We start from the raw sequence: 57,499 nt of genomic DNA on the forward strand, positions 1-57,499 counted from the left end.
GCCGCTTTCCGCTATTCGGTCGATCAGGCCCGGACGTCGTCCGCGACGACCTTGCGACGACGCGCCACCAGGAACAGCACCGCACCGAGGACCACGACCGCGCCGCCGACACCGGCGATCAGGGCGGTGTTGTCACCGGTCACCGGCAGGCCGCCACCGTTGCCGCCGTTGTTGCCACCGGCCGGCGGGGTGCCGATCTTGATGATGACCTTGGCGGTGTCGTTCTTCGGGTTCGAGTCCTTGCCCCGCGACGTCATGACCTTGGCCAGACCGTCGGTGCCGATGGGCTCGGCGTCGATGCGCACCAGGAGCTCGCGGGTCATCGAGCGACCCGCCTGCAGCTCCGACTCGAAGCCGCAGCCGAGCTCGGTGGCACCGGTGTACTGCCACGGCTCCTCCTGCCCGTCGGCGCGGCAGGTGCCGACCTCCGGAGCCTGCTCGGGCGCGACGAAGGAGGTGCCGGCCGGGGCCTTGATCTGGAAGCTCGGCCCGGTGCTCACCTTGCCGACGTTGCTGACCTTGACGTTGATCTTGACCACGTCGCCGACCTTGCCGTACGCCGGGGTCACGCTGATCGCCTGGTCGACCGCGATCGGGGCGGCCGCGTGCACCGCGAACGACGCGTCGTCGTCAGCCGGGTCCACGTCGCCGGCCTCGTCGGCGTTCGGCACGGCGCCCTGCAGCTGGTCCTCGACGCGCTGCTCGAACTGGGCCTCGGTCAGGCCCTCGGCGACCTCGAAGCCGTCAGCCGGCTTCAGGTCACCGGTGGTCGGCTCCTCGACGGACGTCTTGAGTGCCTTGGCGCTGACCAGACCGCCGCGCAGCGCCGCCGGGCCGCCCACGAAGTTCTCGTGCACGTAGAGCGACAGCAGGGACTCGGGCTCGTAGGCGCCACCGGGCGGGATCACCGCGTCGGGGTCCGAGCAGTGCAGGACGGTCATCGACTCGTCCATCTCGCAGATGCTGTACGCGTTGTCGAAGCCGACGAACGGCGGCACCGTGATGGTGAAGTCGACGCCGTGCACGTACCGGTCGCCGTTGTTCCAGATGCCCCAGGCCAGTGGTGCGACGCTGCCGGGCTTCACCGGGATGATCTTGCCCGCGTCGGTGTAGCCGGCGACCAGGTCGAACGCGTAGGACATGAGGTCCGCACCGTTGTCGACGACCTGCACGGGCACGGTGACCTTGTTGTTGGCCGAGTCGACGTCCCCGCTCGCGGTGAACGACACCGAGAACGAGCCCGCGGCGCCCGCCTTCTTGCCCACGTTCTCCAGGAAGACCGCATCGGTGTAGGACTCGCCGGGCGCGAAGCCGACCATGGCGCACTTGGCGACCTGGCCGGTGATGTCGCAGCCGATCTCCTCCAGGAAGACCAAGTCGGCGGCGACGAGGGAGCTGTTCAGCCCGCTGAAGTCGTACGTGACCAGGGTGTTGCCCGAAGCGACCGTGCCCGCGTTGGACAGGTCCACCCGGAACGCCTTGAACTCGGCGTCGGCCGCGATCTTCGAACCGGGTACGTTCACGGCGAGGTCGACCCCGGCGGCCGCGTGGGCCGGCGTGCCCAGCACGGCGGAGAGCCCGCCGGCGAGCAGCATCGAGGCACCCGCCGCCAGGGCGGTGCGGATCTTCATTTGTTTTCCCCCGTGGGAAGTTGAGGAGTTGATCAGGCGGGGACGTTACCCAGGTTTCTCCGAGGTTCCACCAGCCGAACGGTTGGACCGCGACTGGTCGATCCGGCCAACCGCTCGCCTGACCTGCCGTTCCGCGTCCTCCCGGGGCAGGCCGGCGGCCCGCAGCAGGTCCGTCGCGGTCGAGCGCACCTGCGCGAACACCACCTCGCCGGAGAAGTCCAGGCCGGCCTGGTGCGCCTGGCTGGCCTGCCGCACCGCCCGCGCGGCGGCCTCCGCCGCCTGCTCCGGCTCGACCGCGTCGGCCAGCTCCCGGCGCAGCGACGACACCGACTGCGCGAGCGCGTGCACGGCCTCGACCAGGGAGGCGGGCACCGTTTCGCGGTCACGGATCATCGACACGATGCGGCGTACCAGCACCCGGCTGTTACGCAGCGCGCGCGCCAGATGGTCGGCGGCCTCGATGTAGGCCTGCAGCAGGCCGTGCTTGCCCCAGTGCAGCGGGGCGATCGTCGCCAGCTCCTTGCTCGCCTTCAGCGACTCGCCGAACGCCCGCAGGTGCGACTCCGCCTCCCGCATACGGTCCAGCGCGTCCTGGGCCGCCGCCGCGTCACCGTGCGCCAGCGCGTCGGCCGCGTGGTTCAGCCCGTCGGCGAGTGAGTCCATCAGCGGCCCGACCGCCCGCTTCACCTCGGTCAGCGGGTTCAGCGGCAGCAGCAGCGCCATCACCAGCAGCGCGATGCCGCCGCCGACAACCGCGTCGACGAAGCGGCTCAGGTAGTAGTCGCTGGTGATCGGCAGCAGCGTGGCGACCAGGATGCCGGACGAGGCCGCCTGGGTCACCAGCGAGGCCGAGCCGCCGATGAAGATGGCCAGGTTGATCGCGAGCAGCACCACCAGCGACACCTGCCAGGCGCCCCGGCCGATGACCAGGATGAGCAGCTCGCCGAGCAGGATGCCGACCGCGTTGCCGGCCACGATCTCCGCCGCGCGCCGCATCCGCTGGCCCACCGAGATCGCCAGCGTGACCACCGCCGCGATGGGCGCGAAGAACGGCTGCACGTGACCGAGCAGGACGTGCGCCACGTACCAGGCGAGCCCCGCCGCGACCGCGGCCTGCACGGACAGGATGAGGCTGCCGCGCACCCGCCGCACCCGGTCGCGCAGCGTGATCCGCGTGCGTCGGCCCAGCTCGGCGGCGTCCACCACCTAACTGTGGCGCACCCGGCACCGCGCGCCCGACGGATGCGCCAAGATTTGGCCATGACCAGTCTGCTCACCACCGACCGGTTCGCCGCCGCCGCGCGGGCCGCCGGGGCCACCGCCCCGGACAGCGTGCTGACCGAGGTCGGCACCGAGCTGATCAACCGCTGGTCCGAGCCACAGCGGTTCTACCACACGACGGAACACCTGGCGGCCTGCCTGGAACTGGTCGGCGACGAGCCGGCGGTCGCGCTGGCGGTCTGGGGCCACGACGCGATCTACGACCCGACGGCCGCCGACAACGAGGAACGCAGCGCCGTGCTCACCGCCGAACTGCTGACCGAATGCGCGGTGCCGGTCGCGGTCATCGAGGAGGTGACCCGCCTGATCCGCCTGACCGCCGGCCACGCCGTCGCCCCCGGCGACCGCAACGGCGCCCTGCTGGCCGACGCCGACCTGGCCGTCCTCGCCGCCCCCTGGCCTGACTACGTCCGCTACGTGGCCGCCGTCCGAGCCGAATACTCCCACGTCCCCGACGACCTCTGGCGTATCGGCCGCAGCACCGTCCTCCAGTCCCTCCTCGCCCTCCCCACCCTCTACCACCACACCCCCACCCTCGAATCCCCGGCCCGCACCAACCTCCACCGCGAACTCTCCTCCCTCACCCCCACCCCACCCCCACCAACAGGTTGATCATGAACTTATGGCACGGGTCGCCGGCATGTCATGGGCACAACCTCATGATCATCCAATCCGACCAGCGAGGCGGCGGCAGGCGCGAGGAACTCGCTTTGATCATGAAGTTGAGGCAAGGACACGCCGCCGAGCCGTGCCATAAGTTCATGATCAACCCGTTGGTGGGGCGGGGCGGTGGGGCGAGTCAGTGGGGGCGGGTGAGGTGTTTGGGGATGCGGAGGCCGGCGGCGCGGAGCAGGCGGGCTATGTCGCGGGAGGTGGCGTGGTGGGCGCCCAGCCAGCGGGCGACCGGGACGCGCTCGGCGGGGATGTCGTAGTGGTCGCGGTCGAAGCCGCGGCGGGGCGCGCCGAGCAGTTCGGCGAACGCGTGCAGCTCCGCGAGGGACACGTCGCTGACCAGATGCGCCCACAGCCGCCCGTGCGCGGGCCAGACCGGGCTGTCGACATGGATCACGCGTCCACGCTAGCGTGCGAACGTGACCTTCCTCGACGAGCTGACGGCTGCTCTGGGCCCCGACCGCGTGATCACCGATCACGACCTGCTGATCTCGTACCGGCGTGACGAGGCGGACCTCTGCGAGGCGGGTACGCCGCTGGCGGTCGTACGCCCGGAGGAGACCGCGCACGTCGCCGCCGCGGTGGCGATCGCCGCGCGGCACGGGGTGCCGGTGGTGCCGCAGGGCGCGCGGACCGGGCTCGCCGGCGGCGCGAACGCGATCGACGGCTGCCTGGTCGTGTCGATGCTGGCCATGAACCGCATCGTCGACCTCGACACCGCCAACCGGATCGCCACCGTCCAACCGGGAGTCGTCAACGCTGTGCTGGCCCGCGCCGCGCTCGCCGAAGGGCTGCGTTACCCGCCGGACCCGGGGTCGTGGGAGTCGAGCACCATCGGCGGCAACGTCGCCACCAACGCGGGCGGCATGTGCTGCGTCAAGTACGGCGTCACCACCGAGTACGTGCTCGGCCTGGAAGTCGTGCTCGCCGACGGCCGGGTGCTGCGCACCGGTCGCCGCACCCCGAAGGGGGTCGCCGGATACGACCTGACCAGGCTTTTCGTCGGCTCCGAGGGCACCCTCGGGATCATCACCGAGATCACCGTCGCGCTGCGGCCGGCCGCCGAGGAGTCGCTGACCATGGTCGCGGTCTTCCCGACCACGGCCGCCGCCGGCGACGCGGTGAACCGGATCTTCGCGGCGGGGCTCGCCCCGAGCCTGCTGGAGTTGCTGGACCGGGTGCACCTGGAGGCGCTGGAGGCGTACCGGCCGATGGGGCTGGACACCACCGCCGCCGCACTGCTGCTGGCCGCGGTGGACACCGGGTCGCGGGCCGCCGCTGACCTGGAGGCGATCGCCGAGCTGGCCCGGCAGGCCGGCGCGGGCGAGGTGTGGCAGGCCACCGACGCGATGGAGGCCGCCGAGCTGCTGCAGGCGCGGCGGCTCGCGCACCCGGCGATGGAACACCTGGCCCTTTCGCTGTACGAACACGGCGGGCTGATCATCGACGACATCGCGGTGCCGCGCACCCGGCTGGCGGAACTGCTCGACGACATCGTGGAGATCGCCGCCAAGCACGACGTGCCGGTCGGCGTCGTCGGCCACGCGGGCGACGGCAACCTGCACCCGAACATCGTCGTCGACCGCGCCGACCCGGCGAGTGTCGCGGCCGGCCAGCGGGTCTTCGACGAGATCATGGAACGCGGCCTGGCCCTGGGCGGCACCTGCACCGGCGAGCACGGCGTCGGCCTGCTCAAACGCGACTGGCTCGCCACCGAACTCGGCGAGGTCGGCGTCGACGTTCAGCGCGCGATCAAGTCTGCCCTGGACCCCGCCAACCTCCTGAACCCGGGCAAGGTCCTGCGCTGATCCACCGGCGGTGTGGACGCACCCGCGCGATGATCGCTGTTTCCGGTCATGATCTGCAGTCCCACTGCAGATCATGACCCAGAAACGCCGATCATGACCGGCGACCCCGGCCCTGACCGCCGGACCCGGCCACCCGCCCGGCGCACCGCAGCTCCCGGTCGTGCCGCGTTAAGAAGGTGCCCTTCCTCTACCCAGAGCGATGGGAAGGTGCCCTTCCTTCGCCCTCAGACGGCGGTGAGGCGGGTGGTGTTGGCGGCGGCGTCGTCGGGCATGCGCTGGGATTCGCGTTCGGCGTCGACGCGGGCGAGGTAGGCGGTGATCTCGGCTTCGGTGGTGGCGGGAGACCAGCCGAGGGCGGGGGCCATGAGTTCGGCGGTCCGGCGGGCGGTCTGGACGCCGCGGTGGGCGGTCTCGATGGAGATGCGGGTGCGCCGGGCGAGCACGTCCACGACGTGCCGGGCGCCCTCGTGGCGGGCCGCGTAGACGACCTCGGCCGACAGGTGCTCGGGTGCGCCGGGCAGCGGGTCGGCGAGCGAGCGGTCCGCGTCGATCAGGGCGAGCAGCTCGGTGGTGAGCGTGCCGTAGCGCTCCAGCAGGTGCTCCACCGCGCCGACGCTCAGCTCGTGGCGGCGGGCCAGGTCGGCGCGGTCGCGCCACATCGCCTCGTAGCCGTCCGCGCCGAGCAGCGGCAGGTCGGCGGTGCCGCTGTGCCGGACGTCGCCGAGCCGCCGCACCGCCTTGTCGATCACGTCCTGGGCCATCACCCGGTACGTGGTGAACTTGCCGCCCGCGACGAGCAGCAGCCCGAGCAGCGGCTCGACCACGGCGTGCTCGCGGGACAGCGCCGACGTCGAGTCGGACTCGCCGCGCAGCAGCGGCCGCAGTCCCGCGTACACGCCCTCGATGTCGCCGCGCGTCAGCGGCCGGTCGAGCACCTCGTTGACGTGCGACAGCAGGTAGTCGATGTCCTTTGCCGACGCGGCCGGGTGGGCGCGGTCCAGCTCCCAGTCGGTGTCGGTGGTGCCGATGATCCAGTGCCCGCCCCACGGGATGACGAACAGCACGCTGGACGCGGTACGCAGGATCAGGCCGACCTCGCCGGTGATCGCCGAGCGGGGCACCACGAGGTGCACGCCCTTGGAGGCCCGCACCCGGAAGCCGACCCGCGCGTCGGGCAGCCACGACGACACGTCGTCGCTCCACACGCCGGTCGCCGCGACGACGGTCTTCGCGCGTACGTCGAACTCCTCGCCGTCGGCGCTGACGCGCACACCCGTCACCTGGCGTGCCTGGCGCAGCAGGCCGACGGCCTTGGCGCCGGTGACCACGGCCGCGCCGAGGCTGGCCGCCGTGCGGGCCACCGTCACCACGAACCGGGCGTCGTCGACCTGCCCGTCGTAGTAGCGGATCGCCCCGGCCAGGCCTTCCTCGCGCAGCGACGGGAACAGCCGGCGCGCGCCGTGCTGGGTCAGGTGCCGGTGCAGCGGCATGCCCCGACCGCCCCCGACCAGGCCCGCGAAGGCGTCGTACAGCGCCACGCCGGCCCCGTAGTAGAGCCGGTGCCAGGCCCGCTTGGCCACCCCGGCGACGCCGGGCGTCTCGGCCGGCAGCGGCACCAGGAACGGCACCGGCCGCACCAGGTGCGGGGCCAGCCGGGTGGCGAGCAGGCCCCGTTCCCGCAGCGCCTCGTGCACCAGCGGGAACTCCAGCTGCTCCAGGTAGCGCAGGCCGCCGTGGATGAGCTTGGACGAGCGCGAGGACGTGCCCGCGGCGAGGTCGCTCGCCTCGATCAGGGCCACGCGCAGGCCGCGCGAGGCGGCGTCCAGCGCCGCGCCGACACCGGTCACCCCGCCCCCGACGACCAGGACATCGAACTCTTCGTCGCGAAGCCTGCGCAGGTCGGCTGCGCGGCGCTCCGGGGACAGAGCACCTGCGGCGAAGCGGGACACGCTGCGGTCACGCATCCCACCAAGGTACCGTGCGGCTGTGCTCCCACACGGTGACAGCCAGGGTGTTCCACCTCATGTTCCGACCGTGCCCCCATCCGCGCACGCGGATGCCGCACCGCGGTCGCCGATCGGCGCGATCGTCGCCGCCGTCGCGGTCGGAGTGTGGGCGGTCGTCGTCGCCGTGCTCTCCCAGTACGGTCTCGTGCTCGCCGCGCAGGTGCTGCTCCAGCTCGGCATGCAGCTGCCCGGCTTCCTCTGGCCGCTGGCGGGTCTCGTCGTCGCGCTGCTGGTCGGCCTGCCCGCGCTGCTGCTGGCCCTGCTGCCCAAACACGAGCCGGTACGGGCGACCGGCCGCGCCTTCTTCCTGGGCGCGCTGGCGCTCGGCGGGGGCAGCGCGCTGCGCCTGATCCCGGCCACCTCCAACGAGCTCTACCTGCTGGTGTACGCGCTGCTGGCCGGCGCGGCCGCCTTCCTGCTCTACCGCCGCGCCACCCTCCAAGCCGTACCCATCGAGGCACCCGGCTCCGCGCCCGGCGCCTCGGTCGGCGAGGAAAGCCTCAGCCAGCGAGCCTCTGGCGAGGACAGCCCCGGCAGGCAAGGCCCCGGTGCCGTGGCACCCGCGGCGGGCGACCCCGCCTCGCTCGGCTGGGCGGTGCTCGCCGGAGTGCTGGTGCTGGTGCCGTACCTGTGGGCGGGTGCGCTGGGCGGGTTCACCGAGTCCATCGCCGCCGCCCTGGCCGCGCTCGCCACGGGCGCGCTGGCCATGGCGATCCTGGGACCGGGCCTGTGGCGGCACTTCACCGACCGCGGGCGGCCGACCCTGGTGCTGTCCGGCGGCCTGGTGGCCGGGGTGGTGCTGGCGCTGCTCGCGGGCGGCGCCGGAGCAGCCGGGACGCAGGTGCTGCTCCTGCTGGTCCTGCCGCCGCTCGGCTTCGCGGTCGCCGCGCTCGTGCCCGGCTCGCCGCGCGGCTGGACCACGCTGATCGTGGTCGCGCTCGCCGCGTTCGGGCCGCTGGGCTACGTCGACCCCGACGAGATGAGCCTCGGCCTGATCGGCCGCGACGTGCCGTACTACGCCGTGCTGGCGGCTCTGATCGCCTGGCTGGTGGCGCTGGCGCTCGGCGTCGCGTACGGCATCGGCCTGCTGCGGACCGTGCGGGACCCGGCCGCCGCACCGGAGACGCTCGGCCCGCCGAGTCAGTGGCCCGGCGCACGGCCGGCCGGAACCACCTGGCCTGGTGCGCAGCAGCCGTGGCCGGGCACTGCCGCACCGGTCGTCCGCGAGCGCGCGCAGGTCGTGCCGCGTACCGGTGGGCGGGCGCTGGCGGCCGGGCTGGCCGCCGCGGTCGCCCTCGGCGCGGGGGCCTTCTACCTGACCGCGGGCCGGCCGGGCTTCTTCGGCGACCAGCTGTTCGTGGTGATGAAGGAGCAGGCCCCGTTGGCCGGGCTGCCCACCACGACCGGCCTCGGCACCGGCCGCGATCAGCGGGTGGACGCCGTCTACCGGCGGCTCGTCGAGCACGCCGACCGCACCCAGGGTGCGCTGCGCACCGAGCTGGACCGCTGGAACCTGCCCTACCAGCCGTACTACCTGGTCAATGCGGTCCTGGTGCGAGGCGGCCCGGAGGCGCGGGTATGGCTGGAGTCCCGGTCCGACGTGGACCGGGTGCTGACCGACCAGCGGCTGCGCCCGCTGCCCGCCGAGATCCCGATCCAGCACGGCCCCGTGCGCCAGGCGCCGACCACCGCGCAGTGGAACCTGAAGATGGTCGGCGCGCCGGACCTGTGGCTGCGTAGCGTGACGGGCAAGGGCATCGTCGTCGGGTCCTCCGACTCCGGAGTGGACGGCTCGCATCCGGCGCTGGCGGCGAACTTCCGCGGCGGCGACGACTCCTGGCTGGACCCCTGGTCGGACAGCCGCACGCCGATCGACCACAACGGCCACGGCACGCACACCACCGCCACCGCGGTGGGGCGCAACCTGGTCGGCGTGGCCCCGGACGCCCAGTGGATCGGCTGCGTCAACCTGGAACGCAACATGAGCAGCCCGTCCCTCTACCTGGACTGCATGCAGTTCATGCTCGCGCCGTATCCACACGGCGGGAACCCGTTCACCGACGGCCGCCCGGCCCGCGCCCCGCACGTGCTCAGCAACTCGTGGAGCTGCCCGCCGCTGGAGGGCTGCGACGCCACGGTGCTGCAGCCTGCCACGTCCGCCCTGGCCGCGGCCGGGATCGCGTTCGTCGCGGCGGCGGGCAACAGCGGGCCGCAGTGCGGTTCGCTGGACACCCCGCCGGCCACGGATCCGGCGGCGATCACCATCGCCGCGGTGGACCGGACCCGCCGGATCGCCTCGTTCTCCAGCCGGGGACCGGCCGGCCCGAAACCGGACCTGGCCGGGCCGGGTGAGGCGGTGCTGTCGGCGATGCCCGGCGACACGTACGCCGAGCTCTCCGGCACCTCGATGGCGACACCGCACGTCGCCGGGGTGATCGCGCTGCTCTGGTCGGCCCGGCCCGAACTGGTCGGCGACCTGGCCCGCACCCAGCAGTTGCTGCGCGACACCGCACAGCCCGCGCTGCTGGCCAGCGCCGCGCCCGCCTGCGCCACCGAGGCCGCTCAGGCGGGGGCGGGCATCGTCAACGCGGCCGAGGCGGTCGTCGCCTCCGCCAGGTAGGCTTCGCTGCCATGATCACCCCTTACGAGCCGCTGCACCGGGCCGCCGTGGTCGATCTCCTCGACCGGTCGCTGCTGCCCGAGGACGCGGCCGAGGCGGCCGACATCGTCGAACTGCTGAGCGGCTCGGCGGGTTTCGTGGCGATCGACGGCGACGCGATCGACGGTGACGTCGTGGGGGTCGCGCTGGCGTCCACGGGCCGCAAGGACCCGTCGGTCGGCCACCTGGACCTGCTGGTCGTCGATCCCGCGTTCCGGCGGCAGGGCCTGGCCCGCGAGCTGGTCGCCGCCGTCGAGGGGCAGTTGCGGGCGCGCGGGCTGACCGCGGTGCGGGTCGCCGGCAACCCGCCCACGCACGCGTGGCCCGGCGTGGACGTGCGGTACACGCCGGCCGTGTGCGCGCTGACGGCGCTCGGGTACGCCCACGACCGTACGGCCTGGAACATGACCGCGGACCTGGCCGAGGGCTCGCCCGCGCTGCGCGAGACCCGGACCGCGCAGGAACGGCTGGCCGCTGCGCATGTCGTCGTGCGCGCGGCGACGACCGACGACCTGCGGGAACTGCGGCCGCTGATCGCCGCCCAGTGGGGCCCGGCCTGGGTGGCCGAGGTGGAACGAGCCGTCGGCGGGACCGGCGGCTGCCATGTGGCCATCCGCGACGGGCAGCCGATCGCGTTCGCCGCGTGGGGCGGCTGCCGTCCGAGCTGGTTCGGCCCGATGGGCACCCTGCCCGCCGCTGCCGGCCTGGGCATCGGCGGCGTCCTGCTGCGACGGTGCCTGCGCGACCAGGCCGACCGCGGCATCACCCGGGCGCAGATCGGCTGGGTGGGACCGGTGCCGTTCTACTCCGGAGCGGCCGGCGCGGTCATCGAGCGGGTCTTCTTCCTCTTCCACAAATCGCTATGAGTCGGGCTTTTTTCGCATTTCAGATTAGAACCGTGGGTTTCGGGGCACCATGAGGATGTGGCAGCCCCGACCAGCCCCATAGCCGAACCCCACGAGACCAAGGGCGCGGCGATCATGGTCGCCGCCGCTGCGGCGGTGGGCGGTTTCCTCTTCGGGTACGACACCGCGGTCATCAACGGCACCGTCGACGCTCTGCGCAACACCTTCCACCTGGGCTCGGTGGCACTCGGCTTCGTCGTGTCGTCGGCCCTGCTGGGCTGCGCCGCCGGCGCCTGGTTCGCCGGCCCGCTGGCCGACCGGCTCGGCCGGGTCAAGGTCATGCTGATCGCCGCCGGGCTCTTCATCGCCAGCGCGATCGGCTCCGGCCTCGCCTTCAGCCCCGTCGACCTGACGTTCTGGCGGCTCGTCGGCGGCCTCGGGGTGGGCGCGGCGAGCGTCATCGCGCCCGCGTACATCGCCGAGGTGTCGCCCGCGCACATCCGCGGCCGGCTCGGTTCGCTGCAGCAGCTCGCCATCGTCAGCGGCATCTTCGTCGCCCTGCTGGTCGACTACCTGCTGGCCGACGTGGCCGGCGGTGCGATGGAGGCGGTGCCGTGGGGCGGTGCCGCCTGGCGCTGGATGTTCGCCTCCGCCGCCATCCCCGCGATCATCTACGCGGTGCTGGCACTGCAGATTCCCGAATCCCCGCGCTATCTGGTGCGCCGCGGCCGACTCGCCGAGGCCCGTGACGTGATCAAGCGGCTGATCGGCGGCGACGTCGAGAAGCGCATCACCGACATCAGGCAGACCGTGGCCGGCGCGACCGAGAAGGTCCACCTGAGCGTGCTCAAGGGCCCTCGCCTCGGCCTGCTGCCCATCGTCTGGGTCGGCATCCTGCTCTCGGTGTTCCAGCAGTTCGTCGGTATCAACGTGATCTTCTACTACTCGTCGGCGCTGTGGGCGTCGGTGGGCTTCAGCGAGTCCGACGCGCTGCTGATCACGGTCATCACCAGCATCACCAACATCGTCACCACGCTCATCGCCATCGCCCTGGTCGACAAGGTCGGCCGCAAGCCGCTACTGCTCGTCGGCGCGGCCGGCATGGTGCTCACGCTCGGCGTCATGGCCTGGTGCTTCTCCACCGCCACGCAGACGATCGGACCCGAGGGCGAGACGCTGACGACGCTCAGCCCGGCGATCGGCAAGGTCGCCCTCGTCGCCGCCAACCTGTACGTGGTCGCCTTCGGCATGAGCTGGGGCCCGGTGGTCTGGGTCCTGCTGGGCGAGATGTTCAACAACAAGATCCGCGCCACCGCGCTGGCCGTCGCCGCCGCGGCGCAGTGGATCGCGAACTGGCTGATCAGCACCACCTTCCCGGCGCTGTCCAACATCGGCCTGACCTTCGCCTACGGCCTGTACGCCCTGTTCGCCCTGCTCGCCTTCCTCTTCGTCTGGAAGGCCGTCCACGAAACCAAGGGCCGCGAACTCGAAGCCATGTGACCCACCCACCCGCTCGCCTGGCCCGGCCGCCGCCCCCACCTGCCGCAACTCTTAAAGAGTCGCGGCCTCATCCGGACCTGGTAGCCGCAAGTCGTTAAGAGTTGCGCCAGGCGGCGCGGGGGCGGGGCGGCGCGGGGGCGGCGCGGGGCGGGGCGGGCAACGGGAAGGCCCCCGAGCGGAACTCGGGGGCCTTCGTCGTGTTCAGGTGTTGCGGTGGATCTGATCCTGACGGATCAGCCCTGATACCGCTTCTGATCCTGACGGATCAGAAGTCCATCTCGCCACCGCCGGGGCCGGCCGGCGCAGCGGCGGCCTTCTCCGGCTTGTCGGCCACGACGGCCTCGGTGGTGAGGAACAGGGCCGCGATCGAGGCCGCGTTCTGCAGCGCCGAACGGGTCACCTTGGCGGGGTCGAGGATGCCGGCCTTCAGCAGGTCGACGTACTCGCCGGTCGCAGCGTTGAGGCCCCAGCCGGGCTCCAGGTTGCGCACCTTCTCCACCACGACGCCACCCTCGAGGCCCGCGTTGACGGCGATCTGCCGCAGCGGGGCGTCGAGCGCGACCTTGACGATGTTGGCACCGGTGGCCTCGTCGCCCGAGAGGTCCAGCTTCTCGAACGCGGTCTTGCCGGCCTGCACGAGCGCGACGCCACCACCGGCGACGATGCCCTCCTCGACGGCCGCCTTCGCGTTGCGAACGGCGTCCTCGATGCGGTGCTTGCGCTCCTTGAGCTCGACCTCGGTGGCCGCGCCGACCTTGATGACCGCGACACCGCCGGCCAGCTTGGCCAGGCGCTCCTGCAGCTTCTCACGGTCGTAGTCGGAGTCCGACTTCTCGATCTCGGCGCGGATCTGGTTCACCCGGCCGTTGATCTGGTCGGCGTCACCGGAGCCGTCGACGATCGTGGTCTCGTCCTTGGTCACCACGACCTTGCGGGCGCGGCCCAGCATGTCGAGACCGGTGCTGTCGAGCTTGAGGCCGACCTCCTCGGACACGACCTGGCCACCGGTCAGGATGGCGATGTCCTGCAGCATGGCCTTGCGGCGGTCGCCGAAGCCCGGCGCCTTGACGGCGACGGACTTGAAGGTGCCACGGATCTTGTTGACGATCAGGGTGGCCAGGGCCTCGCCCTCGACGTCCTCAGCGATGATCAGCAGCGGCTTGCCGCTCTGCATGACCTTCTCGAGGATCGGCAGCATGTCCTTGACGTTGCTGATCTTGCCGTTGACGATGAGCAGGTAGGGGTCCTCCAGGACCGCCTCCATGCGCTCAGGGTCGGTGATGAAGTAGGCCGAGTTGAAGCCCTTGTCGAAGCGCATACCCTCGGTGAGCTCCAGCTCCAGGCCGAAGGTGTTGCTCTCCTCGACGGTGATGACGCCTTCCTTGCCGACCTTGTCCATCGCCTCGGCGATGATCTCGCCGACGGTCGGGTCAGCCGCGGAGATCGAGGCGGTGGAGGCGATCTGCTCCTTCGTCTCGACGTCCTTGGCGAGCTTCGAGAGCTCCTCCGCCACCGACGCGACGGCGGCCTCGATGCCCCGCTTCAGGGCCATCGGGTTCGCACCGGCGGCAACGTTGCGCAGGCCCTCGCGGACCAGCGCCTGGGCCAGGACGGTCGCCGTCGTCGTGCCGTCACCGGCGACGTCGTCGGTCTTCTTGGCGACCTCCTTGACCAGCTCAGCGCCGATCTTCTCGTACGGGTCCTCGAGCTCGATCTCCTTGGCGATGCTCACACCATCGTTGGTGATGGTGGGGGCGCCCCACTTCTTCTCGAGCACGACGTTGCGGCCCTTGGGGCCGAGCGTCACCTTTACGGCGTCAGCGAGGACGTTCATTCCCCGCTCGAGGCCGCGGCGAGCCTCCTCGTCGAACGCGATAATCTTGGCCATAACGGCGTTGTCCTCCTGGACAATCCGAGGTCGGAGAGCTGGCCCGCGACGACCGGCTGCCACCATTCGGCAGCCCCGCAACTCCGACTTCTGGTCTCGTATTGGCACTCACACGAGGAGAGTGCCAATCACCTGTTTAGCACTCTCGCACCCCGAGTGCAAGCGAACACGGGATGATCACAGCCTTTCCCGGGTATGCGCCACCGGGCCGCGTTCACCTTGGCAGCTGTGTATATGGCCTGGCGGCACCCCCGAGGACCGGTGCCCAAGCCGGGGACTGGCCGGGATCCCGCCCACCACAAGCCGGTGGGCGGGACGGGCTCATCAGGCGCGCCCGAGTTCGATGACGACAGGTTCCGCGCCGCCCGGCGCGGGATCACCGGCGGGCGGCGCCGGTGAGGCCACCCGGCGCAGGTAGGCGACCGTGAGCGCGGCCATCGTCACGGTCGACACCAGGACACCGGTGATCGAATCCACCGCCACCTCCACCGCCAGCGGCAGCGTGAACCGCATCTCGACCTGCAACACCACGCTCAGCACCCGATCGGCCACCTCGTCGACGGCCAAGCCGAACAGCAGCACCGCGATGATCTGCCCGATCGTGGCCGCCCGGCTGTGCGCCAGCCGCCACGCCCGGCCCGGTCCACGCCGGCCGAGCAGCACCACCAGCGGCAGCAGCGCGACAGAGAAGGAGAGGTACCAGCCGCCGGCGGTCACCGCGGTCGAGGCGGTCCGGTACATCCCGAGCGCCTGTGCGGAGTCCAGCACCACGTAAAGCAGGTAGATGCTGCCCGCCGCCCGGAGCAGGCCGACTCCGGCCAGCCACAGGGTGAGCCGGCCGGACTGCCACAGTCCCAGCCTCAGCGCCGCGCCGATCCGCACCCGGCGGCCCTCGGCGACGCCGCGGAACACCTCGACCGCCGCCGCCCACATCCAGGCGGAGCATGCGGCCGTCAGCACCGCCGGCAGCCCGTAGCCGACGGCCACGAGCAGGGGTTCGTCCAGACCGAACTGGCGGCCGGGTCCGCCGTAGAACCACAGCAGCAGCGCGCCGCCGGCGATCAGCATGGCCGCCTCGGTGACCACGCTGATCGCCAGCACCGGTCGCCAGCAGCTCCGCAGCAGCGTCAGCGTCTCGCGAAACCAGGACGGCCGGGGTGGGCTCAGCTCGGTCACCGCGCGGCCAGCTCCTCGACGAGCCGTCCGGTGGAGACGGTGTCCTCGGCGCCGCGGCGCTCGGCGTACGTGATGAGGATGCCACTGAACAGCACCATCGTCAGCGGGATCTCGATGACGGCGGCGAGCAGGGTGACGCCGCCGGTCACCGCGACGGCCACGGCGGTGTCGCCCGGCGGCACGACCGTGGCGCCGATCGCGCTGAGCATCTGCTCGATGACGGAGCCGGCGACCAGGGTGAGGCCGAGCAGCAGCAGCCGTCCGGTGGTCGGCCAGAACGCGTTGTGCAGCAGCGTGCTGGACCGGCGCAGCGGGCTGCCGCGCTCGAACAGGAACGCCGGGCCGAGCAGTGCGATCACCAGCATCAGGTATGCGCCGACGAGCAGCACCGGGATCACCCCGATCAGCGAGGCGACCTGGAAGCAGCACGCGGCGACGGCGACGATGCCGAGGCCGACGAGCAGGTAGGCCAGCAGGTGCCAGAGGGTGAGGCCGAGCATGCGGCGCAGCCCGTAGCGCATCGCCTCGCCGACCGTCACCGGCAGCCCGGCCGCCTGCCGGGTGGCCAGGTGGGTGGCCGCGGCGTAGCCGAGCATCTGCAGCAGCAGCACGACCACCACGTACGCCGCGGCGGTCGCCAGCAGCGTGGCGATCAGCTCCTCGGCCATGTCCGAGCGGCTGAGAATGCTCAGGTCGAAGCCGCCGCGCGCGACCACACCGGCGACCAGCAGCACGCCGAACACGACGGTCGGCAGCAGGTGGGTCAGCGCGAAGATGACGAGCAACTGCGACCACCCGCGCCGCAGCACGCCGCCCACCCGGTAGGACCAGCCGCTGAACCCTTGCCCGGCCGGATTGACCAGCGGGTCGTGCTCCGGGGCGAAGTCCGGCGTCGCCGCGCGGTATGCCTCGTCGGGCGGCCGGAAACCCTGTTCGGCCGGCAGCGGCTCGCCCGCGTCGTAGGGGTTCGGGGTGGGCTCGGGCATGTGCTGCTCCAGGTCGGAGGGAGGGGTCGCCCAGTTTGGCACGCGCCCGCCCGCGCCGCTGTCCCTACGGCCCGACGCCGTACCCGGGAAAGGCGGAAGGGCCCCGATCCTGTGGGATCAGAGCCCTTTCCGTATTACTCAAGCTTTGATGGCCAAGCGGTCAGGCGATGACCCGGACCTTCTCAGCCTGGGGGCCCTTCTGGCCCTGGGCGATTTCGAACTCAACGCGCTGACCGTCGTCGAGCGCCTTGTAGCCGTCCATCTCGATCGCGGAGAAGTGGACGAATACGTCCTGCCCTCCGTCGACCGCGATGAAGCCGTAGCCCTTCTCGCTGTTGAACCACTTGACGGTGCCCTGTGCCACGGTGCACTTCCTCACTTCTGTAAAGCTGGGCGGTCCTGTAGCGGGCCACCCCCGGCTGGTGTTGTCAGCCGTCCTCGCACGCTACACGAGCACCGGTACCCTCGCACAGCCCCAAAACGGACCTGTAATGCTCCCATTACAGTTCGACAGTCGGCAATCTGACCATGAGCGCGCTCTATCGCGTGACCGGGCGGGCCACCCGGGGGTTGGGTGGAACGTGGACAACCGCCGCCGCATCCGTTCGCGCCGCATTCCGGCCGCCTTCATGCCCGTCATCGCCACCTCCCTGTGCGCCGTCGCCTTACTCGTGACGGGTGCGGTCATGCAATGGGCACTGCACTACGGAACGAACGCGGCGCCACGTCCGGGGGCCTCCCGCGACCGCGACTCAGCGTCACCCGCCCGGCTGGAACTTCCCCCCGTACGGCTGGACACCGAGGGCTTCGCCAGCTGGGCGATGCTGGACCGGCGCACCGGCCAGATCGCCGGCTCCTCCAACCTGGACGCCCCGAGCGACACCATGTCCCTGGTGAAGGTGTGGCTGGCCGCCGACTTCCTGCGCCGCACCGACTACCCGGACGAGCGCAGCCTGAACCGGCTGATCATCATGATCCGCGACTCGGACAACAAGGCCGCGTACGAGTTCTACGAGCGCAACGGCGGCCGGGCGGGTATCGAGCGCATGGTGCAGATCTGCGGCCTGACCGAGTCGAAGCCGTACCGGATCGACGGCTACTGGTCGAACACCGAGGTGTCGGCGCGCGACGTGGCGCGGCTCGGGGTCTGCCTGGCCGACGGCCGCGCGGCGGGGCCGCACTGGACGGACTGGCTGCTGACCCAGATGCGCCTGGTGCGCGGGGTCGGCGACTTCGGGCCGCGGGCCGCGTTCCCGCCGGAGGTCGCCGCCACCATCGCCATCAAGAACGGCTGGCTGCTGCGCACCGAGGACAAGCTGTGGCACATGGCCTGCCTGGCGGTCACCGACCACTGGAGCATGAGCGTGCTGCTGCGCTACCCGGCCCGCTACGGTTTCGACCACGGCCGCGACCTCTGCGCGTCCGTCGCCGAACAACTCAAACCCGCCCTGCCCTGAGAAGCGAAGGAAGGGCACCTTCTACAACGCATAGCGTTGTGAAGGTGCCCTTCCTTTCGCGCTGCGCGTCCGGCGGGCTAGGCCGCGGCGACCGGGCGGCGGGACTGCACGATGCGGAAGCGGCTCGCCACGAACGCGCCGTCGGTCAGCGCCGCGTTGGCGGCCGGGTTCGCGCCGGAGGCGTGGAAGTCCGAGAACGCCGCCGACTGGTTGACGAAGATGCCGCCGGTCAGGTTCGCCGACAGGTGCACGCCCACCTCCATCGCCGCCTGCTCGACCGCGTCGAGCACGGACTCGTCGGTGCTGTACACCGCCGCCGTGATGGCGCCCTTCTCGCCGACCGTCTCCCGGAAGATGTCGATGCTCTGCGCGGTCGACTCCGTCGGCACCGCGAAGGTCACCGGGCCGAAGCACTCGCTGCCGTAGCCGTCGGTCACCTTCACGATCATCGGGGTGCGGACCACCGCGTCGGCGTACGCCGGGTGGGCCAGCTCGGCCGAGTCGAGCACCACGTCGCCCATCTTGCGGGCGGCGGCGATGCGGTCCACCACGTCGTCGTTGACGATCGCGCCGGTGAACTCGACGGCCTTGGCCGGGTCGGCGGTGATCGCGCGGACCGCGCCGGCGATGCCGTCGACGACCTCGTCGAAGCTCTTGTGCCCGGCCTCGGTCGCGATGCCACCGGCCGGGATGAGCAGGTTCTGCGGGGTGGTGCACATCTGGCCGCTGTACAGGGTGAGCGAGAAGCCCAGGTTGCGGCACATGCCCGCGAAGTCGTCGGTCGAGTCGACGACGACGGTGTTCACACCGGCCTTCTCGGTGTACACCTGCGCCTGCCGGGCGTTGGCCTCCAGCCAGTCGCCGAAGGCGGTGGAGCCGGTGAAGTCGATGAGCCGGATCTCGGGCCGCAGGGCCAGGTCCTTGGCGACCGGCGCCTCGCGGGTGTCGACGGCGAGCTGCACCGTGTTCGGGTCGAGCCCGGCCTCGGCGAGCACCTCGCGGGCGACCTGCACGGTGATGGCCAGCGGCAGCACCGCGCCCGGGTGCGGCTTGACCAGCACCGGGTTGCCGGTGATCAGCGAGGCGAACAGGCCCGGCCAGGAGTTCCAGGTCGGGAAGGTGTTGCAGCCGATGACCAGGCCGATGCCGCGCGGCACCAGGTGGTACGTCTTGGCCAGCGTGTCGGCCTTCTTGGTCCACACCACGGAGCCGACCTGCCGGGTCTGCTCGGCGTAGCCGTAGGCGACCGCCTCCAGCGCGCGGTCGAGCGCGTGCGGGCCGCCGGCCTGGAAGGCCATCACGAACGCCTGGCCGGTCGTCGCGTGCACCGCGTTGGCCAGCTCGAACACCCGCCTGTGCAGGCGGGCGAGGATCTCCAGGCACACCCCGGCGCGCACGCGCGGCCCGGCGTCGCGCCACGAGGGCAGCGCGGCCTTGGCGGCGGCGATGAGGGCGTCGGGGCTGGTGCGGGGGTATCGCACCCCGAGCGGGATGCCGAACGGCGAGCGCTCCGGGCCGACCCACTCGTCGGCGGGCTGGTCCAGCGGGAAGTCCTTGCCCAGCAGGGCTTCGAACGCGGCCTTGCCGTCGGCGGCGGCGGTCTCGCCGTACACCTTCGGGCTCGGCGACTCCGGGTACGCCGACCAGTAGCCGCGCTCGGTGATCGCCCGCAGCGCGCTGTTCAGCAGCTCCTCATGGGTGGCGAAGAGGTCCGTGGTGGTGACAGTCATGCCCCTCATCATGCCCGACGGGGTGAGCGGAGCCACAGTTGAACACGTTCAAGTCTTGTGTCAGCATGAAGAAGTCCGAAAGTTGAACACGTTCAAATCGGAGCTGGAACATGGACCCGAAGCTGGCCGTATACCTGGCCTACGCGGTCGTCACCCTCGCGCTGACCCTCTGGGTCGGCCACACCCTGCAGCGGCACGGGCAGGCGTTCCTGCGCGACGTGCTGCCCACCGGGGAGCTCGCCGCCGCCGTCACGAAGTTCCTCGTCGTCGGCTTCTACCTGCTCAACCTCGGTTACATGGCGATCGCCATGAAGACCTACGACGAGGTGACCGGCCCCGTCGACGCGGTCGAGACGCTCGCCACCAAGATCGGCGTCATCACCCTCGCCCTGGTGCTGGTGCACCTCGGCACCGTGCTGCTGCTCGGCCGGCTGCGCCGGCAGATGCAAGGCCAACCGACCAGGGTGTACGCCGTACCCGCCGCCGCGCTGACCCGGCAGCCCGCCGACACCCCGGCGGACCGGCAAGCCGACCCGCGCCACCTGACCCCCGCCGCCTGAGCCGCCGCTAGCGTGGGCAGCGTGACGCACACCGACAACGGCTCGTCCCCCGCCGCTCCGGCGGCCCGGGGACGGGCCGCTGACACGTCCCGGGGCGAGCAGACCCGCCAGGCCATCGTGACCAGCGCGATCCGCCTGTTCGGCGAGGCCGGGTACGAGAAGACGACGATGCGGGCGATCGCCGCCGACGCCGGGGTCTCGGTCGGCAACGCCTACTACTACTTCCCCGCCAAGGAGGCCCTGGTCTCCGAGTTCTACCTGGAGCTGCAGCGCGAGCACCTGGCCCGGGTCGAGCCGATCCTCGCGAGCGGCACGTCGTTCGGCGACCGGCTGGCCGCGATCCTGCGCGAGGGCATCGAGGTGTGGGCTCCGCACCACGCGTTCGCGGGCCGGTTCATCGGCATCGCGGCGGTGCCCGGCTCGCCGGTGAGCCCGTTCAGCGCGGAGTCGGCGCAGGCCCGCGAGCTGGCGACCAGCATCTTCCACCGGCTGGTCGACAGCACCGAGACGAAGATGGACCCGCAGCTGCGGGCGCGGTTGCCGCAGCTGCTGTGGCTGGCCCAGCTCGGCCTGGTCGTGTACTGGGTGCACGACACCACGCCGGGCCAGCGCCGCACCCGGGCCGTGGTGGACCTGGCCGTGCCCTACCTGGAGTACCTGGTCGGCGCGTCCCGCATGAAGATCTTCAAGCCGCTGACCACCCGCGGCCTGGCCCTGCTGGAGACCCTCTGGCCGCATGCCACCCGCTGAGGCTTCAGCACTTGCGCGGCTTGGCCCCGTCGAGCAGCCGGACGTACGCGTGGGACAGGTAGATGCCGTCGCCGACCCGGTTCCACAGGTCGGTGGTGCGTACCGTCCCCTTGACCTTGTCGCCCTTGACCTGGCACCGGATCGGCACCTGGGCGTACTCGCCCGCTCCGCCGCGCAGGGCGGCCTTGACCTTCGGCGCCGAACGCACGCGCAGCCACTCGCCGTCGTCGGTGTCGACGACACCCCGGTCGCCCTCGCCCGTCCACAGGAAGGTGACGTGCACCCAGTCGTTGTCGTCGAGGTCGAGGCCGTCCCAGAACGCGCCGTCGGCGATGTCGATGCCGGCCGGGTTGAGCACCTCGCGGCCGAACTCGTCCTCGCCGTCGTTGTGGTCGTCCTGGTAGGCCGCCTGCGCCTGGGGCTTGCCGCGCGGCAGCTTCTCCCACATGTGCCGGTCGTCGGCCCAGTAGTCGTCCTTGGTGTTCCACGGGCCGACGTCCCACACCGGCAGGAACACGCACCGGTCGTTGCCCTGGTGGCAGACCCGTACGCTCTTGTCGCCCTCGCCGCGGTCGGACAGCCCGCGCCACGAGGGCAGCGCCGCGAACCAGTCCCGCTTGGTGATTTTGTGGCCGTTGGCGGTCTTCCAGCCGACCAGGCCCTCCCGGGTCGCGAAGACCTTCGTGGTGAGGGTGCCGCCGCCCGGCGGAGCGAGCGCCACGGCGGGGGTGGCGACCAGGGTCGCCGGCACGATGGTGAGGGCTGCGATCAGGGACACGAGCAATCGGGGCCTCATGTCCCTGATCAACGATCACGACACCCGCGGGGTGCCGGGCATACGGCCAGTCCGTTTTAGGCAAATAGACCTTTTTATGCCGCCGGTTCGGCCGAGCCCTCCAGCTCACGCTGCCAGTTCTGGAATGCGGCGATCCGCCGGAAGCCCATCTGCTCGTTGATGGAGATCATGAAACTGTTCTCCGCCGCGTTGAACGTGTCGATGACGGTCACCTCGGGCTCCGCGGCCCGGAAGTGGTGCAGGTTCGCCACCTTCACCAGCGCGCCCAGCCGGTGCCCCCGGTGCTTCGGGTCCACGATGGTGATCTGCTGCCAGGCGTGCCCCGGCGTCTCCGCCCCCGTGGAGATGGTGGTCCACGCGACCAGGTCGCCGGTGTCCTCGTGCACCGCCCCGGTGTGGTACAGCCGCCGCCCGCGCCCCGCGAGCACCGCCTCGATCCGGCGCATCCGCGCCACGTCCGGCTGCTCCGGCTCGACCTGCATGTCACCCATCGGCGCATCGGAGATCAGCCGCGAGTCGAGGTAGGCGACCCGCTCCGCCAGCTCCGCCGGAGCACCATCCCGCCACTGCACCACCCGGTATCCGGCGGCCTTCTCCCGAGCCGCCGCCGCCATGCCCGCCAGCAAGCCGTCGTCGATGTCCGCGACCACCAGCCGCCGCTGCACCTCCGGCAACGTGCTCGTGAACCCGAGCGCCGCCGCGAAGCCGGTCGGCGCCTCATCCGGCGCGGGCAGCCCGTCCTTCGACAGCGAACTCCCGGTCAGCAGCACCGTGCGCCCCTGCTCCCCCGCACACTCCAGCACCCTGCCGTACAGCGCCCGCCCCACGCCCCGCCGACGAAAACGCGGCACGACCTCCAACGTGAAGAACAGAACCTTGAGGTTCTCCTCGGTCATCCACGAGGTCTCCAGCCGCCCCACCGGCTCCCCGTCCAGCCACGCCACCCGATGCTCGATCCCCCGCGCCGGGAACGGATGCCGCAGCATCGCCTCCCCCGCCCGCCGCGTCACCGCCGGAAAATGCGGAAACTCATGCACCCGCACCTCGTCCATCACCCGCACCCACGCATCGACGGAGCCGGGATCGTCAACGCTGACGGAACCGATATGCAGACTCATCCCGCCAGCGTCCCCCTCCCCCACCCCCTCCCGCACCCCCTTTTTTCCGAAGGAAGGGCACCTTCACATCGTTATCGGTAGAGGAAGGGCACCTTCTTAACACGACACCCACTGCGGCCTGCGCAAACGCAACAGCAGCCGAGCATCGGGCGCGGCGCGAGGCGAGGCGGCGCGAGGCGAACGCGAAAGGCGCCCCGACCGCGCGAGCGGCCGGAGCGCCTTGACGAAGAGTCGGGGATCAGCCCAGCAGACCGGCCTCGCGGGCGGCCTTCAGCGACGGCTTCACCCGGTAGGTCGGGCCGACCAGCTCGGCAACCGCGTCCAGCGTCTTCAGGCCCTCGCCGGTGTTGAAGACGACCGTCTCCAGGTCCGGGTCGAGCTTGCCGGAGGCGACGAGCTTCGCGGTCACCGCGGTGGTCACGCCGCCCGCGGTCTCGGCGAAGACGCCGGTGGTACGCGCCAGCAGCCGGATCGCGTCACGGATCTCGTCGTCGGAGGCGTAGTCCATCCAGCCACCGGTACGGCGCACCGCCTCCAGCGCGTACAGGCCGGCGGCCGGGTCGCCGATGTTCAGCGACTTCGCGATGCCGGTCGGCTTCACGGGGGTGATCACGTCGGTGCCCGCGTGCAGCGCGGTGGCGATCGGGTTGCAGCCCAGCGACTGCGCGCCGAACACCTTCCAGCCGCCCTCGGGAGCGACGGCCAGGCCCGCCGAGACCAGCTCCTCGAACGCCTTGTCAATCTTGGTGAGCAGCTCACCGGAGGCCATCGGGATGACCACCTGGGCCGGGATGCGCCAGCCGAGCTGCTCGGCGACCTCGTATCCCAGCGTCTTGGAGCCCTCGGCGTAGAACGGCCGCACGTTCACGTTGACGAACGCCGTGTCCTCGAACTCGTCGGTCTCCACCAGCTCCGAGCACAGCCGGTTGACGTCGTCATAGGAGCCCTCGATGGCGACGAGGTCACCGCCGTACACCGCGGTGGTGATGATCTTTCCGGGCTCCAGGTCGTGCGGGATGAACACGATCGAGGGCACGCCCGCGCGGGCGGCGTGCGCGGCGACCGAGTTGGCCAGGTTGCCGGTGGAGGCGCAGGCGTAGCGGGTGAAGCCGAGCGCCTTCGCGGCGGTCAGCGCCACCGACACCACGCGGTCCTTGAACGAGTGCGTCGGGTTGGCCGAGTCGTCCTTCACCCACAGCGGAGCCCGCAGGCCGATCTCGGCGGCGAGCGCGTCGGCGCGTACCAGCGGGGTCAGGCCCGGGTTCAGGGAGACCCGGTCGGCGGCCTGCTGGCCGACGGGGAGGAGCCCGGCGTATCGCCAGATGTTCTGCGGACCCGCCTCGATCTGGGCGCGGGTGACCTTGGCCAGCGAGTCCGCGTCGTACCAGACCTCGAGCGGGCCGAAACACTCGTAACAGGCGTGCTGGGCGGCGAGCGGGAAGCGGGCGCCGCAGCCGCGGCACTCCAGGCCGCGAGCGGGGGAATCGACACCGAGGGGCGCGATGACGGCAGACGTCATGAGATGTTTCCTCTCATCTTCCCGGCGTCACCGATCTGGCCCGCCGGACGGAGTTGGCACCTGCCATCGATGGTGGTTGCCGGAGCGTCGTCGGGCCGTGTCCCTCAGCTCCTCTGGATGAGGTATTCAGTTGTGCTTTGCAGTTAAGCAGAACCGAGATCGCCGTTTCCAGCGTTCCCACCGGATGAGATGCACGCCTCACGCCCCGCCCCGCCGAAACATCGCGGGCCCGGGCCGGTGGGGAGACCGGTCCGGGCCCGCGGAAGTCCAGCTCACCGCCTCCCGGCGGTTAAGAAGGTGCCCTTCCTCTACGTATGGCGATGGGAAGGTGCCCTTCCTTCGGGCTTAGGGCTTGAGGAGGGTGCGGAGGGCTTTGGCGTCGGCGACGGCGGCGCGCAGGTGGGTGCGGGCGGTGCGGACGTCAGCGCGGGCGGCGGCGGTCTTGGCCTTGATGGCGGCGGCGTCGGGGCCGGGCTGGACGGCGAGCAGGTCGTCGGCGAGGCCGGACAGGGCGGACTCCGTCGCGTCGAGCTCGGACTTCAGATGCGCCAGCTTCGCCTCGGCGTCGCCCATGTCCTTGCCCGCGGACTTGGCCGTCGCGACGGCCTGGGCGAGCTTGTCGTGCAGGGTACGCAGGCGGGCCAGCGCCGCCGATTCCACGTCGGCCGCGACGGTCAGGTGGACCTGGGGGCGGACCAGCAGGTACACGCGGTAGTCCTCGACCATGCTGCGCGCGTCGGTGCGGACGGCCTCGGTCGTCGTCTCGGTGGCGACCTTGGCGCGCAGCTCGGTGAGACCGGCGATGTCCGCGTCGATGATCTTCTGCAGCGCCGCCTGGTGGGCGTCGGTCAGGCGCGCCGCGTTGCGGATCGCGACCCCCTCGGCCCGCAGCAGGGCGAGCCGGCCGTCGATGCGTACGGTCGTCAGCTTCTTCGCGTTTGCCAGGTTCGCGGCCTGGTCCGCCGCCTGCACGGCGACCCCGGCGACGGCAGGCGCGCCCTGCGCGGGCACCCCGGCGGCGGCGGCGAGCGCGGCGGCGGTCAGGGTGGTGGCGGCGAACAGCAGGCCGCGTCGGATCAGCATGTCAGTCCTCATCGTTCGGGCTCTCCTCTGCCTTCTTCAGCTGCCCGTCCAGTTCCGCCAGCAACCTGTCGAGTTCCGCCAGGTCCTTGTCGGCCTGGCTCACCGCGGCGGCCGCGTCCACCGGGGCGGCGGTCTTCGGCGCGGGCGCGGGGGTGGTGGCGACGGTGCTGCTCCCGGTGTCCGTCCCGGCCGGCGGCAGCGCGTCCCGGTTGCCGCCCCCGCGGCACCCGGTCAGCGCCACCCCGAGAGCGACCACAAGGGCCGTCATGGCGATGGCACGTCTCATGAAGGGCACTCTGCCCACGCCACGTCAGACCGACGCACCCGCCATGTAAGCGCAACGTCAGGATCCGTCCGCGCAGGCCCGCGCCTCGCACCCCACGCGTCCCGCCCGCACCCCCGGCTCAATAGACGCTGGCCCATCACATCGACTCCGGCGCACGGATTTTCGATGAGATAGGCCAGCGCCTATGACAAAACGACGTGCCCCGTCCCGCGAGCCGCACTGCGGCAGGCAGGGCGACGTGCGGAGCCGGTCTAGGAGACCACGTCCTTGCGGGAGAAGCGGTAGAAGGCCAGGGCGCAGAAGGCGGTGAAGTAGCAGACCGCCGAGATGGTGCCCTTGATGATGTCGTCGAACTGCATCGGCGTGGTGAGCAGGCCCAGATATGCCTGGGCGAAGTGCGTCGGCAGGAAGTTGCGCAGTTCGCCGAGCGCGGTGATCTGGTCCAGGATCGACGAGACGATGTACAGCAGGACCGCGCCGCCGACCGCGCCGAGCGGGGCGTCGGTGAGCACCGACAGCAGGAAGGCCAGACCGGCCACCACCAGCATGTTGATGCCGAGGAAGCCGGCGGTGGCGAGCAGGCGCAGCATGCCCTCGCCGGGCGGGATCTCGGCGGCGATGCCCGACTGGAGCGGGTGCCAGCCGTAGCGCAGCGTGCCCAGCAGCAGCGCCGTGCCGAGCAGGGTCAGGATCGCCAGCGCCGAGTAGCTCAGCGCGACCGCCAGCTTGATGCCGAGCAGGCGGGCTCGCGGCACCGGCACCGCCAGCAGGTAGCGCAGGCTGCCCCAGCTCGCCTCGGAGGCGACCGTGTCGCCATGGAACAGCGCCACGACCACGACCAGCAGGAAGCTCGCCGAGACGAACAGCGCGAACATGGCGAAGTTCAACCCGCCGGAGATCGCGGCGTCGGACAGCTGCGAGAACTGTCCCCGGCCCGAGCGACCGTCGTCGTCGGACCCGCCCAGCTCGAACGCGAGCAGCAGGATGATCGGCAGCACCACCATGAAACCCAGCGCGAGCTGGGTGCGCTTGCGCCGCCACTGCCGCGCGAACTCGGTGGCATAGGTCAGCGTCCGGCCCGCGCGGTATCCCGCGGCCGCCCCGTCGGCCTGTGCCGCACCCCGCTCGACGATTTCAGTACTCATCGGTCACCACTTCCCGCTGTCGAGTCGCCCACCAGGGCCAGGAACGCGTCCTCCAGGCGTCGCCGGGGGGTGACCCGGTCGATGCCGACTCCGGCCCGGACCAGCGCGGACACCGCTTCGGTGCGGCTGACGTCGCCGAGGTCGACGACGAGGGTGCGCTCGCCGTCGACGGCGTACCCGGTGACGCCGTCGATGCGGTCGAGGGTCTTGCTGGCCAGGTCGATGTCGGTCACGTCGAGCAGCGTCGTCGGGCTGTCCCCGACGATCTCGTCGACCCGGCCGGAGGCCACGACCCGTCCCTTGTGCACCACGACGGCGTGCGTACAGGTCTGCTCCACCTCGGCGAGCAGGTGGCTGGAGACCAGCACGGCCCGGCCGTCGGAGGCGTATCGCTGCAGCACCCGGCGCATCTCGGCGATCTGCGGCGGGTCGAGCCCGTCCGTCGGCTCGTCGAGCACCAGCAGTTCCGGCAGGCCGAGCATGGCCTGGGCGACGGCGAGGCGCTGCTTCATACCGTGGCTGTAGTTCTTGACCTTGCGCTTGACCGCGTCGCCGAGGCCCGCGATGGCGAGTGCCTCCTCGAACCGGGCCTCCTCCCACGGCCGCCCGGTGGCCCGCCAGTACGCGGCGAGGTTCTGCTCGCCGGACAGGTGCGGCAGGAAGCCGGGGCCCTCGACGAGCGCGCCGATCCGGGACAGCACCGGCGCACCCGGGGCCAGCCGGTGCCCGAAGATCAGCACCTCACCCGCGGTGGCCTGGGTGAGACCCATCAGCACCCGCAGGCTGGTGGTCTTGCCGGCGCCGTTCGGGCCGAGCAGGCCGACCACCTGCCCGCGCTCGACGGTGAAGTCGATGCTGTCCACGGCCACGAAGTCGCCGTACGTCTTGCGCAGCCCGCGTACCCACAGCGGGGTGTCGGCGTGCTCGGCGGAGACCGAGTGGTCCACCTTCCGGTGCCGCCGCCGGGCCACGAAGATCACGATCGCCAGGCCGACGGCCAGCAGCGCGAGCAGGCCGAGCAGCACGTACAGCCAGAGCGCGTCGGCGGTCGCGATCGGGGTGCCGGGAACCGTGGGCAGGGTGACCGCCCCGCCGCCGGAAGCCGGGCCGACGGCCACGGTGTAGTCCATCGGCGCGGCCAGGCCCAGGTAGGACTGGTCGGCGGTGGCGATGGTGACGCGCACGCGGTGCCCGGCCTCGAACTCGCGCACGATGCCCGGCAGGGTCACCTGCACCGGCTGCGCCTGGTCGATGCTCTTGGGCAGCCCGGTCAGCCGCACCGGCGCGATCAGGCCCATGCTCAGCGCGGCGGACCCGTTCGGGTCGACGTCGTACAGCTTGACGAACAGCACCGCCTCGCCCGTCGGCGACGCCGCCCGGATGGTGACGGTCGGCGTGCCGACCACGCTCACCGCCTGCTCCAGGGGCGCGGAGTCGAAGCGCGCGTGCTGGCCGGGCAGGTCGCTGACCACCCCGTTGACGAAGCTCGACAGCGCGCCCGAACCCGTGCCGGGCAGCGAGGACAGCGCGGCCGGGGTGCCGTTGGGCGGGTTCGCGACGGTACGCGGAGCGCCGCTCACCGGCACCTGCACGGTGCTGCCCCCGGTCAGCCCCGGGTAGTCGGTGACCTGGTAACCGGTGGCCATGGTGCCCCGGTCCACCGCGTCGAGCCCGGTGATCCGCGAGTACGTGAAGCTGTTCGCCGGGGCCGCGCCGTTGCCCTTGAGGTAGTGGTCGAACCACTGCGCGGTCAGGAACTTCAGCCGGTCGGAGTCGGACTGCGGGCCGTCGCCGCCGTCGTGGCCGCCGGTGAACCAGGCGACGCGCACCGGCGTGCCGTTCGCGGCGATGCCGCGCGCGTTGGCGTCGGCCTCGCTCAGCGGGAACAGCGAGTCGGCCAGGCCCTGGATGAGCAGCGTCGGAGCCTTGATCTGGCCGAGCACGCCGGCGGGGCTGCGCTGGGCGAGCTGCTCGCGCGACGCCGCGTCGAGCCGCCCGGCGGCGGCCACCCGCAGGTAGGTCTCGCAGATGTCGGCGGCCCAGCGGCCGCACTGCGGGTTGGCGTTCGCCGGTCCGCCCGTGCCGTCACCCGGCGCCCCGCCGCCCGCGCCGTTCCCGGCGAGCGCTTCCAGGTCCAGAGCGCCGCCGCCACCGCCGCCGCGCCCGCCGGACAGGCCGGAGCTGAAGAACACCCCGGCCCAGGCCTGCTTGAACACGCCGTCGTCGGTGGTCGCCGCGGACTGCGCGAACAGTGACTTGCCGAGGTCGTTCCAGGTGATCATCGGGACGATCGCGTCGACCCGCTTGTCCTGCGCCGCGAGCAGCAGCGACAGCGCGCCGCCGTACGAGCCGCCGAGCACGCCCACCCGGGGGTCGCCGGCGGCGTCGAGCTGGATGTCGTCGCGCTCGGCGAGGTGGTCCAGCAGCCGCTGGGCGTCGCGGACCTCGTAGTCCGGGGAGTTCAGGTGGATCTGCCCGGTGCTCGCGCCGAAGCCCTGCGCGGTCCAGGTGAGCACCGCGTAGCCGAGCCCGGCCAGGTCCTGCGCGTCGAGGGCGACGCTCTCCTTGGTGCCGCCGAACCCGTGGGCCAGCAGCAGCGCCGGCACCTTCTGCCCGGCGGACGCGCCGTCGGGCAGGTAGAGCCGGGTGTCGAGGGTGACGTCCTGATCGCCGAGCGGGCCGGTGCGCACCGACACCCGCTCGTCGACCGTGCGATAGGCGGGGTCGGCGGGCGACACCGCCCAGGCCGCCAGGCCGGCCAGCACCACCAGGCCGACGCCTCCGGCGATCCACCGTCTGTTGAACTTCGCCCGTACCCGGGCCGCGAGCGCGCGCATGTCCGCCACAGTACGACGAGTCACCCGGGGACCCATCGGGGACAACCCCCACGCAAGCTGAGAGTTCTTTCAGCCGGCGTGCGGGCGGCGTTCAGCCTTCTACCGTGTGCTGCGGGTGCGGGCCCGGCTGCCGCGCAGCCGCCGCAGGCGGCCGACGAGCACCGGGTCGTGCGCGAGCGCGGCCGGGTTGTCGAGTAGCGCGTTCAGCAGCTGGTAGTAACGCGTCGCGGAGACCTCGAACTGGTCGCGGATCGCCTGCTCCTTGGCCCCGGCGTGCCGCCACCACCGCTGCTCGAAGGCGAGGATGTGCCGCTCCCGCTCGGAGAGCGCCTCCTCCTCGGTGACCACGGCCGCCGCGGGCAGGTCGGAGTCGATCTCGTCGTCGCGCTCGGCGGGCGAGGTGAGGTCGACGGACGGGTCGCGGCGGGGAATCGGGATCAGGGGCAGCTCTTCGAGGTCGCTGCCATCAGCTCGCGAGCGCTGTCTGATCTGCTCCATTTTGTCCCCTCCCCGCGGGCCACGTCCCACGAGTCTAGGTGCGCCGTCGAGATCAACGAAAGATCTGTGATCAGGGTTGCTGTGCCACAAAAGTGACCGGGCGGCCGGGGTGTCGATACCCCGGCCGCCCGACCGTATGCCTCGTTCCGCGCGTCAGCTGATGTCGCGGCGGCGCATCTGCCAGAAGGCGAGCAGCAGCACCACCACGACCAGGCCCAGCGCGATCGAACCGCTGTCCTGCCAGGTGATCAGCAGCTCCGGCGGGTTGCAGTTGCCCGCGTTGTCGCAGACGGTCTCCGGCGAACTGAAGTCCGTCAGCTTCACCTCTTTGCTCATCCACGCGAAGATGTGCACCGGCACCAGGTACTGCTCCCAGAACGGCACCCGGACCATCTGGAACAGGATGCTCAGACCGACCTGTCCGACGATCACCACGGCCAGCGCCGCGCCGAGCGCGAGACCGGTGTGCCGGCCGATCGAGGCCAGCCCGAAGCCGAGTGCCGCGAACGCCAGGATCATGCCCATTCCGCGCAGCGCGGTCAGCCCGAACGACTGCCACACCCCCGGGGTCAGACCCTCCGTGGTGCCGCGCAGCTCACCGGCCGCCCACAGGATGCCCGTCCAGACGCCAAGCGCCAGTATGGACAGCGCGGTCACCGACAGCAGCAGCACGCCCAGCTTGGTGCCGAGCACCTTCATCCGTTTCGGCTGCCAGGTGAGCAGGTTCATCATCGAGCCGGACGCCCATTCCGCCCCGACGAACGACGCCCCCAGCAGGAACGCGATCATCGCCATGATGGCGGCCCAGACCAGGAACAGCTCGCCGTACATCGCCTTGAAGTCGAACGACGGCGGCATGAAGTCCTCGGCGCGGAAGTCGGACCGCTGCGGTCCGGTCCAACCGTCTTCGGGACACTTCTCACCGCACTCGCGCTTGTACTGCTCGTAGTAACGGATCTGCTCCTGGTACACCGCCTCGGCCGCCGCCTCGCCCTTGGCGCGGGCCTCGGCGGTCGGCTTGGAGTGGAACGCGAACAGGATCGACGCGATCGTCACCAGCAGCAGCAGGCCGATCGGGAACACCCAGCGGGTCAGCCGGCGCTTGAAGAACCGACGCCGCTCAGCACGTACCAGACTCATGCTGCCCCACCGTTCTGCGGCGTGAGCTCCGGCCGCACGCTCTGATCGACCGAGCGGACCTGGCCGGGCACCGGGGCGGTGCCGGTCAGCTCCAGGAACACGCTTTCGAGGTCCGCGGTGACCGGGGTCAGCTCGCTGACGTACAGCTGGCGCTCCGCCAGCAGCCGTGCGATCAGGGCCGGCTTGTCCACCCCGGACAGGGTGAGGTGGTCGGCGTTCGCCTGCAGTTGGAAGCCCGCCGCGATCAGCACCTGGGCGGCCGCGGACAGGTCCGCGGGCGTCTCCAGGGCGACCTTCACCTGGCCGGACGAGTGTGCCTGCAGCACCTCGGCGACCGGACCCGCCGCGACCCGGCGGCCGAGCGAGATGATCGTGACGCTGTCGCAGATCAGCTGGATCTCGCCGAGGATGTGGCTGGACAGCACCACGGTCATGCCACCGGCCGACAGCGTGGCCATCATGTCGCGCATCTCGCGGATGCCGCCCGGGTCCAGGCCGTTGGCGGGCTCGTCGAGGATCAGCAGCTTCGGCTGCTTGAGCAGCGCCGACGCGACGGCCAGCCGCTGCTTCATGCCGAGTGAGTACGTCTTGACGCGCTCCTTGGCCCGCTCGCGCAGGCCGACCAGCTCCAGCGCCCAGTCGACCCGCTCCTTGGGCAGGCCGCCCGCGTCGGCCAGCAGGGAGAGCGTGTCGCGCGCGGTGAAGTGGGCGAAGAACTGCGGGCTCTCCACGATCGCGCCGACCTGGCCGACCACGCTGGGCAGGTGCCGCGGCAGCTCGTGACCGAGGATGCGCATCTCGCCGCTGTCCGGCTTGATCAGCCCGAGCAGCGTACGCAGGGTGGTGGTCTTGCCGGAGCCGTTCGGCCCCAGGAAGCCGTGTACCTGTCCGGCCTCCACATACATCTCGAAGCCGTCCAGCGCCCGACGGGGACCACCCCGGGCTCGGTACGTCTTACGCAGGCCTTGGATCTCCAAGACAGCGGTCACGAGCGACCTCCTAGGTATCAGTGACCCCCGCACCCTACGGCGTATGCACCCCCCACGCAGCCCTGCTCTCCCCCGATTCTTCACAACCCCACCCCGTACCCACTCCCCCACCCACCGTGCCCACCCGCGCGGCGCGCAACTCTGAAAAAGTCGCGGTCTTGAGGCACGCCTCAGGGCGCAACTCTTTAAGAGTTGCGGCAGGAGAAGGGACGGCGGGGCGGGAGGCGGGGGTCAGGCGACGATGACGTTGAGGCCGGCGTCGCGGAAGGCGGAGACGGCGGCCGGGTCGGCGTTGGAGTCGGTGACCAGGGTTTCGATGCGCTCGACCGGGCAGATGCGGGCGAACGCGTGGCTGCCGAGCTTGGACGAGTCCGCGATGATCGCGACGCGCTTGGCGCGGGCCACCATCAGCGAGTTCATCGCCGCCTCGCCCTCGTGGTGGGCGGCCGCGCCGAGGGTCACGTCGATCGCGTTGACGCCGAGCAGCACCAGGTCGAGGGTGACCTCGCGCAGGATGCCGCCGCCGAGCGGGCCGACCAGCTCGAACGACTGCGGGCGCACCACTCCCCCGGTCACCACGATCTTCATCCGGGAGCGGACCAGCAGCTCGTTGGCGATGTTGAGCGCGTTGGTGACGACGGTGAGCTGCGCGCCCTCGGAGACCGAGTTCAACTCGGGGCGCACGGCCAGGGCGCGGGCGACCTCGGTGGTGGTCGTGCCGCCGTTGAGGCCGACGACCATGCCGGGCTGCACGAGCGACGCCGCGGCGGCGCCGATGCGCTGCTTCTCGGCCGAGTGCTTGGCGGTCTTGTAGCGCAGCGGCAGGTCGTACGAGACGCCGCTGGCGACGGCCCCGCCCCGGGTACGCGTGATCATCTGCTGCTGGGCGAGCTGGTCGAAGTCGCGACGGATGGTGGCCTGGGAAACGTCGAGCCGCTCGGCGGCCTCCTCGACGGTCACCCGGCCGGAATCGGTGAGCAGTTCCAGCAGCGCGTTCCAGCGGGCGTACCGGTCCACCGATCCTCCGTTTGCGCGATTTCTGAGCGGATGCGTGCACACTAGTGCGCGAAACCCGCCCATGCAACGCGATGTGCTGCGCGTATGTGACTCTTGAGTTGCCATCGCCGGAGGCGTCGCGCAGAATAGCGCGCGAAAACCCTTACTTTCGAGCCGTTACGCGCACGCCTGCTTGGAGGGCCCGCCCCATGACGTACGTCGCCGAAGAGATCGACAGCCAGCCTGAGCTCTGGCGACGGGCCGCGGCACAGGCCGCCGAGGCGACCGGGGCACTGCCCCGGCCCGGCGAGCGCGTCGCCGTCGTCGGCTGCGGCACCTCCTGGTTCATGGCGATGGCGTACGCCGCGCTGCGCGAGGCCGCCGGACAGGGCGAGACCGACGCCTTCGCGGGTTCCGAGTTCCCGGTCGACCGGCCGTACGACCGGATCATCGCGATCACCCGGTCCGGCACCACCACCGAGGTCCTCGACATCCTGCGCAAGGCCGGTGACCGGTCCACGGTGCTGGTCGGCGACGTGGACACCCCGGCGGTGGGCCTGGCCCGCGACGTGATCGCGCTGCCCTGGGCCGACGAGCGCTCCGTGGTGCAGACCCGCTTCGCGACCAGCGCGCTGACCCTGCTGCGCGCGTCGCTCGGCGAGGACCTCGCCAAGGCCGCCGACGACGCGCAGCGCGCGCTCGACCTGCCGCTGCCGCTCGACCCGGCGACCGTCGAGCAGGTCACCTTCGTCGGCCGGGGCTGGACCAACGGCCTGGCCCAGGAGGCCGCGCTCAAGTGCCGCGAGGCGGCGACGTTCTGGACCGAGGCGTACCCGGCGATGGACTTCCGGCACGGCCCCATCTCAATCAGCACCACCGGCCGCGCGGTCTGGGCCTTCGGCGAGGTCCCGCCCGGCCTGCGCGAGGACGTCGAGGTGACCGGCGCGACCTTCGTGCACGACCCGGAGATCGACCCGGTCGCGCACCTGGTCGTCGCTCAGCGCTTCGCCGTCGCCCTGGCCGAACACAAGGGCCTCAACCCCGACACCCCGCGCCACCTGACCCGCTCGGTAGTGCTGTCATGAGCGGGTATCCGGACTCTGGGGGTAAGGCATGACCTCGCACCAGCCTGACGACGTCGTCGTCTCGATCGACGTGGGCGGCACCGGCATGAAGTGCGCCCTGGTCGACGTCGCCCACCGGGTACGCCACACCGAGCGCCACGCCACCGGCCGCGAGCGCGGGCCGCAGGCGGTGCTCGGCACCATCCTCGACGTCGCCGCGGGACTGGCCGCGACCGCCGCCGAGCGCGGTTGGCGGCCGGTTGGCGCCGGTGTGGTCGTGCCGGGCATCATCGACGAGGCCAACGGCATCGCGACGTACTCGTCGAACATCGGTTTCCGGGACGTGCCGCTGCGCCGCGAGATCGCCGACCGGACCGGCCTGCCCACCGCGGTCGGCCACGACGTACGGGCCAGCGGCCTGGCCGAGGCCCGGCTGGGCGCGGGCCGGGGTCGCCGGCACGTGCTGGTGGTGCCGATCGGCACCGGCATCGCCGCCGCGCACGTGGTCGACGGCACGGTCATGGCGGGCGCGCACGGCGCGGCCGGGGAGATCGGCCACATCGTGGTCCGCCCCGGCGGCCCGTTGTGCGGCTGCGGCCTGCGCGGCTGCCTGGAGGCGCTCGCCTCGGCCAGCGCCGTCGAGCGCCGCTACGCCGAACTCGCCGGCAGCCCCGCCACCGCCGCTCAGGTAGCCGCACGGCTGACCACCGACCCCCACGCCGACCAGGTATGGGCGGAGACCGTCGACGCGCTGGCCGACGGGCTGCTCACCGGCCAGGCCCTGTACGACCCGGAGCTGGTCGTCATCGGCGGCGGCCTTGCCGAGTCCGGCGAAACCCTGCTCGCCCCGCTCCGCGACGCCCTGGGTAAGAAGGTCACCTTCCACCGCGTGCCGGAGATCGTGCGCGCCGAACTGGGCGACGAGTCCGGCTGCCTCGGCGCTGGGCTGATCGCCCTGGATCTGATCGAGCGCACCGAGGAGAAGGCGTGAGCGAGCACATCAGCGGACGGATCGTCACCCCGGACGGTGTCGTGGAGGGTTCCCTGCACCTGGACGGGGACCGGATCACCGCCGTGGAGCCGGGAGCCGCTGCGGACCGGTGGATCCTGCCCGGGTTCGTGGACATCCACAACCACGGCGGCGGCGGGTTCACCTTCACCACCGGCGACGCCGCGGCGGCCCGGGAGGCGGCCGCGTTCCACCTGGCCCACGGCACGACGACGATGCTGGCGAGCCTGGTCTCGTCGCCGTTCGAGCTGATGCGCGACGCGGTGCTGGCGTACGCGCCGCTGGTGGCCGAGGGTGTGCTGGCCGGCGTGCACTTCGAGGGGCCGTACCTGTCGCACGCGCGCTGCGGCGCGCAGAACCCCGAGTTCCTGCGCGACCCGTCGCTCGACGAGCTGACCGAGATCTTCAAGCTCGCCGACGGCGTGCTGCGCATGGTGACCATCGCACCGGAGCGGCCGGGCGCGCTCGACGCGATCAGGCTGCTGGCCGAGCACGGCGTGGTCGCCGCGGTCGGGCACACCGACGGGTCGTACGCCGAGGTCATGGCCGCGGTCGAGGCCGGCGCGACGGTCGGCACGCACCTGTTCAACGGCATGCGCCCGGTGCACCACCGGGAGCCGGGCCCGATCGTGGCGCTGCTGGACTCCCCCACCGTCGTCTGCGAACTGGTCGCCGACGGCGTACACCTGCATGACGGCACCCTGGCCTTCGCCGCGCACAGCGCGGGCAGCGCGCGGGCCGCGCTGATCACCGACGCGATGACCGCGGCGGGTATGCCCGACGGCGAGTACGACCTGGGCGGCCTGGCCGTGACCGTCGCCGACCGGGTGGCCCGGCTGGCCAACGGCAGCATCGCCGGCAGCACGCTGACCATGGACGCCGCGGTGCGCCAGGCGCTCGGCGCGGGCCTGCCCATCACGGATGTGGCCGCGATGGCCGCGACCACCCCGGCCCGGGTCCTCGGCCTGGCCGGCGAGCTGGGCGCACTGCGCCCCGGCCTGCGTGCCGACCTGGTCGAACTGGACGCCGAGCTGCGCGTGGTCCAGGTCATGAAGTCGGGAGCGTGGAACTGATGGCCCTGGTCCCCACCGGGAAGCTGGTCGCCGAGGCGGCCGTCGGCGGCACCGGTGTCGCCGCGTTCAACGTCATCACCCTGGAGCACGCCGAGGCGATCACCGCCGGGGCGTCGGCCGCGGGCCGTCCGGTGATCCTGCAGATCAGCGAGAACGCGGTGAAGTTCCACGGCGGGCAGCTCGGCCCGATCACCGCCGCCGCCCGCGCGGTCGCCGAGCTGGCCTCGGTCGACGTGGCGCTGCACCTGGACCACGTGGAGTCGGTGGCGCTGCTGAGGCAGGCCCCCGAGCACGGCTTCTCGTCGGTCATGTTCGACGCCTCGACCCTGCCGTACGCGGAGAATGTGGCCGCGACCAGGGCGGCGGCGGAGTTCTGCCACGAGCACGGGCTGTGGCTGGAGAGCGAACTGGGCACCGTCGGCGGCAAGGACGGCGCGCCGCCGCTGGGCGCGCACGCTCCCGGCGCGCGCACCGATCCCGCCGAGGCCGCCGCCTACGTCGCCGAGACCGGGGTGGACGCGCTGGCCGTCGCGGTGGGCTCCTCCCACGCGATGACCAGCCGGGACGCCGCCCTCGACCACGACCTGATCGCCGCCCTGAAGAACGCCGTCACGGTTCCCCTGGTGCTGCACGGCTCATCCGGTGTCGGCGACGCCGAACTGCGCCGCGCGGTCACCGGCGGCCTGGTCAAAATCAACATCGGCACGGCCCTGAACATCGCCGCGACCGGCGCCGTCCGCGAGGTCCTCGCCACCGACCCGAAACTCGTCGACCCGCGCAAATACCTCCGCCCCGCCCGCGACGCCATGTCCGCCACGGTCCGGCACTTCCTCACCCTCCTCTGACCCCGCAGCGCCGATCTTGCACGGGCGTCCCCCACGACACGGATGAACCAGTCACGGAAGGGGCCACTCGTGCAAGATCGTCGCGGTGAGCCGGTCGTGGAGGAGTTGCGCGACGAGCGGCTCGGGCGGGTCGGGGTGACCTTGCTGTTGGTCCGCGACGATCTGGTCGACCCGGAGCTGCCGGGCAACAAGGCGCGGAAGCTGAAGTACAACCTGGTGGAGGCGCGGGAGCGGGGCTTCGGGACGCTGTTGACGTTCGGTGGGGCGTACTCGAACCATCTGCGCGCGGTCGCGGCGGCCGGTCGCCGCCACGGGTTCCGGACCATCGGCGTCGTGCGCGGTGAGGAGCACCTGCCCCTCAACCCGTCCCTGGCGTACGCCGCGGCGCAGGGCATGACCCTGGCCTACCTGGACCGGGAAACGTACCGCCGCAAGCAGACCGACACCGTGCTCGCCGAGCTGAAGCAGACCTGGGGCGACTGCTACGTGATCCCCGAAGGCGGCAGCAACGCCCTCGCCGTACGCGGCTGCGCCGAGCTGCCCGCCGAGATCGACGCCGAGTACGACGTGCTCTGCTGCCCGGTCGGCACGGGCGGCACCCTGGCCGGCATCGCGGGCGGGCTGACCGGCGACCGGCAGGCGCTCGGGGTCGCCGTGCTCAAGGGCGCGGGCTTCCTCGTCGACGAGGTCACCGAGCTGCAGCGCCAGGCGTTCGGCACCCCCACCGCCAACTGGCGGATCGACCTGGACCACCACTTCGGCGGGTACGCCAAGCGCACCCCGCAGCTCGACGCCTTCGTCGCCGACTTCCACCGCCGCCACGGCCTCGCCCTGGACCCGGTCTACACCGGCAAGCTGCTCGCCGCCCTCTTCGACCTCGCCGAGCAGGGCGTGTTCGCACTGGGCACCCGGCTGGCAGCGGTCATCACCGGCACCGGTTGACGCACCACATCGTGGTGCATAGTCTGGTGCAGTGAAGCGCATGAGTGTCACCGTCACCGATGGGGTAGCCGACACGGTGCAGGAGCTGGGCACCGAGTCCGTGCTACGCAAGGCGCTGGAGATCTGGTACGCGCAGCGGGGGCAGACGCCCGACCTGAGCAGCGAGGGGGCACGCCTGCGGGCGATGCTCGACGTCGCCGACGCCACCCTGCGCGACATCTGCCTGGAGATCGGCTACGAGCACATGGCCACCTGGCACAACGGCGAGGCGGCGGCGGAGCGGGCGACACATCGTGCTCGCCGTGCCCGCTCGGTCGAGGAGTGGACGGCCGAGGAATCCGCGCAAGCCGGAGGACGCCGGTGAGGGCTCCGGTTCGCGGCGAGGTCTACTTCGTCGATCTCGGTGCGGAACTCGGCCGCAAGCCGTTCGCCGTCGTCAGCAACAACCGCCGCAACCGGGCCCTGACGACCGTGCTCGCCGTGCGGATCACCACCACGAACCGGAACACTCATATCGAGACCGTGGTCCCCCTGGGCACGGACTGTGGCGAGCTGGCGGGCTGGGCACTCTGCGATGACGTCGAGAAACTATGGCGTGACGAGCTGCCCACTCCCGCGGGCGCGCTCGGGCCGTACACGATGGCCGCGGTGAACGCCGGGCTGCGCGCGGCACTGGCGCTCTGACCTCAGCCCTTGCGGCGCGCAACCGCGTACGCGAGCACGCCGGCCGCGAGCAGACCCGCCCCTGCCAGCACCGTCGGCTCGGGCAGGGTCATCGCGAGCACGATGCAGCCGATCAGCCCGAGCGCCGCCACCGCACGCAGGTGCTTCGGCCCGCCCAGGCTCCACGCGGCCGCGTTGGTGATCGCGTAGTAGGTCAGCACGGCCACGCTGGAGAAGCCGATCGCGCCGCGTACGTCCGCCGCCAGCACCACCGCGATGATGACCGCGGCGACGGCCAGCTCGGCCAGCCACGGGGTCGCGTACCGGGCGTGCACCGCGGACAGGCGCGACGGCAGGTCGCTACGCCGGGCCATGGCCAGGATCGTCCGGCCCACCCCGGCCAGCAGGCTGAGCAGCACCCCGCACACCGCGACGCCCGCCCCGATCCGCACGACCGGAACCAGGCCGGGCGCACCGGCGGCGGCGACGACGTCGGCCAGCGGCGCGGTGGACCTGGCCAGCGCGGGCATGCCGAGCACGGACAGGCAGACCAGCGCCACCGCGAGGTAGACCAGCAGCACCACCCCGAGCGCCACGGGCACGGCCCGCGGGATGGTGCGCTCCGGGTCGCGGACCTCCTCGCCGAGCGTGGCGATCCGGGCGTACCCGGCGAACGCGAAGAACAGCAGCCCCGCCGCCTCGAACGGCCCCGCCGGACCGGCCGCGCCGGCTTCGGCCGCCGCGCCGCCCCACAGCCCGACGCCCACGGCCGTGACCAGCACCAGCAGGGTGATCGCGACGAGCACCCGGGTCGCGACGGCCGTCTTCGTGACGCCCCGGATGTTGATCAGAGTCAGCACCACGACCGCCGCGACCGCGACCGGCCGCGCGTACGCCGGCCACAGGTAGTACCCGATCGTCAGCGCCATCGCCGCGCAGCTCGCCGTCTTGCCGATGACGAACGCCCAGCCCGCCAGGAACCCGGTGAACGCCCCGAGCTGCTCGCGCCCGTACACGTAGGTGCCGCCCGACTCCGGATACCGCGCGGCCAGCCGCGCCGACCCGGTCGCGTTGCACGCCGCCACCACCGCCGCGATCAGCAGCGCCAGCATCAGCGCCCCGCCGGTCCCCGCGGCGGCGGCCGCCGGCCCCCACACCACGAACACACCGGCGCCGAGCATCGCCCCCAGCCCGATGACGACGGCGTCGCCGAACCCCAGCCGCCGCGCCAACGTCGAGATCACGCCCGCAGGCTAGCCCGCCCTCCTTGCAGAAAGGAAGGGCATCGTCGGCTCGCGTCAGCGAGACGAGCAGAAGCTCTGCTTAACGCTATGTGTATAGGAAGGGCACCTTGTTAACCTCCGACCTGCGGAGCGCCAGGTCAGCGGCGGTGCCGGAGCTCGGCGCACGGCTGCACCGGTTCAGCGGGCAGGCCTGGCGCGGGCGGCCGGGTCAGCGGCGCGGCGGCAGAATCGTGTCCCAGTCGATCCGGTGGATGATCCGGTCCAGCAGCAGGCCCAGGGCCAGTGCGGCCAGCCCGTCGGTGACCCAGTGGTGCGACAGGTACGTGGTCGTGCACAGCACGATCACCGGTGGCGCGACCCGCATCCAGCGCACCAGCGTCGGCGGCAGCCGCCACAGCCGCGAGGCCAGGATCACGATGATGCCCCACCACACGATCGCGTTGACCACGTGCCCGGACGGGTACGAGTTCGAGTACGTCACCGCCAGCGGGTTGAACAGCTCCACCGCGTTGGGCAGCGCACTGCTCGGCGCGTCCCGGTGCGTCCACAGCTTCAGCGGCCCGATGGTGAGGTACGTGAGCAGGAAACCCGTCACCCCCGGCAGCAGCACCCGCCAGTCCCGGAAACGCACCAGCAGCGCCACCGTCAGCCCACCCGTGATGATCCACATCACCAGCCAGCCTTGCCCGAGGTAGTTCAGCACCCGCGCGACCGCGTGCGCCCAACCCGGCTGGTGGCTCTGCACCCAGTCGCGTACGCCCAGGTCCAGCCCTTCGGTCGCGCCACGCGCCGCCAGCACCGTGATCAGCGCCAGCACCGCCACCAGGGCGGCGTCCCACCACCAGCTGTCGAACCGGCTCAGCCGCCGCGTCGGAATCCGCACCGGCCCACTATGCCTGACCGGCCCCGCGACCCGGCATTCCTGCACCGCCCCACCACACGGCCTTCACCCCGAACCCACCTCCGGTGATCATGAAGTTGTGGCAGCGACTCGCCGACGACCCGTGCCACAAGTTCATGATCAACCCCCAAAAGCAGCGGTCAGAGCAGCGCGCCCAGTTTCTTGGCGACCAGTTCCATGCGGACGCCGGAGTTGGGGCAGCCGCCGAAGTGGTGCAGGGCGATGACCTTGTTCGTACGGCGGGACAGCACCGGGGAGCCGGACGAGCCGCCCTCGGTGTCGCAGTAGTAGGAGATGTCGGTGTCGTCGGCGTAGCCGTCGTAGTCGTTGCTCTCCACCGCGCAGTTGCCCGCCCGGTCGCGGTCGCTGCTGATCGCCACCATCGCCGGCGCGCCCGCCGGGTGCTGCGGGATGTAGAGCTCCTCGCCCTTGGCCGGGCGGCGCAGGTCCAGCTCCAGGTAGCCGAACTTCTCCACCAGCGGGAAGTCGGTCACCGAGAACAGGCTGAAGTCCAGCGTCTTGTCCGTGGTGATCAGCTCGCTCAGCCACACCTTGGTCGGCCGGAACACGTCGTACCCGCCGCACTCGGCGCACTGGTAGTTGAACCACACCTCGACGTCGCTGGTCTCGCTCTTGTCGGCGACGCAGTGGTTGTTGGTCAGCAGCAGGTTGCGCGGCCCGACCCGCCAGGCGGTGCACAGCTCGACGCCGCCGATCAGCATCCGGGCCACGGCCTTGGCACGCCGGTAGACCACCGGCTCGGTGGTGCGGTAGCAGACCGCGTCGGCCTTCTGGTCGGAGCCGCAGATGGTCTCCTCCCGGCCCGTGCGCGCCTGCGCCCGCTTCGCCTTCTGGTACGACTCGGACGCCGCGACCCGCTCGGACTCGGTGTGCCCGCGGCTCACCTTGTCGATCACCACGCCGAGCCGGGCAACGGTGGCGCCCAGCCCGAGCAGGTCGAGGTCCGAGCTGTGCAGCTCGACGAGGGCGGTGTCCCCGGTCACGGACATCGCCCAGCGGCCCGCGCTGCCCAGCACCGAGCCGACCGCGTCGCCGTCGATGCGGTGCACCTCGGTGCGCTTCGGATCGCTGACCGTCAGGTAGTCGCCGGGCAGCAGCAGCAATTGCGAGAAGTGCACCTTGACGTACTCGGCCCCCGGAAAGCGCAGCGTCGCGCTGCGGTCCGCGTCGAGGTAGCCGAGCACCGCGTGCGCGGACTCGACCCGGCCCGCCTCGGCCCGCCCGGTCCGGTGCGGGCTCGAATCCTCGCCGCCCTTCGCGGTGACCGGGGCGACAGCCCCCGCACCGGCCGTCGGCGCGGCCGCCTGCTCGGCGTCCTGCACCGCGGTGATCATCGATCGGGCGTCCTCCGGCCGGGCGGCGGGCGGGGCTCCTCCACCGAGCACCGCGGCGCCTGCGGCCGAGGTGAGCGCCAACACGGCAGAGATTCCCATCACCAGCGCGACCGTACGGCGCATGCGACCAGCCTCCTGAACGACTCCGGACAAGCTCCCTACGTGCAACGACGCAGCACTGTGGCCGGTGCCTCGGCCGAAAAGAGGATTCGCGGCAGCTGTACGTGAATCCGTAGGCTGTTCGGGTGCGGATCACCTCGGCCCTCGTCGACCCAGCCCTGATCGATCTACCCTGGTCAACTCCACTGGAGGAGTGGCCGGCCGACCACCTGGTCGCGCTGCCCCAGGGCATCTCCCGGCACGTGGTCCGCTTCGTCAAACTGCAGGGCACCGTGTACGCGGTGAAGGAGACCCGCGAGAAGATCGCCGAGCGGGAGTACGACCTGCTCCGCGCCCTCGAACGGATCGACGCCCCGGCCGTCGAGGCGGTCGCGATCGTCGCCGACCGGGTCGCAGCCGACGGCGAGCACCTGGAACCGGTGCTGGTCACCCGCCACCTCAAGTTCTCCCTGCCGTACCGGGCGCTGTTCTCGCACACGCTGCGCCCCGACACCATGAACCGCCTGCTGGACGCGCTCGCCGCGCTGCTGGTGCGCATGCACCTGCTCGGTTTCTTCTGGGGCGACTGCTCGCTGTCCAACACCCTGTTCCGCCGCGACGCCGGCGCGTTCGCCGCGTACCTCGTCGACGCCGAGACCGGCCAGCTGCACCTGCGGCTCTCCCCCGGCCAGCGCGGCGAGGACCTGGAGATCGCCCGGACCAACATCTTCGGCGAGGCGCTGGACCTGCAGGCCGCGGGCCTGCTGCACGAGGGCATCGACCCCGAGCACGTCTCCGACGAGGTGGTCCGCCGCTACGAGACGCTGTGGCACGAGCTGACCCACGAGCAGGCCGTCGAGACCGACACCCGCCGCCAGATGGACAAGCGCATCCGCCGCCTCAACGAACTCGGCTTCGACGTCGAGGAGGTGGCGATGTCCGTCGTCGAGGAGGGCGGGCACCGCAGCATCATGCTGCGCCCGAAGGTCGTCGACGCCGGCCACCACACCCGCCGCCTGCTCCGCCTGACCGGCCTCGACGCCGAGGAGAACCAGGCCCGCGCGCTGCTCAACGACCTCGACGCGTACCGGGCCGAGTCCGAGGACCTGCCCGACGAGGCGCAGGCCGCGCACCGCTGGCTGACCGAGGTGTTCGAGCCGGTGATCCGCGCCGTGCCGCCGCACCTGCGCGGCAAACTGGAGCCGCCGGAGCTGTTCGTGCAGATCATCGAGCACCGCTGGACGCTGAGCGAGAACGCGGGCCGAGACGTCGGCCTCGCCCCCGCGGTGCAGTCCTTCCTCAACAACGTGCTGGTGCACCGCCCGGACGAGCAGGCCGTCCTCGGCTACGACCCCGACGAGGAACCCGACCCCGACCTCATCCCCGACGACGACATCGCCGAGGACGACGACCTCGCCGCCCGTTGACCCTTCCCACTCGGGTGGGTGACAAGGGTGGGCGATCAACAAAACCGCAGGTAGCGTGGCTGCCCGGTCCGGGCGCGCCGCTCTGCCGAGCGGGGTGGCACCCCGCCGGGCCGTGCACAGCGAAAGGGTCGCGACGATGCGATCACGGCCGCGCCTGGCCGCCCTCGCCAGGCTCTCCGCCGAGCGGGCCAGACCCGACGGCCCCGCACGCCGCCTGGCGTCCACGGGCCGCCGGCCGCTGCCGGGCTGGCTGCGTTCGCTGCTCGTGCTCGGCGTCGGCATAGCCGCGGCGCTGACCGTCGCGACCCCCGGCAACGCTCAGGCCGGCCCGGACGCCGCCGCGACCCGCATGATCCACGCCCTGCCCGCCGGTGACCTCGCCGCCGTTCCGGCGGACTTCCCGCAGGTCATGCACTACACCCCGGGCACCGCCCGGCTGGCCGACGGCTCGCTCCGCGTGATCAACCCGACCGGCTCGTGCTCGGTCCCCGGCGAGGGCCGCCCGTTCGACTTCGCCACGGCCTGCAAGGCCCACGACTTCGGCTACGACCTGCTGCGGTACGCGCAGCGCCGGGGCGCGCCCCTGGACCCGGCCGCCCGCGCCGACATCGACCTGCTGCTCGACCACGACCTGCGGGTGCAGTGCGTCGCCGACTCGACCCCGGCGAGCTGCGACGCGACGGTCACCCTGTTCGCCGCGGGGGTGGGCTTCAACTCCTGGCGCCAGGTCTCCGGGCCGCCCGTGGACACGTCCGGGCTGCCGCGCACCGCGGGCCTGGTGCTGCTGGCCCTGGCCGGTGGCGGCTGCCTGGTCACGGCGCGCTCGCGCCTGCTCCCTGCGCGATCGGGTCCGCGTCGTCGTCCGCGCCGTTTCCGGCGGCCTGGCGCATCAGCCGGCTGAGCCCGTCGCGGCTGGCCACCACCGTGATCCGGTCGCGCGCCTGCAGCACCCGGTTGGGCGCGGGCCGCCACAGCGGGCGGGGCTCACCGAACTCGGCCAGCGCGATCACGCGTACCGCTCCGGCCAGGTCCGCGACGGCCACCCGCTGCCCGGCGAGCTGCGAGCCGGCGCCGACCACGACCTCGGCGACGAGCAGCACCCGGCGCTCGACCGAGATGGTGCCGATGACCTCGCGTTCCATCAGCGCCTCGGCGAAGGCCGGCGCGGCGAGGTAGGACACGCTTCGGGTGAACCGGATGCTGAACGTCTTGCGCACCCGCGCGGCCAGGTCGCCGTCGAACAGCCGGACCAGCACCCGCAGCTGCGGCTGGAGGTTGCGGCCGTGCAGCGCCGCCTCCAGGTTGATGACGTCGTTGCTGGCCAGCGTCATCAGCGCGCGGCAGCCCTGCACGTGTGCGGAGCGCAGCGTGCTCTCCCGGCTCGCGTCGCCGATGATCAGCGGCACGCCGAGCTCTCTTGCCAGCGGCACGCCGCGCGCCTGCTCCTTGATGTCGATCGCAACCACCGGGATGTCCCGGTCGTAGAGCAGCCGCAGCACCCGGGTGCCGACGTTGCCCAGCCCGACCAGCACGACGTGGCCGTCCTCGGGCAGCCGCAGCCGCCCCTGCGCCACGGCCAGCCGGGCGTTGACGGTGCCCTCGACGACCATCGCGGTGATCAGCGGCACCAGGGCGAGCCCGGCCAGCGCGACGAGCAGTTGCAGCACCTGCTGCCAGCCGGGGATGTCCGCGTCCAGCTGCGGGCCGCCGAGCGCGTTGACCAGCGTCACGTACACGCCATCCCAGAACGAGGCGACCTCCGGCCGGGTGCGCGCGAACGCGAAACCGGCCCCGATCAGGATCAGCAGCACCACGGCGACCGCGATGCGGAACTGGCGCGAGATCAGCGTCTTCGCGGTGTCGACGACCGCAGGCAGCCGCCAGCGGCGGGCGTTGCGGCGCACGGAACGCGCGACGGTGGTCATCGTGTCGGCGACGCTGTCGGCCACCCCGCTGCTCACCCGTGCCTCGGCCAGCACCAGGTCGGCCCGGCCCGGGTCGGCGGGCAGCAGGTCCGGCGCGGTGCCACCGGTGGTGGTGTCCACCAGCCCGCAGACCACGTCGTCGGGCGCGACGTCGGCCCGCCGGGCGACCACGAGGGTACGGCCGCCGACCGGCAGCGGCACCGCGTTGACCTCGTCGAGCGCGATCGCGACCAGGGCCGGTGACGCGATCTCGGCGTCGGACAGCACCCGGGCGTTGCCGAGCAGCTCCTCGATGCCGCGGCCGAGATGCGAGTTGTACATCCGGACCACCAGCCGCAGCCCCGGCACCAGGTCACGGGCCTGCAGCGCGACGTGGATGTTGCCGACGTCGTCCTGCACCGTCAGCGCCAGCCCGATCGCCGTGGCGACATCGGCCTTGACCAGGGCACGTTCGTCCACCCGATCGACCACCACCACCCGCACCCGCGGCAGCTCACCGAAGTCGCGCGCGTCGCGCCGCTGATCGGGGGTCATCAGCACCACCACGTCCACGCCGTAGCGCGTGGTCAGCTGCTCGGCGAGGCGGTAGGCCAGGCCGTCCGAGCCGTTGATCACGAAGTGGTTGTTGCGGGCACGGCGGAGGTTGGCCACGACCGTGGAGGGGGTCAGCACGCCCGGATGCTATCGACCACGCACCACCCGTACCACCCCTGAGGGATCGCCGAACATGCCTTTCCCGCGACGATATGCCCCTTTTGGTCGTTGCTCCATCAGACGAATGCACCAAGCAGCACCCTGCCGTTCGGGGTGCACCGGTCAGCAATCGAATGGATGGACATGAACAAGTGGTTCTACCGTGCCGTCGGCGCCGTGGGCGTGGCGGGCGGCGTCATGCTTCTCGGCAGTGGCGTCGCGCACGCTGAAACGGTCACCGAGGCCCAGCCGACCGCCGATCTTCAGGCCATGCGAGGGCTGGTCGCCGATCTCCTCTCCCCGACGGGCGGCCTGAACAACCTCGGCCTGTCGATCGACATGCCCGACACGAGGCTGAACGCAGGGCTGCTCGCCGACGGCCCGCTTTCGATCACCCGCGGCACCGGCGACGTCGGCGTCACCGCGTACGCCCCCGGGGTGCAGGACATCTCGCTCACCGGCAAGGCGCCGGCCCTGACCCGCGCGCTGCCGAGCACCGGCCTGCTCAACGGCGCCGGCAAGGAGGAAGGGCTGCCCGGCCTGGACAGCGTCACCGGCATGCTCTCCGGCGGACCGCTCGGCGGCCTGCTCGGCGCTCAGCCCGGCGGCAGCCCCATCGGCGGCCTCTCCAACGGGCCGCTCGGCGGCCTGACCACCGGCCTGATGGGCGGCCCCGACGGCGGCGGCACCCTGGGCGGCCTGCTCGGCGGAGACGGCGGCCCGCTGGGCAGCCTCACCGGTGGCGGCGGCCCGCTCGGCGGACTCACCGGCGGCGACGGACCGCTGGGCGGCATCACCGGCAGCCTGGGCGACCTGACCGGCGGACTCAGCGGCGGCCTCAACGGCAGCGCCAAGGCCGCCGACCCGCTCGCGAGCCTCACCGGCGCGCTCGGCGGCGACGCCCTGGGCGGTCTCACCGGCGAGCGCAACGACCTGTCGGGGCTGCAGCCCGCGCCGCTGCCCGCCCCGGCCGGCCCGGCCGTCGGAACTCCCCAGGACAGCTTCGGCGAATGGCTCGGCGAGACGCCCACCGGTATGCCGTCCGGCATGCTCGCGCGCCAGATCGACCCGCTGCTCGACACCGACGCGCTCGACCCGTCCGACGCCCAGGGCATCACGCTCGACCCGGCGCTGTCCCAGCAGGTCGCCGACGCGACCTCGCAGATCGTGCCGGCCCTCATCGCCGACGCGATGGGCCAGCCGGGCAACGACGACCTGCTCGCCACCGAGGGCCTGCCCACCGCCGAAGGCCTGCCCTTCGTCGACAAGCTGCCCATCCTCGACGGCGTGCTCGGCAACGGCGGCCCGCTGGACAGCATCCTGGTCGTCGGCGACATCGCCAAGCAGGTCCCCGGCGTACGCGACCTGGCCAGCGGCAAGCTCAGCCTGGACACCGTGACCAAGCTCCCCGTCGTCGGCGGCATGCTCACCGGCGGCATCGTCCAGGGCGGCAAGCCCGGCACCTCGCTGCCGGTCGTCGGCTCGCTGCCGATCGTCGGCGACGCGCTCGGCAAGATCACCGGCGGGCTGTCCGGCATGAGCCCCGGCCGCGGCGCCAACCTGCTGAACCCCGAGCCGAGCCTCGACACCCAGCTGCCCGTCGGCCAGCAGATCTCCGCCCCGGCGCCGCAGCCCCAGCACGTCGGTCGGCACCGGGCCACCGAGCGCCCGATCGCGGGCGAGGACGCCGAGTACGCGGAGTCGGCCACCACCGAGGCCGGGCTGCCCGGCCTGCCCAACCTGGGCGAGCTGCCGCTGCTGGGCAGCCTGACCGGCGGCGCCGGCGCGGGCGGCCTCGGCGTGGGCAGCCTGCTGGGCCAGCTGCCGCTCGTCAACGACCTGCCGATCCTGGGCAACATGGCCACCTCCATGGAGGTGCTGCTCGCGCTGCTGGCCGTCGGCACCGCCGCGGGCCTGCTGCCGGTGGAGAGCGACACGCTCATCTGACAGGCGTTACACGGCGAGGGGGCGGATGCGATACGCATCCGCCCCCTCGCCGTTGTGGGCGTACCCAACCGAAGCCCGTTCGGCGGCGGCTACTCCGGCACGTAGACCCCTCGGCCTGGCGAACCCACGACCGTTCCTCGTATGCGCAGGTCCCGAATGACGCGGGCGATCGTTGCCACCGATACAGGGGCATAGATCTCTTTGAGCTGCGCGTATGAGGGCAGCCGCGACCCAGGCGGGTACTCCCCCGCCTTGATGCGCGCGGCGATGTCCTCGGCGATCTCGGTCGAACTCATCGGCATGGGCATACGGCACGTCCTCGGGTTGGCACCCCAAGTAGTACCGCACTCACCTCACTCACCGCCAGAGACTGCTGAGACTCTTGATATAGATAAGATGGGTGAGATAGGTTATCGAAGAGTCCTCGGGTTGGCGCTTGTGGGCTTGAGCGGCCGGGTCGCACCCCGGCTGCGCAACGGGGCCCCGACACGTCGTTCCAGGGACGACGTGTCGGGGTACCCAGACGTTCTTTGGCAGCTACTTCGCCAGCATCCCAGTCAGGCCCAGCGTCGCAGTGCCACGACGGCAGTCAGCGCAGCAGCTGCCCATGAACGACGACCAGGTCGCAGGAAGCCGACCGACTTGAAGAACGTCAGCAATCAAGTGGCGCTCAGCGACAGATGACGGTTACGAAGCGCGGCGGCGCACCCCGACTTGGACCTCGGGTGCACCGCCGCTTCCCCCGAACTGACCGGAGGTAGGAACTAGTGTCACATCCGAGCCGACTACACCTCGTCAATATCTTGAGCACGCTCGCCGCAGCCGTCCCGCGCCAGCATCCGAACTGGTGCGATCGCGACCATAGCGACCGCCCCCTTGTCCACGCTGTGTTCGTTGGTGAGATCGCGTGCGGCCCCAGCCACACGTTGACCGTCAACGTCGTTGACGGCGGCCTGGACGAAGGCCCACAGATCCGCCTAGAGGTGGCCGACTCCCGCAACGACAGCCGTGACGCGTACCCGCTGACAGCCCAGGCTGCGCACGACCTGGCGATGTTGCTTGCCGCCAGCTCCGACGTCGTGGCGGGCCGTATCGGCTGGCCACTGGAGCAGGGAATGCAGCGATGACAGCCGCCCTTGCGATCGCCGCCGTCCTCCACTTGGTCGCGGCCGTCTTCGCCATCGCCGCGTTCGAGCGGAACTGACATATCCGAAGGAGACTGGCCAAGTGCGCGCTAGATCACGTATCTACTAACGGTGCACCACCACATACCGCAGGACAGACGCCCGCCCTCTGCGATTGCGGCAAGTTCACGCGGCCAGCACTTAGATGTCAACGTCGCCCGTGTGGCCACTTCGGCTGGAGCGCCTTGACCCGATAGGAAAGTTTCGACAGAAACCGCGAGCACGACGGAGCCGGTTACAGCCGTACCGGGCCGCCGCTTCACTGGCGAGCCCGGTACGGTGTTTCTCAGCTAGGTGGTTGGGGCGCTCCACCTTGACCAGGTCGGCAGATCATGACCACGGGGTGCCGGCCGACGGCAGACGGGGAAGGCGTTATTAGCGTTACTGTCCAGCAGCAGCAGTTTGCTTACCAATCAATTCCAGAAGTAGGTCAGGTGCGCCAGCGACGTATTCATCCGGGGCGGCAGGTTCATTAATTCCGGGAATGGCCGTAGGCGTTCGCATCCAGGCGGAGTAGCCCTTCAGGCTGGCATTTGCGCGAACCCACGCTTGCATTACGTAAGCTTCATTCCACTGTTTGTGGGTAAATCCCATTACTTGCGCAAGCTCGCTCGGTGCACGAAGTTGGAATTGCATCAACCTCTTTGCGAGTAAGCCCAGACCCATATGGCTGAGGCAAGCCACGCGGTTACGCACATTGAGGTATTTGTGCCCCACAGTTGTGAGCTTCCCAAAGTTCGCAACATGAGACTTGCGAGGGGCATCAGGTTCAGCCGAGATTGGCAGGTCCAGAAGGGCAAACTTGTCCTTAGCTCCAGTTCTTTCCTCGCCAAACGGTGCGTAATCCGTTACCTCCTCGACAGGCGCAACGGTGATGAAACGACGCAACTTGTCACCGTGATAGCACTGACAAGGATGGGGGACCACCATGACGGGGGTCGACACGAAGGGGACCATTTCTTGCGGTGCGGTCGGAGGCGACTGAGGCAGTACGGGCAGCGGAACATGGAGGAACACGTCACCCTGAAAGATCGGACGATCGATCTCGCAGGTTTCTCCGACCGAAAGGTACAGATCTTCAGTTTCGAGCCAATTGTGGTCCGGTACTGCAGGTTCCGGGACGCTCGATGTACTCAACTACCACCATCCGACGCATACGGCGACCAGGGCTCGTCCTCGTAGTCGTCTTCGTCATCGACGGCGTCGACCGTGGGAGCCAACAGCGCTACCACGGTTCCACTGACGACTGGAGAGTGATCCGGAAGATCGGCTATGAGGCGGTGCAGCAGTTCAAAACGGCGAGACATGACTATATCTACGGGAGTCCGTCCGTCCACCCCGGGGGTGCGGAGCCACACACGCGCAGACTCGGACCCAAGGCGTCGTGTGAGATCGCGAATCAGGGTGTGAAGATACTGAAGTTGGCCATGCCTATCCATGCTGATTGGCCGGCCGGAGGTCCACCGTGAATATTGCTCGCGAGTTACACCCAGCGCCGCACCCAGCTGGGATGCGGACATCCCAGACATTTCACGCAAGTCGCTTGCCAGACGAGCGTGTACGGCTATGGCCCGCTCCTCCGACCCCTGCTCTGTCGAAACAGAATCGGGAGCGAACTTGGGTTGAGTATGGATGTGCTGAGGACTTGCATCGATTTCAATCTCGAATTCATTTGGCCTGAGAGGCCGGAGACTTGCCTGCGCGACTAATCCTGCGATTGCGCTGATCATCTCCGCCGAGGCGTGGGTAGCTCCCGATGCAAACGAAGAAACTAGTGCAGAGACGATATGAGAAGCACTTGAGGCGGTCGCTATGCCGACCACCTGAGAAAGGCGAACTACTTGGGATGTGATCTCCGAAATCGCATCGAGCGTAGGTGCCTCGTCGCCATGAACTGTAACCCTGAAGGTCGGCGCTCCGTTCGAGCGGTCGGGGAGCGTGCGTGCAACTTCGCTGAAACGCTCAAGAAGCTGCGACATCCCATCGGTTGCGCCATAGGTGGTTCCATGGTCATAGCTACCGAGAACTTCGTCATCTTCAATAACCGAGGCTGACCGCATGATTATCCCGTTCCTGGGCCTAGGATGGAATTACGGAGATTCAGTGCGTAGTTCATCGAGATACTGAGGAGTTAAACTCCATGAGAAGAAGCGAAATGCGACATCGTTGAAGCCGTCAAGTCGCTCTATTACTGCTGCGCGGTCGAAAGCCGTTGGTGCAGACGAGGCGACATCTACGTCCAGCAAATAAGGGGTCACGCGCGTGCGATCCTCGTTTGCTAGCCCCGTTCGTACGAGCAGCACGGTGGCGTTGTCGCGGAATATGTACTGCGAGACTGCAGAACCGAGAGTATTTCTTGGCCCACTGAGCTGTGTCAGCGCCAGCAGCTCAGGTCGCACCTGCTGGGTCATGCGCTCTTGTGCAAAATGGTTGACATATCGTAGGCCGACGCGCTCCGCAACACGCATTTTCGCGGCGTCACACGCCACCTTTAGCGCTTCGTCGAATCGCTCCCGTGCGTCCGTCCAGCTCGTGTAGCAGGAGGTCTCCAGCGTAAGCGCTTCTGCGCCGATAATCAGCGACCAGGCGCCTTCAAGGTCCGTTAGGCGATACTGCGGAATGACCTCGGTGTTGACGGCTGTGCTTCCGGCCGTAACTACAGTCTGTCGCTCGGCTAGCAAGCGGGGATACCGGTGGCCCAGCGCATCCTGTAGCTCCGAGGCACCCGCATGTGTCGTGAACAGGCGCTGGTTGGGAAACTTGACCTGGATGATGACGTTTGAAATAGGTGGCTTGCTTAAGGGTTGATTATCTACGGCCGGCAAGAAGTCGAACATCGGATCTCCAGACATCACACGCGACATCACAGCCTAGAACCCGTACTGTAGACGTAGCGAGCTACTTGTGCTACGCGCACGGCGGTTTGTCTCTAAAAAGACTGTCTGCCGGGTTCCGGGCAGCACCGTGCGGCGCGTCGCTTGCAGCCATGCGTACATAAGTCGGGTGATCTGTTCGTGGCGGTGGTGCAGAGCTCGATGCCCAACTGCCCACGACGGTTCGGCCCCGCCGTGCAGATGCACGGCGGGGCGGACGCCGAGCTAATCGCAGGCGGGACCGCGAACCATGCGAGAGGTTGCTGTCAGCAGCGAAGTACAGCAACGGCATCACCCTGTGCGGCCTTGATCGCGCACACCTGCACACCTGAACGCCTGACCTCGCAGACGGCTGTCGCCGGCCTTGCTGCGAGTAATCGGAAGGTTAGGGGTTTAAGTACCTGGTCGGCTCCACCCGAACGACCTTGACCAGGTCAGCAGATCAAAAGGCTTTGCCCGGGTCGATGGTGGGCGGGGTGCGACCCCCTGGAGCCCGAGGTTGAGGGGTGACGTTGACCTTCGAGGCAAACCGCGAGCACGACGGAGCCGATTACGGCCGTACCAGGCCGCCGCTTCACTGGCGAGCCCGGTTCAGTGTTTCTCAGCTAGGTGGTTGGAGCCGACCAGGGGACTTGAACCCCTAACCTTCCGATTACAAGTCGGGTGCGCTACCAATTGCGCCAGGCCGGCATGCACGGCGCAGGAGCGGCCGTACCCAGCGATGGTACGCGCCGTACGTATCAGGTCCGCTACCGGATTCCCCGGAGTTTCGTACCGATCATCACCATAGAGTCCGTTTTGCCTGGCAGACGCGTTCCACATGATGATCCACGGGCTTGTTTACAAGCCGTTACGCGGTTACTTTGGCGAACGCCGGGTTCGTGAAAACGTGGCCGGCACTTCACTTTCACTCGGATCGTCCGGCACGTTCCTGCCGGTGGAAGGACACACCCCCGTGGCTACCGTCACCTATGCCAAGGCGTCCCGGATCTACCCGGGCACCGACCGCCCCGCCGTCGACCAGCTCGACCTCCAGATCAACGACGGCGAGTTCCTCGTCCTCGTCGGCCCGTCCGGCTGTGGCAAGTCCACCAGCCTGCGGATGCTGGCCGGTCTCGAGGACGTCGACCAGGGCGCGATCTACATCAACGACAAGGACGTCACGAACCTCCCGCCGAAGTCGCGGGACATCGCGATGGTCTTCCAGAACTACGCCCTCTACCCGCACATGACGGTGTACGAGAACATGGCGTTCGCGCTCAAGCTGCGCAAGACCCCGAAGTCGGAGATCGACGTCCGGGTCAAGAAGGCCGCGCAGATGCTGCAGCTGGAGGAGTACCTCAACCGCAAGCCGAAGGCGCTCTCCGGCGGTCAGCGCCAGCGTGTCGCCATGGGCCGCGCCATCGTGCGTGAGCCGCAGGTCTTCCTCATGGACGAGCCGCTGTCGAACCTCGACGCCAAGCTGCGCGTGCAGACCCGTTCGCAGATCGCCACGCTGCAGTCGCAGCTGGGCATCACCACGGTGTACGTCACGCACGACCAGGTCGAGGCCATGACCATGGGTCACCGGGTGGCCGTGCTGCTCGACGGTGTGCTGCAGCAGTGCGACACCCCGCGTGCCCTGTACGACCGGCCGTCGAACGTGTTCGTCGCGGGCTTCATCGGCTCGCCGGCCATGAACATCAAGACCGTGCAGCTGACCGACGCCGGCGCGGTGTTCGGCCAGATGGTGCTTCCGCTCACCCGTGAGCAGGTCGCCGCGGCGCAGGCCGAGGGCGGCAACGGCCAGGTCACCGTGGGCTTCCGCCCCGAGGACTCGGACCTGGTGGGCGCCAGCGAGGGCGGCATGCCGATCGTCGTCGACCTGGTCGAGGACCTGGGCGCCAACGCCAACGTGTACGGCCACGCCGCGATCAACGGTGGCGAGGAGCGGTTCGTGGTCACCACGACCCGCCAGGCGATGCCGAGCCTCGGCGACACCGTGTTCGTCAAGCCGGTGGTCGGTAGCCACCACGCGTTCCACGCCGCCTCCGGCGTGCGCATCTGACGCAGGCAGTAAGCAGGAAGGGCGGGACCGGAAACGGTCCCGCCCTTTTGTGATGTGCGCGCCGATCTTCGGTTACCCGTGCGCCAGGGGGTAAGCATGGAGCCATGACGGAGTATCGAGTCGAGCACGACACGATGGGCGAGGTACGGGTACCCGCCGACGCCCTGTGGGGCGCGCAGACCCAGCGGGCGATCGAGAACTTCCCCGTGTCGGGGACGGTCCTGCCGTACCCCCTGATCATCGCTCTTGCCCAGATCAAGGCGGCGGCGGCCGAAGCCAACGCGGCCACCGGCGACCTGGACTCGGAGACCGCGGGCGCGATCGCCTCCGCCGCCCGGGAGATCGTCGAGGGCGACTTCGCGGAGCACTTCCCGCTCGACGTGTACCAGACCGGTTCGGGCACCTCGACCAACATGAACATGAACGAGGTGCTGGCCCGCCTGGCCGGGCAGCGCCTGGGCCGGACGGTGCACCCGAACGACCAGGTGAACGCCTCTCAGTCCAGCAACGACGTGTTCCCGTCGGCGATCCACCTGGCCGCGCTGCGGCTGGTGGCGTACGAGCTGCGCCCCGCGCTGCTGGAGCTGGAGCAGGCGCTGTCGCGCAAGGCGCGGGAGTTCGCGCACGTGGTGAAGTCGGGGCGCACCCACCTGATGGACGCCACACCGGTGACCCTGGGCCAGGAGTTCTCCGGGTACGCGCAGCAGGTGCACCGGGCCGCCGAGCGGGTCGCGTCGACCCTGCCGCACGTCGCCGAGCTGCCGCTGGGCGGCACCGCCGTCGGCACCGGCGTGAACGCGAGCGCGGAGTTCCGCCGCGAGGTGTACCGCCGGCTGGCCGCCGACACGGGGCTGCCGGTCAAGGAGGCCGAGAACCACTTCGAGGCGCACGGTGCCCGGGACGCCCTGGTGGAGCTGTCGGGTCAGCTCCGCACGGCCGCGGTCAGCCTGTACAAGATCGCCAATGACATCCGGTGGATGGGCTCCGGCCCCCGGGCGGGGCTCAGCGAGCTGCGCATCCCCGACCTGCAGCCCGGTTCGTCGATCATGCCGGGCAAGGTGAACCCGGTCATCTGCGAGTCGGTGCGCCAGGTCTGCGCGCAGGTCATCGGCAACGACACGGCGGTCGCCTTCAGCGGCTCGCAGGGCGACTTCGAGCTGAACGTCATGCTCCCCGTGATGGCCCGCAACCTGCTGGAGTCCATCATGCTGCTGGCCAACGCGAGCCGGCTGCTGGCCGTCAAGTGCGTCGCGGGGCTGCAGGCCAACGAGGAGGTGGCCCGGCTCTACGCCGAGGGCTCTCCGTCGATCGTGACGCCGCTCAACCGCCACATCGGGTACGAGGAGGCGGCGGCCGTCGCCAAGCAGGCCCTGGCGGAGAACAAGACCATCCGCCAGGTCGTCGTGGAACGGGGCCACGTGGAGGCCGGCAAGCTCACGGAGGAGCAGCTCGACGCGGCACTCGACGTGCTCGCGATGACCCGTCAGCCGGACTGACCGACGGCTCGCGGCACGGTCCGCTCCGGCCACCACGGTCACAGCCGCGGACATCGCCCCGAAATTGACGCTGGCCTATTACATCGACTCCGAGCCACGGAAACTCGATGCAATAGGCCAGCGTCTATGGAAAAGCGCCGCGCGAACGCTGCCAGGTCACGCCGCCCGGCGGCGGGCCACCTCGGCCAGGGCCACGGCCGCGGCGACGGACGCGTTGAGCGACTCGACCTCGGACACGATCGGGATGCTCACCCGCATGTCGCAGGTCTGCCCGACGAGCCGGCCGAGACCGCGCCCCTCCGACCCGACCACCACGACCAGCGGCCCGACCGCGGCCTCCAGCTGGTAGAGGTCCGTCTCCCCGTCGGCGTCCAGCCCGACGACCACGAAGCCCTCCGACTGTGCCTGCTTGAGCGCACGGGTCATGTTGGTCACCTGCGCCACCGGCAGCCGCGCCGCCGCGCCCGCGCTGGTACGCCAAGCGGTCGCGGTGATGCCCGCGGCCCGCCGCTCGGGCACGAAGATGCCCTGCGCGCCGAACGCCGCCGCGGAGCGGATCACCGCACCGAGGTTGCGCGGGTCGGTGACCCCGTCCAGCGCCACCAGCAGCGGCTCCGGGTGCTCGATCGAAGCGGCGAGCATGTCCTCGAAGGTCTCGTACGCGTACGGCGGCACCTGGATGCCGATGCCCTGGTGCAGCACGCCGCCGGTGAGCCGGTCGAGCTCGGCGCGGCTGACCTCGAGGATAGGGATACCCCGGTCGCCCGCGGTGCGCACGACCTCGCTGACCCGCTCGTCGATGTCGATGCCCTGGGCCACGTAGAGCGCGGTCGCGGGCACGTGCGCGCGCAGCGCCTCGTTCACCGGGTTGCGGCCGACGAGCAGCTCCGGCGCGTCCTTCGGGGTCAGCGACTTGCGACCGGGCGCGACCCGCGGGCCGCTGCGCACGGGAGCGCCGCCACGGCCGGCGGGGGTGCGCTTGGTCGGGGCGCCCTTGCCGCCGTTGCCGCGCCCCCAGGTGGTGTCCTTGGTGCCGGGCTTGCCGATCTTCGGGGCACGCCCCTCGGCGGCGGCGGCCTTGCGCTCCTTGTCCTGCTTCCAGGCGGTCTTGGAGGGCAGCTTCTCGGTGCCCGAGTAACCCTTGTGCCACGGACGCTCGTCAGCGGGCAGCGTCTTGCCCCGGCCCTTCAGGGTGTCCTTGCCCTTGCCGCCCGTCCCCTTGACGGCGGTCTTCTTGCTGACCTGGCGTATGTTCCGGCGTTGCGAGTTGCCCGGCATTACAGTTCACTTCCGATCGTCCAGCGTGGACCGTGCGGGGTGTCCTCCACCACGACTCCGGCCTGTTTGAGCTGATCC

50 protein-coding genes, 1 tRNA gene, 1 pseudogene and 1 riboswitch (1 of these 53 cut by a window edge) are annotated in these 57,499 nt (G+C 70.8%); of the genes and pseudogenes, 21 read left to right on the forward strand and 31 right to left on the reverse strand.

Annotation, left to right across the window (positions count from 1 at the left end; genetic code table 11):
• Window positions 1-23: 23 nt before the first annotated feature.
• On the reverse strand, window positions 24-1,631 hold the full coding sequence (locus ACFQO7_RS27970) for an LPXTG cell wall anchor domain-containing protein (protein WP_376809168.1): 1,608 nt from the start codon (window positions 1,629-1,631) through the stop codon (window positions 24-26).
• Window positions 1,632-1,676: 45 nt separating this feature from the next.
• Window positions 1,677-2,834, reverse strand: coding sequence for an FUSC family protein (locus ACFQO7_RS27975; RefSeq protein WP_376809169.1), 1,158 nt, complete (start codon window positions 2,832-2,834; stop codon window positions 1,677-1,679).
• A gap of 57 nt (window positions 2,835-2,891) precedes the next feature.
• Here ACFQO7_RS27975 and ACFQO7_RS27980 point away from each other — a divergent pair, with 57 nt between their 5' ends.
• Window positions 2,892-3,524, forward strand: a complete 633-nt coding sequence (locus ACFQO7_RS27980) for an HD domain-containing protein (protein ID WP_376809170.1) — start codon at window positions 2,892-2,894, stop codon at window positions 3,522-3,524.
• A gap of 187 nt (window positions 3,525-3,711) precedes the next feature.
• Here the strand turns inward: ACFQO7_RS27980 and ACFQO7_RS27985 are convergent, their stop codons facing one another.
• The gene (locus ACFQO7_RS27985) at window positions 3,712-3,981 is read right to left on the reverse strand and encodes a DUF4031 domain-containing protein (RefSeq protein WP_360531072.1); all 270 of its coding nucleotides are present in this window, start codon (window positions 3,979-3,981) and stop codon (window positions 3,712-3,714) included.
• 22 nt (window positions 3,982-4,003) lie between these two features.
• Here ACFQO7_RS27985 and ACFQO7_RS27990 point away from each other — a divergent pair, with 22 nt between their 5' ends.
• Window positions 4,004-5,392: an FAD-binding oxidoreductase gene (locus ACFQO7_RS27990; RefSeq protein WP_376809171.1), complete on the forward strand. Its 1,389-nt coding sequence runs from the start codon at window positions 4,004-4,006 to the stop codon at window positions 5,390-5,392.
• Between the two features lie 224 nt (window positions 5,393-5,616).
• Here the strand turns inward: ACFQO7_RS27990 and ACFQO7_RS27995 are convergent, their stop codons facing one another.
• The gene (locus ACFQO7_RS27995) at window positions 5,617-7,356 is read right to left on the reverse strand and encodes a glycerol-3-phosphate dehydrogenase/oxidase (protein WP_376809172.1); all 1,740 of its coding nucleotides are present in this window, start codon (window positions 7,354-7,356) and stop codon (window positions 5,617-5,619) included.
• Between the two features lie 70 nt (window positions 7,357-7,426).
• On the opposite strand from ACFQO7_RS27995, the gene ACFQO7_RS28000 reads away from it, so the two are divergent.
• Genes ACFQO7_RS28000 through ACFQO7_RS28010 form a run of 3 tightly spaced genes read left to right on the forward strand, consistent with a single transcriptional unit; the run spans window position 7,427 to window position 12,402 of the window.
• Entirely contained in the window at window positions 7,427-10,018 is a 2,592-nt protein-coding gene (locus tag ACFQO7_RS28000) for a S8 family serine peptidase (RefSeq protein ID WP_376809173.1), read from the forward strand.
• Between the two features lie 11 nt (window positions 10,019-10,029).
• Window positions 10,030-10,923 carry a GNAT family N-acetyltransferase gene (locus ACFQO7_RS28005; protein WP_376809174.1) on the forward strand — a complete coding sequence of 298 codons (894 nt, stop codon included), beginning with the start codon at window positions 10,030-10,032 and terminating at the stop codon, window positions 10,921-10,923.
• A gap of 57 nt (window positions 10,924-10,980) precedes the next feature.
• Window positions 10,981-12,402 (forward strand): sugar porter family MFS transporter, encoded by a 1,422-nt coding sequence (locus ACFQO7_RS28010; protein ID WP_376809175.1) that lies wholly within the window; start codon window positions 10,981-10,983, stop codon window positions 12,400-12,402.
• 265 nt (window positions 12,403-12,667) lie between these two features.
• On the opposite strand, the gene groL is transcribed toward ACFQO7_RS28010, so the two are convergent.
• From groL to ACFQO7_RS28030, 4 genes are all read right to left on the reverse strand, one after another.
• A complete protein-coding gene (gene groL / locus ACFQO7_RS28015; RefSeq protein ID WP_191843964.1) occupies window positions 12,668-14,290 on the reverse strand; it encodes a chaperonin GroEL in 1,623 nt (540 codons plus the stop codon).
• A gap of 324 nt (window positions 14,291-14,614) precedes the next feature.
• Entirely contained in the window at window positions 14,615-15,466 is an 852-nt protein-coding gene (locus ACFQO7_RS28020; RefSeq protein WP_376809176.1) for a hypothetical protein, read from the reverse strand.
• On the reverse strand, window positions 15,463-16,452 hold the full coding sequence (locus ACFQO7_RS28025) for a hypothetical protein (protein ID WP_376809177.1): 990 nt from the start codon (window positions 16,450-16,452) through the stop codon (window positions 15,463-15,465). The genes ACFQO7_RS28020 and ACFQO7_RS28025 overlap by 4 nt, the downstream gene beginning before the upstream one ends.
• 160 nt (window positions 16,453-16,612) lie before the next feature.
• The gene (locus tag ACFQO7_RS28030; protein WP_033342363.1) at window positions 16,613-16,816 is read right to left on the reverse strand and encodes a cold-shock protein; all 204 of its coding nucleotides are present in this window, start codon (window positions 16,814-16,816) and stop codon (window positions 16,613-16,615) included.
• Window positions 16,817-17,138: 322 nt separating this feature from the next.
• Here ACFQO7_RS28030 and ACFQO7_RS28035 point away from each other — a divergent pair, with 322 nt between their 5' ends.
• Complete coding sequence (locus ACFQO7_RS28035) at window positions 17,139-17,909, forward strand: serine hydrolase (RefSeq protein WP_376809178.1); 771 nt, start codon at window positions 17,139-17,141, stop codon at window positions 17,907-17,909.
• Between the two features lie 77 nt (window positions 17,910-17,986).
• Here ACFQO7_RS28035 and paaN read toward each other — a convergent pair whose 3' ends face one another.
• A complete protein-coding gene (paaN, locus tag ACFQO7_RS28040) occupies window positions 17,987-19,639 on the reverse strand; it encodes a phenylacetic acid degradation protein PaaN (RefSeq protein ID WP_376809179.1) in 1,653 nt (550 codons plus the stop codon).
• 110 nt (window positions 19,640-19,749) lie between these two features.
• On the opposite strand from paaN, the gene ACFQO7_RS28045 reads away from it, so the two are divergent.
• Window positions 19,750-20,199: a hypothetical protein gene (locus ACFQO7_RS28045; protein ID WP_376809180.1), complete on the forward strand. Its 450-nt coding sequence runs from the start codon at window positions 19,750-19,752 to the stop codon at window positions 20,197-20,199.
• Window positions 20,200-20,220: 21 nt separating this feature from the next.
• Complete coding sequence (locus tag ACFQO7_RS28050; RefSeq protein WP_376809181.1) at window positions 20,221-20,949, forward strand: TetR/AcrR family transcriptional regulator; 729 nt, start codon at window positions 20,221-20,223, stop codon at window positions 20,947-20,949.
• A 4-nt stretch (window positions 20,950-20,953) separates the two neighbouring features.
• Here the strand turns inward: ACFQO7_RS28050 and ACFQO7_RS28055 are convergent, their stop codons facing one another.
• The 11 genes from ACFQO7_RS28055 to ACFQO7_RS28105 all read right to left on the reverse strand — a co-directional run bounded on the left by ACFQO7_RS28055 (window position 20,954) and on the right by ACFQO7_RS28105 (window position 33,377).
• A complete protein-coding gene (locus ACFQO7_RS28055; protein ID WP_376809182.1) occupies window positions 20,954-21,745 on the reverse strand; it encodes a hypothetical protein in 792 nt (263 codons plus the stop codon).
• Window positions 21,746-21,819: 74 nt separating this feature from the next.
• The gene (locus ACFQO7_RS28060) at window positions 21,820-22,863 is read right to left on the reverse strand and encodes a GNAT family N-acetyltransferase (protein ID WP_376809183.1); all 1,044 of its coding nucleotides are present in this window, start codon (window positions 22,861-22,863) and stop codon (window positions 21,820-21,822) included.
• Between the two features lie 238 nt (window positions 22,864-23,101).
• Window positions 23,102-24,382: a threonine synthase gene (thrC, locus tag ACFQO7_RS28065; protein WP_376809184.1), complete on the reverse strand. Its 1,281-nt coding sequence runs from the start codon at window positions 24,380-24,382 to the stop codon at window positions 23,102-23,104.
• A 10-nt stretch (window positions 24,383-24,392) separates the two neighbouring features.
• A riboswitch (SAM riboswitch) is annotated at window positions 24,393-24,506 on the reverse strand.
• Window positions 24,507-24,727: 221 nt separating this feature from the next.
• Window positions 24,728-25,465, reverse strand: a complete 738-nt coding sequence (locus tag ACFQO7_RS28070) for a hypothetical protein (RefSeq protein ID WP_376809185.1) — start codon at window positions 25,463-25,465, stop codon at window positions 24,728-24,730.
• Window position 25,466: 1 nt separating this feature from the next.
• A complete protein-coding gene (locus tag ACFQO7_RS28075; RefSeq protein ID WP_376809186.1) occupies window positions 25,467-25,751 on the reverse strand; it encodes a hypothetical protein in 285 nt (94 codons plus the stop codon).
• Between the two features lie 251 nt (window positions 25,752-26,002).
• Entirely contained in the window at window positions 26,003-26,896 is an 894-nt protein-coding gene (locus ACFQO7_RS28080; protein WP_376809187.1) for an ABC transporter permease, read from the reverse strand.
• On the reverse strand, window positions 26,893-29,733 hold the full coding sequence (locus tag ACFQO7_RS28085) for an alpha/beta fold hydrolase (RefSeq protein WP_376809188.1): 2,841 nt from the start codon (window positions 29,731-29,733) through the stop codon (window positions 26,893-26,895). The genes ACFQO7_RS28080 and ACFQO7_RS28085 overlap by 4 nt, the downstream gene beginning before the upstream one ends.
• A 99-nt stretch (window positions 29,734-29,832) precedes the next feature.
• A complete protein-coding gene (locus tag ACFQO7_RS28090; protein ID WP_376809189.1) occupies window positions 29,833-30,231 on the reverse strand; it encodes a DUF3263 domain-containing protein in 399 nt (132 codons plus the stop codon).
• Between the two features lie 153 nt (window positions 30,232-30,384).
• Window positions 30,385-31,371: an ABC transporter permease subunit gene (locus ACFQO7_RS28095; RefSeq protein ID WP_376809190.1), complete on the reverse strand. Its 987-nt coding sequence runs from the start codon at window positions 31,369-31,371 to the stop codon at window positions 30,385-30,387.
• On the reverse strand, window positions 31,368-32,360 hold the full coding sequence (locus ACFQO7_RS28100) for an ABC transporter ATP-binding protein (RefSeq protein ID WP_376809191.1): 993 nt from the start codon (window positions 32,358-32,360) through the stop codon (window positions 31,368-31,370). Before ACFQO7_RS28100 ends, ACFQO7_RS28095 begins: the two co-directional genes overlap by 4 nt.
• A gap of 231 nt (window positions 32,361-32,591) precedes the next feature.
• Window positions 32,592-33,377 (reverse strand): DeoR/GlpR family DNA-binding transcription regulator, encoded by a 786-nt coding sequence (locus ACFQO7_RS28105; protein WP_360531006.1) that lies wholly within the window; start codon window positions 33,375-33,377, stop codon window positions 32,592-32,594.
• A gap of 188 nt (window positions 33,378-33,565) precedes the next feature.
• Between ACFQO7_RS28105 and ACFQO7_RS28110 the strand changes: the two genes are divergently transcribed.
• The 7 genes from ACFQO7_RS28110 (at window position 33,566) to ACFQO7_RS28140 (ending at window position 38,973) form a co-directional block, all read left to right on the forward strand.
• Window positions 33,566-34,441, forward strand: coding sequence for an SIS domain-containing protein (locus ACFQO7_RS28110; RefSeq protein WP_376809192.1), 876 nt, complete (start codon window positions 33,566-33,568; stop codon window positions 34,439-34,441).
• Window positions 34,442-34,469: 28 nt separating this feature from the next.
• Complete coding sequence (locus tag ACFQO7_RS28115; RefSeq protein WP_376809193.1) at window positions 34,470-35,411, forward strand: ROK family protein; 942 nt, start codon at window positions 34,470-34,472, stop codon at window positions 35,409-35,411.
• Window positions 35,408-36,502: an N-acetylglucosamine-6-phosphate deacetylase gene (nagA, locus tag ACFQO7_RS28120; protein WP_376809194.1), complete on the forward strand. Its 1,095-nt coding sequence runs from the start codon at window positions 35,408-35,410 to the stop codon at window positions 36,500-36,502. The genes ACFQO7_RS28115 and nagA overlap by 4 nt, the downstream gene beginning before the upstream one ends.
• Window positions 36,502-37,347, forward strand: a complete 846-nt coding sequence (locus ACFQO7_RS28125) for a class II fructose-bisphosphate aldolase (protein ID WP_376809195.1) — start codon at window positions 36,502-36,504, stop codon at window positions 37,345-37,347. The genes nagA and ACFQO7_RS28125 overlap by 1 nt, the downstream gene beginning before the upstream one ends.
• A gap of 69 nt (window positions 37,348-37,416) precedes the next feature.
• On the forward strand, window positions 37,417-38,289 hold the full coding sequence (locus ACFQO7_RS28130; RefSeq protein WP_376809196.1) for a 1-aminocyclopropane-1-carboxylate deaminase/D-cysteine desulfhydrase: 873 nt from the start codon (window positions 37,417-37,419) through the stop codon (window positions 38,287-38,289).
• A gap of 31 nt (window positions 38,290-38,320) precedes the next feature.
• Window positions 38,321-38,653 carry a hypothetical protein gene (locus ACFQO7_RS28135; RefSeq protein WP_376809197.1) on the forward strand — a complete coding sequence of 111 codons (333 nt, stop codon included), beginning with the start codon at window positions 38,321-38,323 and terminating at the stop codon, window positions 38,651-38,653.
• Window positions 38,650-38,973, forward strand: a complete 324-nt coding sequence (locus ACFQO7_RS28140; protein WP_376809198.1) for a type II toxin-antitoxin system PemK/MazF family toxin — start codon at window positions 38,650-38,652, stop codon at window positions 38,971-38,973. Before ACFQO7_RS28135 ends, ACFQO7_RS28140 begins: the two co-directional genes overlap by 4 nt.
• Window positions 38,974-38,975: 2 nt before the next feature.
• Here the strand turns inward: ACFQO7_RS28140 and ACFQO7_RS28145 are convergent, their stop codons facing one another.
• The 3 genes from ACFQO7_RS28145 to ACFQO7_RS28155 all read right to left on the reverse strand — a co-directional run bounded on the left by ACFQO7_RS28145 (window position 38,976) and on the right by ACFQO7_RS28155 (window position 42,575).
• Window positions 38,976-40,193: an APC family permease gene (locus ACFQO7_RS28145; protein WP_376809224.1), complete on the reverse strand. Its 1,218-nt coding sequence runs from the start codon at window positions 40,191-40,193 to the stop codon at window positions 38,976-38,978.
• 211 nt (window positions 40,194-40,404) lie between these two features.
• Entirely contained in the window at window positions 40,405-41,079 is a 675-nt protein-coding gene (locus ACFQO7_RS28150) for a phosphatase PAP2 family protein (protein ID WP_376809199.1), read from the reverse strand.
• A gap of 158 nt (window positions 41,080-41,237) precedes the next feature.
• Window positions 41,238-42,575: a trypsin-like serine peptidase gene (locus ACFQO7_RS28155; protein ID WP_376809200.1), complete on the reverse strand. Its 1,338-nt coding sequence runs from the start codon at window positions 42,573-42,575 to the stop codon at window positions 41,238-41,240.
• 122 nt (window positions 42,576-42,697) lie between these two features.
• On the opposite strand from ACFQO7_RS28155, the pseudogene ACFQO7_RS28160 reads away from it, so the two are divergent.
• A pseudogene (locus tag ACFQO7_RS28160) lies at window positions 42,698-43,903 on the forward strand (DUF4032 domain-containing protein); the annotation flags it as partial.
• Between the two features lie 211 nt (window positions 43,904-44,114).
• Window positions 44,115-44,879: a phospholipase A2 gene (locus tag ACFQO7_RS28165; RefSeq protein ID WP_376809201.1), complete on the forward strand. Its 765-nt coding sequence runs from the start codon at window positions 44,115-44,117 to the stop codon at window positions 44,877-44,879.
• Here the strand turns inward: ACFQO7_RS28165 and ACFQO7_RS28170 are convergent.
• Window positions 44,791-46,575: a potassium channel family protein gene (locus ACFQO7_RS28170; protein WP_376809202.1), complete on the reverse strand. Its 1,785-nt coding sequence runs from the start codon at window positions 46,573-46,575 to the stop codon at window positions 44,791-44,793. The genes ACFQO7_RS28165 and ACFQO7_RS28170 overlap by 89 nt on opposite strands.
• Before the next feature lie 165 nt (window positions 46,576-46,740).
• On the opposite strand from ACFQO7_RS28170, the gene ACFQO7_RS28175 reads away from it, so the two are divergent.
• Window positions 46,741-48,543, forward strand: coding sequence for a hypothetical protein (locus tag ACFQO7_RS28175; RefSeq protein WP_376809203.1), 1,803 nt, complete (start codon window positions 46,741-46,743; stop codon window positions 48,541-48,543).
• Window positions 48,544-48,632: 89 nt separating this feature from the next.
• On the opposite strand, the gene ACFQO7_RS28180 is transcribed toward ACFQO7_RS28175, so the two are convergent.
• Entirely contained in the window at window positions 48,633-48,839 is a 207-nt protein-coding gene (locus tag ACFQO7_RS28180; protein WP_376809204.1) for a winged helix-turn-helix domain-containing protein, read from the reverse strand.
• 507 nt (window positions 48,840-49,346) lie between these two features.
• Between ACFQO7_RS28180 and ACFQO7_RS28185 the strand changes: the two genes are divergently transcribed.
• On the forward strand, window positions 49,347-49,670 hold the full coding sequence (locus ACFQO7_RS28185; RefSeq protein ID WP_376809205.1) for a hypothetical protein: 324 nt from the start codon (window positions 49,347-49,349) through the stop codon (window positions 49,668-49,670).
• A 438-nt stretch (window positions 49,671-50,108) separates the two neighbouring features.
• On the opposite strand, the gene ACFQO7_RS28190 is transcribed toward ACFQO7_RS28185, so the two are convergent.
• The 4 genes from ACFQO7_RS28190 to ACFQO7_RS28205 all read right to left on the reverse strand — a co-directional run bounded on the left by ACFQO7_RS28190 (window position 50,109) and on the right by ACFQO7_RS28205 (window position 53,290).
• On the reverse strand, window positions 50,109-50,672 hold the full coding sequence (locus ACFQO7_RS28190) for a hypothetical protein (protein WP_376809206.1): 564 nt from the start codon (window positions 50,670-50,672) through the stop codon (window positions 50,109-50,111).
• A 188-nt stretch (window positions 50,673-50,860) separates the two neighbouring features.
• A complete protein-coding gene (locus ACFQO7_RS28195) occupies window positions 50,861-51,787 on the reverse strand; it encodes a helix-turn-helix domain-containing protein (protein ID WP_376809207.1) in 927 nt (308 codons plus the stop codon).
• Between the two features lie 30 nt (window positions 51,788-51,817).
• Entirely contained in the window at window positions 51,818-52,564 is a 747-nt protein-coding gene (locus tag ACFQO7_RS28200; RefSeq protein ID WP_376809208.1) for a TIGR04255 family protein, read from the reverse strand.
• Between the two features lie 650 nt (window positions 52,565-53,214).
• Window positions 53,215-53,290 (reverse strand) — tRNA-Thr (locus ACFQO7_RS28205).
• A 265-nt stretch (window positions 53,291-53,555) separates the two neighbouring features.
• On the opposite strand from ACFQO7_RS28205, the gene ACFQO7_RS28210 reads away from it, so the two are divergent.
• Both ACFQO7_RS28210 and ACFQO7_RS28215 read left to right on the forward strand, forming a co-directional pair.
• Window positions 53,556-54,647: an ABC transporter ATP-binding protein gene (locus ACFQO7_RS28210; protein WP_360530862.1), complete on the forward strand. Its 1,092-nt coding sequence runs from the start codon at window positions 53,556-53,558 to the stop codon at window positions 54,645-54,647.
• Between the two features lie 104 nt (window positions 54,648-54,751).
• Entirely contained in the window at window positions 54,752-56,143 is a 1,392-nt protein-coding gene (locus ACFQO7_RS28215) for a class II fumarate hydratase (protein ID WP_376809209.1), read from the forward strand.
• A gap of 156 nt (window positions 56,144-56,299) precedes the next feature.
• Here the strand turns inward: ACFQO7_RS28215 and rlmB are convergent, their stop codons facing one another.
• Both rlmB and cysS read right to left on the reverse strand, forming a co-directional pair.
• Window positions 56,300-57,421, reverse strand: coding sequence for a 23S rRNA (guanosine(2251)-2'-O)-methyltransferase RlmB (rlmB, locus tag ACFQO7_RS28220; protein ID WP_376809210.1), 1,122 nt, complete (start codon window positions 57,419-57,421; stop codon window positions 56,300-56,302).
• Window positions 57,421-57,499, reverse strand: the final stretch of a protein-coding gene (gene cysS, locus ACFQO7_RS28225; RefSeq protein WP_376809211.1) for a cysteine--tRNA ligase. 1,337 nt of this gene lie beyond the right edge of the window; the window shows 79 of its 1,416 coding nt (coding positions 1,338-1,416); its start codon lies beyond the right edge, outside the window; its stop codon occupies window positions 57,421-57,423. Before cysS ends, rlmB begins: the two co-directional genes overlap by 1 nt.

The sequence above is a fragment of the Catellatospora aurea genome, from assembly GCF_042663325.1.
Taxonomy (GTDB): domain Bacteria; phylum Actinomycetota; class Actinomycetes; order Mycobacteriales; family Micromonosporaceae; genus Catellatospora; species Catellatospora aurea.

Coding starts and splice junctions, on each gene's coding strand:
- ACFQO7_RS27970 (WP_376809168.1), bottom strand. CDS start 1,631: ATGAAGATCCGCACCGCCCTGGCGGCGGGTGCCTCGATGCTGCTCGCC.
- ACFQO7_RS27980 (WP_376809170.1), top strand. CDS start 2,892: ATGACCAGTCTGCTCACCACCGACCGGTTCGCCGCCGCCGCGCGGGCC.
- ACFQO7_RS27995 (WP_376809172.1), bottom strand. CDS start 7,356: ATGCGTGACCGCAGCGTGTCCCGCTTCGCCGCAGGTGCTCTGTCCCCG.
- ACFQO7_RS28005 (WP_376809174.1), top strand. CDS start 10,030: ATGATCACCCCTTACGAGCCGCTGCACCGGGCCGCCGTGGTCGATCTC.
- groL (WP_191843964.1), bottom strand. CDS start 14,290: ATGGCCAAGATTATCGCGTTCGACGAGGAGGCTCGCCGCGGCCTCGAG.
- ACFQO7_RS28025 (WP_376809177.1), bottom strand. CDS start 16,452: ATGCCCGAGCCCACCCCGAACCCCTACGACGCGGGCGAGCCGCTGCCG.
- ACFQO7_RS28035 (WP_376809178.1), top strand. CDS start 17,139: ATGCAATGGGCACTGCACTACGGAACGAACGCGGCGCCACGTCCGGGG.
- paaN (WP_376809179.1), bottom strand. CDS start 19,639: ATGACTGTCACCACCACGGACCTCTTCGCCACCCATGAGGAGCTGCTG.
- ACFQO7_RS28045 (WP_376809180.1), top strand. CDS start 19,750: ATGGACCCGAAGCTGGCCGTATACCTGGCCTACGCGGTCGTCACCCTC.
- ACFQO7_RS28055 (WP_376809182.1), bottom strand. CDS start 21,745: ATGAGGCCCCGATTGCTCGTGTCCCTGATCGCAGCCCTCACCATCGTG.
- ACFQO7_RS28060 (WP_376809183.1), bottom strand. CDS start 22,863: ATGAGTCTGCATATCGGTTCCGTCAGCGTTGACGATCCCGGCTCCGTC.
- thrC (WP_376809184.1), bottom strand. CDS start 24,382: ATGACGTCTGCCGTCATCGCGCCCCTCGGTGTCGATTCCCCCGCTCGC.
- ACFQO7_RS28070 (WP_376809185.1), bottom strand. CDS start 25,465: ATGCTGATCCGACGCGGCCTGCTGTTCGCCGCCACCACCCTGACCGCC.
- ACFQO7_RS28075 (WP_376809186.1), bottom strand. CDS start 25,751: ATGAGACGTGCCATCGCCATGACGGCCCTTGTGGTCGCTCTCGGGGTG.
- ACFQO7_RS28080 (WP_376809187.1), bottom strand. CDS start 26,896: ATGAGTACTGAAATCGTCGAGCGGGGTGCGGCACAGGCCGACGGGGCG.
- ACFQO7_RS28085 (WP_376809188.1), bottom strand. CDS start 29,733: ATGCGCGCGCTCGCGGCCCGGGTACGGGCGAAGTTCAACAGACGGTGG.
- ACFQO7_RS28090 (WP_376809189.1), bottom strand. CDS start 30,231: ATGGAGCAGATCAGACAGCGCTCGCGAGCTGATGGCAGCGACCTCGAA.
- ACFQO7_RS28095 (WP_376809190.1), bottom strand. CDS start 31,371: ATGAGTCTGGTACGTGCTGAGCGGCGTCGGTTCTTCAAGCGCCGGCTG.
- ACFQO7_RS28110 (WP_376809192.1), top strand. CDS start 33,566: ATGACGTACGTCGCCGAAGAGATCGACAGCCAGCCTGAGCTCTGGCGA.
- ACFQO7_RS28115 (WP_376809193.1), top strand. CDS start 34,470: ATGACCTCGCACCAGCCTGACGACGTCGTCGTCTCGATCGACGTGGGC.
- ACFQO7_RS28125 (WP_376809195.1), top strand. CDS start 36,502: ATGGCCCTGGTCCCCACCGGGAAGCTGGTCGCCGAGGCGGCCGTCGGC.
- ACFQO7_RS28155 (WP_376809200.1), bottom strand. CDS start 42,575: ATGCGCCGTACGGTCGCGCTGGTGATGGGAATCTCTGCCGTGTTGGCG.
- ACFQO7_RS28165 (WP_376809201.1), top strand. CDS start 44,115: ATGCGATCACGGCCGCGCCTGGCCGCCCTCGCCAGGCTCTCCGCCGAG.
- ACFQO7_RS28175 (WP_376809203.1), top strand. CDS start 46,741: ATGAACAAGTGGTTCTACCGTGCCGTCGGCGCCGTGGGCGTGGCGGGC.
- ACFQO7_RS28180 (WP_376809204.1), bottom strand. CDS start 48,839: ATGAGTTCGACCGAGATCGCCGAGGACATCGCCGCGCGCATCAAGGCG.
- ACFQO7_RS28195 (WP_376809207.1), bottom strand. CDS start 51,787: ATGCGGTCAGCCTCGGTTATTGAAGATGACGAAGTTCTCGGTAGCTAT.
- ACFQO7_RS28200 (WP_376809208.1), bottom strand. CDS start 52,564: ATGTTCGACTTCTTGCCGGCCGTAGATAATCAACCCTTAAGCAAGCCA.
- ACFQO7_RS28215 (WP_376809209.1), top strand. CDS start 54,752: ATGACGGAGTATCGAGTCGAGCACGACACGATGGGCGAGGTACGGGTA.
- rlmB (WP_376809210.1), bottom strand. CDS start 57,421: ATGCCGGGCAACTCGCAACGCCGGAACATACGCCAGGTCAGCAAGAAG.